This window comes from Secundilactobacillus hailunensis, from assembly GCF_005405185.1.
GTDB classification, from domain to species: Bacteria; Bacillota; Bacilli; order Lactobacillales; family Lactobacillaceae; genus Secundilactobacillus; species Secundilactobacillus hailunensis.
Map to the genome: position 1 here is coordinate 1 of NZ_BJDO01000020.1, position 42,420 is coordinate 42,420.

Annotated in this window: 37 protein-coding genes; 13 read left to right on the forward strand and 24 right to left on the reverse strand. The window is 42.2% G+C overall.

Going from position 1 to position 42,420, the window contains the following annotated elements:
- Window positions 1-271 precede the first annotated feature (271 nt).
- The gene (locus FFM73_RS06710) at window positions 272-1,441 is read right to left on the reverse strand and encodes an aminotransferase class I/II-fold pyridoxal phosphate-dependent enzyme (protein WP_137631009.1); all 1,170 of its coding nucleotides are present in this window, start codon (window positions 1,439-1,441) and stop codon (window positions 272-274) included.
- A 631-nt stretch (window positions 1,442-2,072) separates the two neighbouring features.
- Here FFM73_RS06710 and FFM73_RS06715 point away from each other — a divergent pair.
- Window positions 2,073-3,473 carry an amino acid permease gene (locus FFM73_RS06715; RefSeq protein ID WP_137631010.1) on the forward strand — a complete coding sequence of 467 codons (1,401 nt, stop codon included), beginning with the start codon at window positions 2,073-2,075 and terminating at the stop codon, window positions 3,471-3,473.
- Between the two features lie 362 nt (window positions 3,474-3,835).
- Window positions 3,836-5,233, forward strand: a complete 1,398-nt coding sequence (locus FFM73_RS06720) for an amino acid permease (RefSeq protein ID WP_137631011.1) — start codon at window positions 3,836-3,838, stop codon at window positions 5,231-5,233.
- A 223-nt stretch (window positions 5,234-5,456) separates the two neighbouring features.
- On the opposite strand, the gene FFM73_RS06725 is transcribed toward FFM73_RS06720, so the two are convergent.
- From FFM73_RS06725 to FFM73_RS06750, 6 genes are all read right to left on the reverse strand, one after another.
- Window positions 5,457-5,999, reverse strand: a complete 543-nt coding sequence (locus tag FFM73_RS06725; protein ID WP_137631012.1) for a phosphoribosyltransferase family protein — start codon at window positions 5,997-5,999, stop codon at window positions 5,457-5,459.
- Between the two features lie 145 nt (window positions 6,000-6,144).
- On the reverse strand, window positions 6,145-6,741 hold the full coding sequence (locus tag FFM73_RS06730; protein ID WP_137631013.1) for a cell division protein ZapE: 597 nt from the start codon (window positions 6,739-6,741) through the stop codon (window positions 6,145-6,147).
- 21 nt (window positions 6,742-6,762) lie between these two features.
- On the reverse strand, window positions 6,763-7,716 hold the full coding sequence (locus tag FFM73_RS06735; RefSeq protein WP_137631014.1) for an alcohol dehydrogenase catalytic domain-containing protein: 954 nt from the start codon (window positions 7,714-7,716) through the stop codon (window positions 6,763-6,765).
- Between the two features lie 18 nt (window positions 7,717-7,734).
- Window positions 7,735-8,190 carry a MarR family winged helix-turn-helix transcriptional regulator gene (locus FFM73_RS06740; RefSeq protein WP_137631015.1) on the reverse strand — a complete coding sequence of 152 codons (456 nt, stop codon included), beginning with the start codon at window positions 8,188-8,190 and terminating at the stop codon, window positions 7,735-7,737.
- A gap of 16 nt (window positions 8,191-8,206) precedes the next feature.
- A complete protein-coding gene (locus FFM73_RS06745; RefSeq protein WP_171001229.1) occupies window positions 8,207-9,205 on the reverse strand; it encodes an amidohydrolase family protein in 999 nt (332 codons plus the stop codon).
- Between the two features lie 108 nt (window positions 9,206-9,313).
- Window positions 9,314-10,120 carry an alpha/beta fold hydrolase gene (locus tag FFM73_RS06750; protein WP_171001230.1) on the reverse strand — a complete coding sequence of 269 codons (807 nt, stop codon included), beginning with the start codon at window positions 10,118-10,120 and terminating at the stop codon, window positions 9,314-9,316.
- A 364-nt stretch (window positions 10,121-10,484) separates the two neighbouring features.
- On the opposite strand from FFM73_RS06750, the gene FFM73_RS06755 reads away from it, so the two are divergent.
- Complete coding sequence (locus tag FFM73_RS06755; RefSeq protein ID WP_137631018.1) at window positions 10,485-11,231, forward strand: SDR family NAD(P)-dependent oxidoreductase; 747 nt, start codon at window positions 10,485-10,487, stop codon at window positions 11,229-11,231.
- Between the two features lie 154 nt (window positions 11,232-11,385).
- On the opposite strand, the gene FFM73_RS06760 is transcribed toward FFM73_RS06755, so the two are convergent.
- Both FFM73_RS06760 and trxA read right to left on the reverse strand, forming a co-directional pair.
- Entirely contained in the window at window positions 11,386-11,625 is a 240-nt protein-coding gene (locus FFM73_RS06760) for a metal-sensing transcriptional repressor (RefSeq protein WP_137631019.1), read from the reverse strand.
- 43 nt (window positions 11,626-11,668) lie between these two features.
- Window positions 11,669-11,986, reverse strand: a complete 318-nt coding sequence (gene trxA / locus FFM73_RS06765) for a thioredoxin (RefSeq protein WP_137631020.1) — start codon at window positions 11,984-11,986, stop codon at window positions 11,669-11,671.
- A 171-nt stretch (window positions 11,987-12,157) separates the two neighbouring features.
- Between trxA and FFM73_RS06770 the strand changes: the two genes are divergently transcribed.
- Window positions 12,158-14,626: an FAD-dependent oxidoreductase gene (locus FFM73_RS06770; RefSeq protein WP_137631021.1), complete on the forward strand. Its 2,469-nt coding sequence runs from the start codon at window positions 12,158-12,160 to the stop codon at window positions 14,624-14,626.
- Between the two features lie 180 nt (window positions 14,627-14,806).
- Here FFM73_RS06770 and FFM73_RS06775 read toward each other — a convergent pair whose 3' ends face one another.
- Together FFM73_RS06775 and FFM73_RS06780 are read right to left on the reverse strand one after the other, a co-directional pair.
- Complete coding sequence (locus tag FFM73_RS06775) at window positions 14,807-15,679, reverse strand: SDR family NAD(P)-dependent oxidoreductase (RefSeq protein WP_137631022.1); 873 nt, start codon at window positions 15,677-15,679, stop codon at window positions 14,807-14,809.
- 171 nt (window positions 15,680-15,850) lie between these two features.
- Window positions 15,851-16,387, reverse strand: coding sequence for a PadR family transcriptional regulator (locus tag FFM73_RS06780; protein ID WP_137631023.1), 537 nt, complete (start codon window positions 16,385-16,387; stop codon window positions 15,851-15,853).
- Window positions 16,388-16,506: 119 nt separating this feature from the next.
- Between FFM73_RS06780 and FFM73_RS06785 the strand changes: the two genes are divergently transcribed.
- Both FFM73_RS06785 and FFM73_RS06790 read left to right on the forward strand, forming a co-directional pair.
- The gene (locus FFM73_RS06785) at window positions 16,507-17,043 is read left to right on the forward strand and encodes a phenolic acid decarboxylase (protein WP_137631043.1); all 537 of its coding nucleotides are present in this window, start codon (window positions 16,507-16,509) and stop codon (window positions 17,041-17,043) included.
- Window positions 17,044-17,244: 201 nt separating this feature from the next.
- Window positions 17,245-18,249 (forward strand): aldo/keto reductase, encoded by a 1,005-nt coding sequence (locus FFM73_RS06790; RefSeq protein ID WP_137631024.1) that lies wholly within the window; start codon window positions 17,245-17,247, stop codon window positions 18,247-18,249.
- Between the two features lie 279 nt (window positions 18,250-18,528).
- Here FFM73_RS06790 and FFM73_RS06795 read toward each other — a convergent pair whose 3' ends face one another.
- Together FFM73_RS06795 and FFM73_RS06800 are read right to left on the reverse strand one after the other, a co-directional pair.
- Window positions 18,529-18,969 (reverse strand): MarR family winged helix-turn-helix transcriptional regulator, encoded by a 441-nt coding sequence (locus FFM73_RS06795; protein ID WP_137631025.1) that lies wholly within the window; start codon window positions 18,967-18,969, stop codon window positions 18,529-18,531.
- An 8-nt stretch (window positions 18,970-18,977) separates the two neighbouring features.
- Window positions 18,978-19,949 carry an amidohydrolase family protein gene (locus FFM73_RS06800; protein WP_137631026.1) on the reverse strand — a complete coding sequence of 324 codons (972 nt, stop codon included), beginning with the start codon at window positions 19,947-19,949 and terminating at the stop codon, window positions 18,978-18,980.
- A 162-nt stretch (window positions 19,950-20,111) separates the two neighbouring features.
- On the opposite strand from FFM73_RS06800, the gene FFM73_RS06805 reads away from it, so the two are divergent.
- The 3 genes from FFM73_RS06805 to FFM73_RS06815 all read left to right on the forward strand — a co-directional run bounded on the left by FFM73_RS06805 (window position 20,112) and on the right by FFM73_RS06815 (window position 22,207).
- Window positions 20,112-20,663, forward strand: coding sequence for a TetR/AcrR family transcriptional regulator C-terminal domain-containing protein (locus tag FFM73_RS06805; RefSeq protein ID WP_137631027.1), 552 nt, complete (start codon window positions 20,112-20,114; stop codon window positions 20,661-20,663).
- A 122-nt stretch (window positions 20,664-20,785) separates the two neighbouring features.
- A complete protein-coding gene (locus FFM73_RS06810) occupies window positions 20,786-21,679 on the forward strand; it encodes a 3-hydroxyacyl-CoA dehydrogenase (protein WP_137631028.1) in 894 nt (297 codons plus the stop codon).
- Between the two features lie 117 nt (window positions 21,680-21,796).
- The gene (locus tag FFM73_RS06815; protein WP_137631029.1) at window positions 21,797-22,207 is read left to right on the forward strand and encodes a hypothetical protein; all 411 of its coding nucleotides are present in this window, start codon (window positions 21,797-21,799) and stop codon (window positions 22,205-22,207) included.
- A gap of 53 nt (window positions 22,208-22,260) precedes the next feature.
- Here FFM73_RS06815 and FFM73_RS06820 read toward each other — a convergent pair whose 3' ends face one another.
- The 8 genes from FFM73_RS06820 to FFM73_RS06845 form a co-directional block, all read right to left on the reverse strand.
- Window positions 22,261-23,124, reverse strand: coding sequence for an NAD(P)H-binding protein (locus FFM73_RS06820; RefSeq protein WP_137631030.1), 864 nt, complete (start codon window positions 23,122-23,124; stop codon window positions 22,261-22,263).
- 190 nt (window positions 23,125-23,314) lie between these two features.
- On the reverse strand, window positions 23,315-23,974 hold the full coding sequence (locus tag FFM73_RS06825; RefSeq protein WP_137631031.1) for a type I-E CRISPR-associated protein Cas6/Cse3/CasE: 660 nt from the start codon (window positions 23,972-23,974) through the stop codon (window positions 23,315-23,317).
- 322 nt (window positions 23,975-24,296) lie between these two features.
- Window positions 24,297-25,190, reverse strand: coding sequence for an IS982 family transposase (locus FFM73_RS06830; RefSeq protein ID WP_137631032.1), 894 nt, complete (start codon window positions 25,188-25,190; stop codon window positions 24,297-24,299).
- Window positions 25,191-25,490: 300 nt separating this feature from the next.
- Window positions 25,491-25,769, reverse strand: coding sequence for a hypothetical protein (locus FFM73_RS12760; RefSeq protein ID WP_171001231.1), 279 nt, complete (start codon window positions 25,767-25,769; stop codon window positions 25,491-25,493).
- Entirely contained in the window at window positions 25,747-25,983 is a 237-nt protein-coding gene (locus FFM73_RS06835) for a hypothetical protein (protein ID WP_137631033.1), read from the reverse strand. Before FFM73_RS06835 ends, FFM73_RS12760 begins: the two co-directional genes overlap by 23 nt.
- A complete protein-coding gene (locus FFM73_RS12930) occupies window positions 25,976-26,224 on the reverse strand; it encodes a hypothetical protein (protein WP_206750971.1) in 249 nt (82 codons plus the stop codon). The genes FFM73_RS06835 and FFM73_RS12930 overlap by 8 nt, the downstream gene beginning before the upstream one ends.
- 120 nt (window positions 26,225-26,344) lie before the next feature.
- Window positions 26,345-28,966, reverse strand: coding sequence for a DEAD/DEAH box helicase family protein (locus FFM73_RS06840; RefSeq protein ID WP_137631034.1), 2,622 nt, complete (start codon window positions 28,964-28,966; stop codon window positions 26,345-26,347).
- Window positions 28,967-28,971: 5 nt separating this feature from the next.
- Complete coding sequence (locus FFM73_RS06845) at window positions 28,972-30,951, reverse strand: DNA methyltransferase (RefSeq protein ID WP_137631035.1); 1,980 nt, start codon at window positions 30,949-30,951, stop codon at window positions 28,972-28,974.
- Between the two features lie 796 nt (window positions 30,952-31,747).
- Here FFM73_RS06845 and FFM73_RS06850 point away from each other — a divergent pair.
- Window positions 31,748-32,578, forward strand: coding sequence for a homoserine O-acetyltransferase/O-succinyltransferase family protein (locus FFM73_RS06850; RefSeq protein ID WP_137631036.1), 831 nt, complete (start codon window positions 31,748-31,750; stop codon window positions 32,576-32,578).
- 760 nt (window positions 32,579-33,338) lie between these two features.
- Window positions 33,339-34,232: a zinc ribbon domain-containing protein gene (locus tag FFM73_RS06855; protein WP_171001232.1), complete on the forward strand. Its 894-nt coding sequence runs from the start codon at window positions 33,339-33,341 to the stop codon at window positions 34,230-34,232.
- A gap of 158 nt (window positions 34,233-34,390) precedes the next feature.
- Here FFM73_RS06855 and guaA read toward each other — a convergent pair whose 3' ends face one another.
- The 3 genes from guaA to helD form a co-directional block, all read right to left on the reverse strand.
- Entirely contained in the window at window positions 34,391-35,941 is a 1,551-nt protein-coding gene (gene guaA / locus FFM73_RS06860) for a glutamine-hydrolyzing GMP synthase (protein WP_137631038.1), read from the reverse strand.
- Between the two features lie 182 nt (window positions 35,942-36,123).
- Entirely contained in the window at window positions 36,124-37,047 is a 924-nt protein-coding gene (gene coaA / locus FFM73_RS06865) for a type I pantothenate kinase (RefSeq protein ID WP_137631039.1), read from the reverse strand.
- A 169-nt stretch (window positions 37,048-37,216) separates the two neighbouring features.
- Window positions 37,217-39,511, reverse strand: coding sequence for an RNA polymerase recycling motor HelD (gene helD / locus FFM73_RS06870; protein ID WP_137631040.1), 2,295 nt, complete (start codon window positions 39,509-39,511; stop codon window positions 37,217-37,219).
- Window positions 39,512-39,613: 102 nt separating this feature from the next.
- On the opposite strand from helD, the gene FFM73_RS06875 reads away from it, so the two are divergent.
- Window positions 39,614-41,470 carry a cation:proton antiporter family protein gene (locus FFM73_RS06875; RefSeq protein ID WP_137631041.1) on the forward strand — a complete coding sequence of 619 codons (1,857 nt, stop codon included), beginning with the start codon at window positions 39,614-39,616 and terminating at the stop codon, window positions 41,468-41,470.
- A gap of 26 nt (window positions 41,471-41,496) precedes the next feature.
- Window positions 41,497-42,159: a histidine phosphatase family protein gene (locus FFM73_RS06880; protein ID WP_137631042.1), complete on the forward strand. Its 663-nt coding sequence runs from the start codon at window positions 41,497-41,499 to the stop codon at window positions 42,157-42,159.
- Window positions 42,160-42,420 lie beyond the last annotated feature (261 nt).

The window sequence follows — 42,420 nt, forward strand, 5'->3', positions numbered from 1 at the left end:
CTTTCCCAAAAGAAGCGCAATTGGAGGCTTGTTTACCGTGGAATTATGAACCTGATCAGCAATTAGTAACTGAATGAAATACAAAAACGGACTAACTCAAATATGAGGAAGTCCGTTTTGTGTTTCAATACGTCCGGTTATAGTGTGCTTACTCTCCTCTTTAATCCAATCTACAATCAGTCACCCTCTATGACAATATACGAAAAGTACACTGATTCTCCGTTTAGGGAATCAGTGTACTTTTCGTATATGCTTTAAAATATTTTCTTAATTAAGCCAATACGCCTAATTTCGTTAATTCCTTAGTCAGCGCATCCACCGCAGCGTGCAGGTTTTCATTGCTGGAAGCATAACTGATCCGTAGTGCCTGCGGATCGCCAAATGGTGCTCCTGGCATCAATCCAACGTGGTAGTCCTTCGCCAATTGACGGGCAAAGGCAAAGCTATCGAGCTGGCACTGTTCTGGAATCTTCATGAAAATGTAGAACGCGCCTTGGGGTTCAACGTAAGTCACGCCTAATTTTGTCAGTTCCCGTTTGAGGTAGTCACAGCGTTTCTCATAGACCTTCCGCATTGCTGCAGCATCATTTTGACCATGCGTTAAAGCCTCAACGGCGGCATATTGCACGATTGATGTCGGTGTCGTAACTTGGAATTGATGGGCCTTAGCAATTTGGTCGATCACGCCAGTTGGGCCAAACGCAAAGCCGATGCGCCAGCCAGTCATGGCGTGTGATTTCGATAGCCCATTAATGATAATGGTCTGGTCTGGCAACCACCGTGACAATGAGTAATGCTGGACGCCATAGGTCAGCTCACCATAGATTTCATCACTGATCACCCAAATCTTGTTATCGCGCAATACTGGCACCAAAGCAGCTAACTGGTCTTCAGAATAGACCACTCCAGTTGGATTGGACGGATCAGTGATCACCACACCTCTGATGTTAATATCCGGGTTAGCCTGAATCGCATCCGCCACCTGCTGTGGTTGAAGTACACAGCCATTTGCGGTGGTATCGATCATAATTGGCTTCAAATGATTAACCAGTGCCATCGCCTTATAAACCGGATAAGCGGGCATCGGAATCAATACGCCATCGCCAGGTTTAAATAACGTTTTAAAAGTTGCGGCTAATCCTTCCGTGGCGCCAACCGTGCAGACGATTTGGTCAGCCGAATACTGATAGCCAAATTTTTCACGGTAATACGTTGAAGCAGCATCCCGTAATTCCTGAATACCCCAGTAGTACGGATAATGCGATTGATCAGCCTTGATAGACGCAATCGCTGCCTGTTTAATATGTTCCGGCACGTTAAAATCGGGTTCGCCCAACGTTAGCTTAACAATATCAGGATCTGCACTAATCTCATGATCGAACACTCGTAACGCAGATGGTGCGACTGACACAATATCGGGATTTAATTGATTCATTTCCATAAAAATGGACACCTCCAAGTGAACTATTCACTATGTTAACGGATATCATGCAAATAAATTAACATAGCAATATAACTATTTATTCAGTTTAATAGCAGGACTACTAATCATTAAAATCTAATTAGTCAACTAAAAACAGCTACAATATCCTTTTGTAAACTAAATATAGCAGTAATCTTGAATAAATTCCAGTCCCAATTCAAACCGAATTTTAATTTAACGTTTGATTTTTTATTATTAACTGCCCATTTAAAATACGTGAGTAAATAAACAAACTAGCGGATATTAGTATCAACTGCTCCCAGTATGACTGTTGGTACAGTCATTGAAGGCTTTAATTTATCAATCAAACTGATTTCAATCGTTATCAACCATTGCTGAAGTAAAAGACCGATTTGAACGCATAAGCTCACACGGTTGTGTAACTGTTTATTCAATTATATATTTGCTTAATTTTAAATTAAAATTTAATTAATATAGAAAAATGTATCGTCTTATTCCTACGCAACAGCATATTTAGCTATTTTTTATAATCTTTTATAGACCACTTTCTAATTAATTTCTAATTAATTGCTTGAATTTTCTATCATTTAGTGATTAAATACAAGCTAATGAGAGAAGGAGTGAGTCTATGAACAAACAAACCAATATTAATGCTGATGGCACAAAACGGGCTTTATCTAACCGACACGTTCAAATGATTGCACTGGGTGGCACGATTGGTACCGGTCTTTTCTTGGGTGCGAGTACTTCCATCAAAAAAACGGGACCTTCCATCATCTTGGTTTACATTATCATTGGTGCCTTTTTCTTCCTGATGATGAGGGGCATCGGTGAAATGCTATTTGAGGATCCATCACAACATACCTTTATTGCTTTTATTAGCCGTTACGTTGGCGACCGGACTGGTTATTTCGCTGGCTGGACTTATTGGATCGGCTTAGTCTGTGTCGGAATGGCAGAACTGACGGCAACCGCGAATTACGTTCAGTTCTGGTTTCCGCATGCTCCCAGCTGGCTGATTCAAGTCATTTTCTTACTGATTCTCACTAGTGTGAACCTAATTGCAGTTCGGTTATTTGGTGAAGCCGAATTCTGGTTTTCAATAATCAAGATCATCGCGATCCTAGCCATGATTGCCACCGGATTTTTCATGTTATTTGGTCATTTTAAAACGCCCAACGGCACTGTGAGTCTTTCAAACGTGTTTGCCGATTTCACGCTTTTTCCAAATGGTGTGAATAACTTTATCGGTTCGTTTCCAATGGTCTTCTTCGCCTTTCTCGGCATGGAGTTTATCGGGATTACCACTGCTGAAACCAAGAATCCCCGAAAGGTCTTACCTAAGTCGATCAATGAAATCATCTTCCGAATCCTGATTTTTTACGTTGGCGCACTATTCATGATTATGCTGATTTATCCATGGCGCAGCCTTTCAGTTACTCAAAGTCCCTTCGTTCAGGTCTTTTCACTAGTCGGGCTTCACGCCGCTGCTGCCATCATTAACTTTGTGGTCTTAACAGCCTCCGTCTCAGCACTCAACAGCATGATCTATTCTTCTGGCCGTCATTTCTTCCAGCTAGCCATTGAATCTCACGGTCCTTTCATGCGACATTTTCAAAAGATTTCGACTCACGGCGTTCCCGCTTTGGCAATTGTCATTTCCACGGGATGCGTCTTGTTATCGCCATTACTCAGCGTCCTACCCGGTGTGTCAAATGTATTTAGTTTGATTGCATCCGCGACGAGTGACCTTTATCTGATCGTTTATGCGCTGACGATCGTTGCCCACTATTGCTACCGCCGTTCTGCAGACTTTCTGCCAAATGGCTTTTTGATACCAGCCTATAAAATTGTGGACCCACTATTAATTGTCTTCTTTGGCGTCGTTTACCTCAGCCTGTTCTTTGACCCAAGTAACCGAATCCCGGCAATTTTAGGCATCGTCTGGTGTGTTGCCTTTGGCTTCTTCGCTTCACGGGAAAAATCGACAGTTCCAAATGTGGCACCGGTCAATCAGAAAAACGTTTAATGGTTGCAAACCAAATCTAGGATTGAGTTTGCTATAAGTCCCCCTGAGGTTGATTGATGAATTAATATCATTCATCGATCAACCTCAAGGGGATTTTCTACAGATTTTTTCAAGAACAGCACCAATTCGGTTGAATAAGCTCACATAGCAATGTAACTATTTATGCAGTTATATATTTGCCCGAATTAAATATTAAAGTTTGATTAGCGTATGTATAAATATTATTTTTACCTTAACAATGGCTTATTTAATGAATATTAATAACTATCATTTCATCAGTTCAAATCATATTCTAATTAATTGCTTGAATTTTCTATCATTTAGTGATTAAATACGAACTAATAAGAAAGGGAAGCGAGTCTATGGACAAACAGACAGATATTAACGCCGATGGCACAAAACGGGCCTTATCTAACCGACATGTTCAGATGATTGCACTAGGTGGTACGATTGGTACCGCACTGTTTTTAGGGGCGAGCACTTCAATCACTAAAACCGGACCATCGATTATTTTTGTTTATATGATTACTGGTATCTTTTTCTTCTTGATGATGCGCGCCATGGGTGAAATGCTGTATGCAGATCCATCTCAGCACACGTTCATCGCTTTTATCAGCCGTTACCTAGGCAAACGCACGGGTTATTTTGCTGGGTGGACCTACTGGATTAACCTCATCTGTGTTGGTATGGCTGAATTGACCGCGATTGCCAATTACGTTCAGTTCTGGCTGCCGCACGCCCCTAGCTGGCTGATTCAAGTCATCTTCTTAGCGCTCCTGACTAGTGTCAATCTCATTGCCGTTCGCCTCTTTGGTGAAGCAGAATTCTGGTTTGCTATGATCAAAATTATCGCTATCTTAGCAATGATTGCCACCGGCTTCTTCCTATTGTTCACTCACTTTAAAACGTCCAGCGGGGCTGTTAGTTTGACCAACATTACATCCGGATTCACACTATTTCCCAATGGAATCAAAAACTTTATCGGCGCCTTTCCAATGGTTTTCTTTGCCTTTTGCGGCATGGAATTCGTTGGGATCACCACTGCTGAAACTAAGAACCCCCGTAAGGTACTGCCAAAAGCTATTAACGAAATCATCTTCCGAATCCTGATTTTTTACGTTGGTGCCCTCTTCGTCATCATGCTGATTTATCCATGGCGCAGCCTTTCGACTAGTCAAAGTCCCTTCGTTCAGGTCTTTTCATTGATTGGCCTACGCGCTGCCGCTGCGGTGGTTAACTTCGTTGTGTTAACTTCAGCTGCTTCATCAATCAACAGTGTGATCTATTCAGCTGGGCGTCATTTTTACCAGCTGTCACTTGACTCCAACAGCTCATTTATGCATCATTTTAAACACATTTCCAGTCATGGCGTGCCAGCACGTGGCATCCTGATTTCGGTCACCCTTTGCTTATTAGCACCGCTTCTCAGTTTGTTACCCGGAATTTCAAACGTTTTCGCCCTGATTGCGGCTGCTTGCAGTGACCTCTACTTGATCGTTTACGCGCTGACCATTGCGGCCCATTATCGTTACCGTCGCTCCACTGACTTTTTGCCGAACGGGTTCCTGATGCCGGCCTATAAAATTATTGACCCGGTGCTGATCGTCTTTTTCGGAATTGTTTATCTCAGCTTATTCTTGGACGCCAATAACCAGATCCCCGCAATTCTAGGCATCGTCTGGTGTGCCGTCTTCGGCTTCTTCGCTTCACGGGAAAAATCAACCGTTCCAAATATTGCACCTAAACCTTTAAATCAATAGTAAAAAAACTGAGACATACGTCTATATTGATAAGTATTTCAACTGACTTCTTAACTGAAAATAGCAAAAAGGTAATTATTGGTTCAATACTTTAATATAGCCTAATCGTGTTCTAAAACTCAGATTCCGGCCATTTAACTCCAAAAAGCCTATTCCGACAAAGGCCGCCGAAATAGGCTTTTTGGAGTTAAATTCTGGAATCTACCGAGTTTTGTCACACATTCTAAAATAGCGGTAATGTTCCTAAATAATCAATATCCTGTCGTTTCTTAGCGGACCCTTCTGCCAAAACCGCTAATCGAGTAACAACGCATGCGCCTGCCTGTCGAAGTAACCGTTCAGCTGCTTGCAGCGAGCCACCCGAACTGATGACGTCATCCACGATGATCACCCGTTTACCTTTCAACTTAACCGCATCCGTTCCATCCAAGACTAGTCGCTGATCAGCCGAAGTCGTGATGGCTTCAACCGGTACACTCAGCGGTGAGACCATGTAGTCCTTCACCGCTTTTCGCAAGACAACATACTGCTTACGGCCGCTTAGCCACGTCATTTCCTGCGCTAACGGAATTCCCTTACTTTCCACCGTGACAAAATAATCAAACTTAACAGTTTTAACCCGATCAATCAGTCTTTCAGCAGCGTAGTGCGTCAACTCCGCATCTCCTAATAACACAAACGAGGCAATCGTCACGTCATTGGGTAATTTCATAATCGGCAAACGACGAACAAGTGGTCCCAGTTGCAAACGGTAAGTTTCTGGCATGGATTTCTCTCCTTTACTATCACCAATTCTGACAGTCAATTCTCACCCATAGAATAGAACAATCACCGCCTAATTGAAATAGTAATTCGTCTTTTAGGCAACAAAAAGAGGCCGCAAATTGCGAGCCCTTTTTTAGTCTTTAAATTTAAGCTAACGGCAACGGCGCTTCCAACTGCGGACCCTGGCCACGACGCGCACGGATCCAATCATCGCCGTACCACATCTCAGTCTTTTGACGGCCAGCAGCATAGTCCCAGAAGTTATTCCGTTCGAACTCAACCAGATGACCATTGGGGCCGAAGCCGACCCATTCATAACTGCCTTCCACCAGCATATTAGCATACTTCGCCCAGATCAATGGAATCGTGACGGTTTTGCCATCTGCATCGATGTAAGTCCGTTCTTGACCAGCTAAACTTCTCAGCGGCTCAAGCTGTTCCCGATATCCAGGTGCGACTTCCTGCCACAGTTTTTCCGCAATCGCAAAGGCTTGCTTCTCACTGGGTACCGCACCTGTCAATGGTTGAGTAAGCGCATTATACGAATAAATACTACCATCGTCACGGTGGATCACCGTCACGTGTTCTCTGCCGAGTGCTTCTTCTGGCAGATTTGCCGGTTGGTAGCGCAGCAGATGCACCTTTTCATCGTTTCGTGGGACTAATTTATCAACTACGAGTTTGTAACCATCTGGAATCTGTAAATCTGGATAAGTTTTACCAGCAATCGTTAACGCTGTCATTAGAAACCTTCTTTCATTATGTTAGGGAAGAACAACTACCTTGCCAAAGCTATCACTAGCTTCTAGGAATGCTTGTGCATCACCAGTGTGAGCTAAATCAAACGTCTCGGTAGGCTTGACATCGATATGATGAGTCTCTATCAGACTCAACATATCCTTAAACGCTGAATCACTGCTGGCAGCTCCAGACTCAAAAACCGTCAGACTGGCACCGTTGGGAAGCACAAACGCGCTAAAATCAGGCACTGTCCACTGATCTCCAAGGCCGCCAGTCATGCAGCAATAGCCGAATTGGTTAAGATGTGGCAACGAATCATTTAAAGTTGCAGGACCAACTAATTCCAAAATAGCATCAAAATGGTCCGCAGTTTGAACCTTTTTATCCTGATCCAAAACCGGCTTGTCACAACCAATGGCCTTTAATTCAGCAAATTTTTCAGCATGGCGGGTACTGCCCGAAATCGTAATTGATGGGTTGATAGCTTTGGCTAGCTTAATAGCTGCCGTCCCAACGCCACTGGTGGCGCCACGGACCAGCAAACTCTTAGCAGTATCAATATGAGCATTCTTCAGTGAGCCATACGCTGTAAAATACGTTTCCGGAACCGCAGCGAGTTCTGGCCACGACAGGTTAGTCGTTACCGGATAGATCTGCTTGTTAGGCAGTAACGCATATTCGGCGTAGCCACCGTCAAATTCACGTCCCATGCCGCCCATAATGCTGACAACTTTTTGACCAACTGGTAACCGGTCAGATTCAGTGGTATCGGCGACTTCACCGACACATTCGATGCCTAAGATTCGTGGGAATTTAACAGTTGGTGATTCACCTTTTCGGGTGTAAATTTCGGAGTGGTTAATGCCAAAGCCCTTAACGCGAACCAAACTCCAACCCGGTTTAACCTTGGGTGTTGGTACCTCTTTTAACTGTAAGGCTTCTGGCCCGCCGGCTTTTTCAATGACAATTGCTTTCATTTTGGCAACTTCCTTCCATTAATTTGTTTTATCAGTATCCCCGTGAAGCTGGGCAAATGACTGCAATATTGTAGCCAACTGCTCAGAATCAAAATTAGGGAACTGTTTTTTAGTTACTTGACGAAATAGGGCCTCTTCTTGATCCAAAATGGCCTTGATCTGAGGATAAACTTGCTGGCCTTCAGGCGTCAGCTGCAGTACTTGCGCTCGTTTATCCTTGACCGACCTGTGCCGATCTACCAGCCCTTGCTCAACCAACTGTTTAATCGCACGAGTAACATTACTGGGATTGATAAATTCAGCTTCAATTAAATCCTTTTGCGTTAGTCCAGGATTATCGTGGATCTTCAGCAAATAATAATACTGACTGGCACTCACATTCAGACGGGCCAGCTGCTGACCAAGGTGCTGACTAACTTGACGGCCAGCAATTATAAGCCATTTAACGATTGAATCATCACCGGTATCGATCACTTAATCAACCCCTTCTTTAAAGATGTAGTAAGTCGGTCACCGTTTGGCTGCCAATCTGTTCTTGATCAGCTACGGATAGTGCTGAGTCTGCGAGAAAGGTTTGAATCTTATCCGTTGGCTCATAGGGATAATCAGTCGAAAACATGACGTGATCCGCGCCAAACTCAGAAACTGCCCAGTTCAGCTGATTTTGATCAAACATCCCACTGGGTGACACGTACAGGTGCTGATGGAAATAATCAGAAACATCATGTTTGATATTAGGATGTGTCGGCATAATGGTTTCATCCATGCGGTGCATGAAGAAGCTGACCACCTCGCCCCAGTGACCCATCATGATCTTTAACCTGGGAAATTCATCAAACCGGCCAGCGAGTACCAGTCGCACAAATTCCAAGCCAGTTTCAGCATGCCAGCCAAAACCAGGTAGACCTAAAGCACCACCAGTGCCCAATGAGTATTGGTCACTAAGATAGTAAGTCGACATCACTTGCGGGTTAGTAATTGCCGGGTGAATGTACACGGGCATATCCAGTTCAGTAGCTGCCTGCCACAAGGGCTTAAACACTGGATCATCTAACCATTTACCGCCGACTCGACCGTGAATCATCGTGCCGTGCAAGCCCTTTTTAGCTGCCCGGTGCAGTTCCTTCACGGACGCGTCAACGTCTTGCAGCGGTAACGCCGCAAAGCCCGCGAACCGTGTTGGGTGAGCAGCCACAATTTCCGCCAGCTGATCATTCATCTGCTGGGCCAACGGAATCGCAATATTAACCGGTGTATTTTCCAAGCCAGCATCTGAGAGTACCTGCATCTGCATGCCGTGCTGGTCCAAGAAACTGATTCGACTTTCAACTGATTCCTGTAGCTGTTCATCAGCTGAATATTGAGCTAAACCGCCACCAATTGCCTGACCAACTTGAGGATCAATTTTTGTGTGTGCCGGCTTTGACTGCGGTGCCTGCTGTGCTGCCGGACTCGTAAAGTGTTCTTCAACACCAATTAGTTTAACCATACCTATCCTCCTATTTCCATCCCAATTACAGCCACATTCTATCACCATTTAGTTGCGCCCGCAAATAAATAGTATTGGTCTCTAACGAATTTAAAGTGACGTTGGGTGTTAGATAGCGACAGCTCTCATAAACTGCTGCCATTGCTGATCAACTAATTTTGGATCATCGATCAACAGACTGTGCCCAGCGTTATCGTCGATCACAACATGGCTATTCGGCAGGCGCTTTAATTTTGCTAAATGGTCCTCATAACCGACAATATTGTCGTGCCGTCCCAAGAGAACATAGATCGGTATCATGCGTTCAGCAAGCTGATCAAACAACTGCGCTTCATTCGAGATTGCATAATGACCATTTTGCCGGATTGAATCCCAAAATTGACTATTGAACTGTTGCTGGCCAGGTACGACTTGGTGCTGGTAAGCGGCCCAAGTTTTCAGGCTAATTATGACATTCATAAAGTAATAGCCCTTCATTGCCGCTGAGCCATCATTAGGAACGGCGTCAACGACCTTCGTCACGTGCTGGGCAACGTGCCGCTGGTCACTGGCTGCAATGACAACTGGACAAGTATTGAAAATTCCAACAACGTTACTTAATCGCTGAGCTAAGATAAAGGCCAGGTAGCCACCATAAGAGTGGCCAACTATTATCACCGGTGCGTCCCCAGCCGTCTCCTGAATAAATGCCGCCAATAAATCAGCCACATCATCGGCACTCTGGATGCCCGAAACGTTTTGCGAAGCCCCCATTCCGGGAAGATCAACGTAGTACCGCCGAAACTGGCTTTGAGCCACAATTTTCTCGTAAACGCCACTCATACTGATACCGGATAATGACATCCCGTGTAAAAAGTAGATGGGCTGACCATCACCGAACACTTGATAAGCTAGTTGCTGTTTATAAAATTTCATTTTTATCACCCACATAATTATTTTTTAATCTGTTCTTGAAGGATAACTGCTCAGCATAGCGTGAATTCTGCCAGAACACCACCAATAAGCTGTTTCACACTTTTCTGCAGCGTTCTCTTGAAACAAACGTAAGCTTCTCTTGACACTTTTATCATAGCGCCATCCTTAGTCCAGCGGTCATTCTGTGATAGATTTAGCGGATATCTTAATCTTTTCCTTCGTATTAACATTGCGCTTAATCATCAATTGAATCTTAAAATGGGACTTTTAAGCAGATTCTGTCCCTCCTTTAACCAGTCAATTTTGTATAAAATAAGTATGAAACATTATTCACAATATTGATTTACCTAAGGAGATCTTCAAAATGGCTGATATGAGTAACATTACCGCGCTGATTACCGGTGCTGCCAGTGGTATGGGCAAGGCCAGCGCGAAAAAGTTTATTAAAAACGGTGCTAAGGTTATTCTGACTGATTTAAACGAAAAAGCTGGTAAAGAGGTTCAAGCCGAATTAGGCGCGAACAGTTTATTCTTGAAGCAGGATGTTGGTAGCTTTGACAACTGGAAACGAGTCGTTGCTGATGGTGAAGCCAAATTTGGCCCCATTAACGCTTTAGTCAACAATGCCGGTATGGGCATCATGAAGACCATTGATGAGATAACCCCAGAAGAATACGACAAAGTGATCAAAGTGAATCAGTATTCTGTCTTTTATGGCATGAAAACGATCTTGCCTTCCATGCGCCGAGCTGGTGGTGGCTCGATCGTTAATATTTCCTCAATTGGCGGACTAGTGGGCATGCCCGACTCCATTGCGTATGGTGCTAGCAAATTTGCCATTCGCGGCATGACCAAGGATGCTTCTTTTGAGTTAGCCCATGAAAACATTCGGGTCAACTCCGTTCATCCTGGTGTCATCAACACCCCATTAATTCAAAACAAAGCCAACGCCTCTGCTGACCAGCAGGATATGGCTGCAAAGGTTATACCAATGCAACGAATCGGTCAGCCTGAAGAAATCGCTAACGTGATTGCCTTCTTAGCTTCCGATGAATCCAGCTATATGACTGGTGCGGAGATTGCTGCGGATGGTGGCTATACCGCACAATGATTATATGTAATTAAACTTGTTAGTTTCAGTTACTTAACCCAAATAAGACCCCTGCCGGCAGACTTGTCGACAAGGGTCTTATTTGGATTTTAGTACCTATTTTTATTTTGACCTGATAATGATCTGCCTAAAATCAGCAACCAAGTAAACTCAGTTATAATTTTTGAATCAACTTGAGTGATGACTTCAGTTCTTCGTCAGGATCTTCCGTCATCTTCTGGGAGATGTTTTCGGCAATGATCATGCCCATTACCCGCTTCACACTAGCCTCAACCGCACTTAACTGAGTAATAACATCAGCACAATCCCGGCATTCGGTCATCATGGTTTGAACGCCACGAAGCTGACCTTCCGCCCGTTTAAGTCGATTAATTAATTTCGGATCACAAGCCATTCGCGTTCCCTCCTAGTATTTACTTGGTACCACTATAGCATACTTAATCAACGTATTGGGATAGCCGAGATTTAAAGGCTGGTTCTGGGGTGAAGCCAACGATTCGGTCAACGATTTTGCCATCCTTCTTAACGATGAAGGTTGGAATCCCTTGAACTTGCATCTGCATGGCTGTCTGCTGGTTTTCATCGATATCCAGTGACTTAAAGGCCACTTTATCGCCTAGCTCATCCGCCATTTTTTCTACGATAGGATTCATCATTTTACATGGCGGACACCAAGTGGCATTAAAGTCGATCACGACGGTTCCAGAATCCGTTTCTTGGTTAAAGTTTTGATCATTAATTGGTTTTACTGACATCTGAACACCTGCTCTCTTAATTGTTAAATTTATTATACCCACCTAGGGTACTATATTCAAGTAACTTGTTTTTACCGTTAAACTGGTGATTATTAAATATATTGACAATATACCTGCGTGGGGTATAATGAATTCAAGATTAATTACTAATTTCACAAGGAGGAACAAAATATGTCTGAACGAATTATTATTGTTGGTGGTGTCGCTGGCGGTGCATCCGTTGCTACCCGGTTAAGACGCCTCAATGAAGACGCTGAAATTGTCATGTACGAAGCCGGTCCCTACATTTCCTTCGCCAACTGCGGCTTGCCCTATTACGTTGGCCAAACCATCCCTGATCGCGAGAGTTTATTTGTTTCAACCCCTGAAGATATGCAGGGCGACTTCAATATCGACGTTCACGTTAATAGTAAGGTCACAAACATCGACGCCGCAGCTAAAACCATCACCGTCCAAACTGCCAATAATACTATGGACGATCACTACGATAAGTTAGTGCTGTCTACCGGTGCTAACCCCGTTGTGCCAAAATTTCCGGGTTTAACTGAGGCCGATAACATCTTCACCGTTCGGACAGTTCCTGACGTGGATCAAATAACGAACTACATTGAAAAGAACTCACCAAAACACGCGACGGTAATCGGCGGTGGGTTCATTGGTCTAGAAATGGTGGAAAACCTGCGCAACCGTGGTCTGGCTGTTACTTTAGTAGAAGCAACGCCACAGGTCATGCCCAACCTAGACTTTGAAATGGCTCAATTTCTGCATGAACACTTAGCATTAAACGGTATCGATGTTCGCCTTAACACTAAACTGGAAGCGCTTTCTAATGGTGGACATATCCTTCAATTTGCTGGTGGTGACAGCATCAGCACTGATTTAGTCATTCTAGCAATCGGCATCAAGCCGAACTCCCAGTTAGCCCAGGATGCAGGCGTTAAAACCAATGACCGCGGCTTTATTACGGTTAATGACCATTTTGAAACTAATCTACCCGATATTTATGCCATTGGCGACGTGATCACAGTTCAAAATGCCATCACTAAGCAGACCGTTTCCGTGCCGTTAGCTGGTCCCGCCAACCGTCAAGGCCGTTACTTAGCTGACTACCTAGCTGGCTTTGACCGTCAGAATCCAGCCGTGCTGGGAACATCAGTTGCTAAAGTATTTGCGCTGACTACCGCTTCAACTGGTGCTAACGAACGCCAGCTCAAAGCCTTAAAGATCCCGTATCAAGCAATTCATCTGCATCCTAATTCCAGTGCTGGTTACTACCCGGGGGCCGCTCCCATTGAGCTGAAAGTGCTCTTCTCAACAGATGGTGAGATTCTGGGCGCTCAAGCAGTCGGCACTAAGGGTGTTGCCAAACGGATCGATATCATTTCAACCGCGATTCGCTTCCACGCCAAAGTCGCTGAACTAGCTGACGTAGAAGTCGCTTATGCCCCACCATATGCTTCTGCTAAAGATCCGGTTAACTTTGCCGGCTACATGGCAGGCGATATTCAGGATAAATTAGTGACTACTATTCAGTGGAACGAAGTGGACGATCTGCTTGCTAAGGGTGCCTACTTCTTAGACGTTCGTAACCCTGATGAACTGTTAGCTGAACCAGCATTAAAAAACGCGGTTAATATCCCACGAAACCAGATTCGTCAGCGACTGTCAGAATTACCGAAAGATCAACCAATCTACGTTTACTGTGCGGCTGGTCTGCGGGGATACAACGTTACTCGGGTGCTGACCCAACGCGGATTCAACGCTATTAATTTAGATGGTGGTCTGAAGACTTATCGAACGGCCAAATATCAACTAACTAAAACTGACCATGCAGCGACTATCCCCACTGCTGATAAGACGGGATCTCAAACACCAGCATCACAACCCGTTTCTCAAGTTGAATTAGATGCCTGCGGGCTGCAGTGTCCTGGTCCAATCTTAAAAGTTAAAACTGCCATGCAAAAACTCGACGCTGGACAACAGCTAAAAGTCACAGCTTCCGACTTTGGCTTTTACAAGGACATCGATGCCTGGGCTAAAGCCACTAACAACACGATTTTAAATAATGAGATTCAGGGAGATAAAGTTGTGGCGACGGTTCAAAAAGGTCAAGCTGAGGCCTGCCCGACTAATGCCACTGAGACCGCACCAGCCAGTATGACGAAAACCAACGAAGAAGGCACCACCATTGTCGTCTTCGATGGTGATTTCGATAAAGCTATTGCCAGTCTGATCATCGCCCAAGGCGCTGCCGCTATGGGCCAGCCGGTGACTATGTTCTTCACCTTCTGGGGCCTGAACGTCATTAAGAAACCGGGCGTCAAACTCCGTAAAAAAGGGATGGCGAAAATGTTCGATATTGCACTCCCCCATGGCGCACAAAAGTTACCATTATCCAATCTCAATATGCTGGGTGCCGGTCGTGGCCTCATGAAGAAGTTAATGCATAACAACAACGTGGACCAGCTCGATACTATGCTGCAAAAAGCGCAGGATGCCGGCGTTAAGATGGTTGCCTGCACCATGAGCATGGATCTCATGGGTGTTCAAAAAGAAGAACTCATCGACGGTATCGAACTTGGTGGCGTGGCAGCTTACTTAGGCGATGCCCGTCAACGCAATACGAGTTTATTTATTTAACTGCTAACTGGTTTTATTTTAATAGGCAGTCAATGAGCACTTTACCGAGTGGCCATTGGCTACCTATTGGAGTCGAATTGATGAAATAACACTAGGCCACCAATCACTGCTCAGATTTGAGCGGTGATTGGTGGCCTAGTAATTTAAACGATATACTGTAAGTTTTAGATCGTCATCTTTTTAGTTACTCAAACCCACAGCCTTCATACTAAAGTCCCAGAGTTCTTGTTGAACCTGCTTGTCATAAGACAGCTTAGATGAGGCTACCGGCTTATCGCTGCTACGGTCGAAGTACTTCACCGGCCCTTCAGCAAATTTATCGTCACAGATCAGGTTCGTGACCATCGTTGCTGAACCTTTGGCAGTTCCCAGAATACCAGCAAATTTAGCAAGGGTCTGCGGTGTGAAACGGGACTTGTTTTTGGCCAGTCCGGTCTCAACCATCAAACCTGGGTTTACTGTATTAACCGCAATGTGTTTGCCGGCATCAGTCAGCTGACGATCCAATTCATAGGCGAACAAGATCATGCATAATTTAGAAAATGGATAGCTCATACTGTCCACCCGCGAGTTACCGCCATAAGCCAGTGCATCCACTCCAGGCCAGGAAACACCCTTAAGCGGTGTATCGTGGCGTTCGCTGCTGACGGTCACGATTCGGCCATCGTCTGCCATCAGTGGCAGTAACAGTTGGGTGAGCAGAAAGTGCCCAAGATAATTGGTTTCAAAAATGTCGCTAAAGCCATCATCCGTTTGGTGCACCGTTCTGCCGGCAATTCCGGCGTTGCAAACTAAGCCGTAAAGTGGGACGTTTAACTGCTTAAACGCCTTAACGAAGGCTCGCACCTTAGCTAAAGAAGATGTATCTAGCTCAAGACAGGTAATATTGGCGTCAGGAACCGCCTTTAAAATCTCATCCTTAGCGGCTTGCGCTTTTGCCATATTCCGGCAGGCCATGATCAGTTGATAGTCACTGCCCTTTTTTGCAATTTGTTTAGTGGTTTCAAAACCCAATCCGGAATTAGCACCGGTGATAATTACTGTTTTTGTCATTATTGTTCTCCTTTGAAGCTGTTAAAGTTATTCTATTTCACATTGAATGTAAAACAGTGTAGCACAAATATATGCAATCGCATAGTTTATTTTAAATTTTTTATTCTGTTCGTAAAAACTTAACAATTTAATCTTAAGCGACCATTTAGATTGGCTGAACCATTCAACCAACTATTTTTTAGAATTCGCTGACCGTAGCCACTCGCAGTACGCAGTTTCTCGCCGAATGGCATGGTCCAGCACAAGGTAGTGACCATAATCGTTATTATTCTGTCCATTGGGAAACTTACGCGTCATTTGGATTTTTAAATGTGCTAGTTTCTGTTCATGAAACCCGAGCTGAGCAGCTAACATATGAGCTAGCCTTGGATCATCCGGTGATTTGATAAAGTACATTTTCACCGCAAACTCATCGCGACCGCCAACAGTTGGTTCAGTTTCAGCAGAAAGCCAGTCATTTAAGGCTGCACGACCATCCGTGGTAACTGTATATCGTTTCCGTGCTAATTTTTCACCACTCACTTCTTCTTGATGAGTGATCTGCCCAGACTGTTCTAACCGACGTAATTGCGGGTAGATCTGACTATGGTTAGCCGACCAAAACTCGCCAATATCAGAATCGAAGGCCTTGGTTAATTCATAACCGGTCAGCGGCTGCTGATCCAGTAAGCCTAAAATGATGAACTGTAATACATTGCGTAAAGCCATAATAATTTCTCCTTGACGTTTGATTAAAGACAGTATATCATAATCAAGTTATCTAAATCATGTATTTAATTACATGTATAAAATTACCGTAGGAAAACATTATGACTAATTTAAACCACATGGACAAACACTTTGAAACACTCGATGACTTTTTAGGCACCCACTTTATTTACACCTATGACAACGGCTGGGAATACGAATGGTACGCTAAGAACGATCATACCGTTGACTACCGGATTCACGGCGGTATGGTTGCTGGTCGCTGGGTGGCCGACCAAGAAGCCCACATCAACCTGTTGACTGCAGGTATCTATAAGATTGCCTGGACGGAACCAACTGGTACTGACGTCGCTTTAGATTTTGTGCCCAACGAGCATAAACTCAACGGCACCATTTTCTTCCCAAAGTGGGTTCAGGATCATCCAGAAATCACAGTTACTTATCAAAACGACCACATCGATCTGATGGAAACTTCCCGTGAAAAGTACGAAACTTACCCCAAAATGGTTGTGCCGGAATTCGCTAATATCACTTACATTGGCGATGCCGGTCAAAACAATGACCAGGTGATTGCTGCCGAACCTTATGAAGGTATGACGGATGACATTCGCAACGGCAAGTTTTACGATGACAACTACCGGATGATCAAGCGGTAATTCTCCTGAGATAAATTAGAATAAACTTCATTAAAGTCGTTGCCAGATTGAAACTATCATCTGACAACGATTTTTTGAATTCTAGAATGGTTCAGTCAATCTATTGCCTTATAGTTAACTCGAAGGACTACAATCATTTATAAGAAGTAATAGCAATCAAATTGCTAAACTAGCTTCAGCATAGAAAGGAGTATAAAAATAATGCAACAAACTCAACTAGGCAATACAGATATCGAAGTCTCCAAGCTCTGCGTTGGCGCAATGAGTTTTGGTCAACCAGGCACCATGCACGATTGGACTCTGAACGCTGACGAAACTACTAAAATGGTTAAAACGGCACTTGATCTGGGTATTAACTTCTTTGACACCGCCAATGCCTATTCCAAAGGAACCAGTGAAACTTATTTAGGTCAGGCACTGCGTCAAAATGTTTCTCGGGATAAAGTCGTCATTGCTTCAAAAGTCTACTTTAACCCTGGCCGGCTCAGCCGCAAAGCCATTGAACACGAAATCGATGGTAGTTTAAAGCGGTTAGGTACGGATTATTTGGACTTGTATATCATTCACCGATTTGACTACGACACGCCGATTGAAGAAACTATGGGTGCCTTAAACGACCTCGTTGTCAGTGGTAAAGTCCGAGCAATCGGCGCCAGCGCCATGTATGCCAAACAGTTCAATGCAATGCAGCAAACGGCTAAAGAGCATGACTGGGCCACGTTTCAGACCATGGAAAACCACTATAACCTGCTTTACCGTGAAGACGAACAAACGTTGATCCCCGCCTGCAAGCAATGGGGAGCCTCCCTGATGCCGTATAGCCCCTTGGCTGCTGGACATCTAAGTCACACCGGCTGGCAGACTAATACTCTACGTAGTCGCACCGACAAAGTGTCAAAAGGTAAATACGATAATGTGGAAAATATCGACCTGCCGATCATTGATCAGGTCAACACAATTGCTCAGAAGCACGATACCACGATGAGTCAGGTTGCTTTAGCTTGGCTGTGGGCTAAAGGCGTCGCAGCACCAATCGTTGGCGCCACGAAAACTGAACACTTGCGAGCAGCGGCAGCAGCACAGCAGCTCACTTTAACCCCCGCCGATATCCAAGCGCTGGAAGCACCGTATCAACCCCATCCAATCGTGGGCGCATTGGATCAGAATCCACCTGCTGGTACGGTTTTGATCGATGAGAAAAAGTAGCAATAGTATTCAAAGCATTTAGCAGGAACGTTTTTCTCCAAATCAACGATGTAATTCATTCATCGCTGTTTTGAATCTGTAATCTCTGTTGCTGGTGATAGACTGATCTATTACTGACAACAGTTTTTTTGTCCACATTCTTGAATCAAAAAAGGCATTCCCACCCATTCTTTAAAATCAACCACGATTTCTAGAAAGAAGGAATACCCTTATGAATTATCATACGCTGAAATTACTGCTAAGCTTGGCTGACCAGCCTATCACAATCGATACTGGTGGTTACCCGTTAAGTTTGGTAATTTGCTCGAGTACCGCTAAGAAATCAGCTTGGCTCACCCGACCATCCGTCACCGTTAAACACTTGCTCAAAGCAGCTTCTTGCGCATCAAGAGCAACTTTAACTTGCGGATACAGCGCCTCACCAGCAGCAGTCAGTTTCAGGACGTATTTACGCCCATCGGTTGGCAACTTCTGCTTATCAACCAGCCCCATGTCGGCCAACTTCGCAATTTCTCGGTTAACGTTACTTTGGTGGCGGCTGTCTGCCCGTACCAGTTGATCTTGAGTGATACCAGGATCATCGTGCAGCTTTAAAATGAAGAAGAATTGGCTGTTGTTGACACCCAACGGTTTTAAGCGCTTTTCAAGTACGCGAATCGCAATGTTAGACGCCGTGTGGAGTTGCTTGCTGATCGTCGCGTCGTTCTTATCTGCAATCATCGCAACATCTACAGTTTGAACAGTTTTTCAGCTGTTCCGTGAGCAATTGCTTCACACTGTTCGTCAGTGATATCGGCTTGTTCCAAGAATTTCCGAACAGTGTCACCGGATTGAACGTAAGGGAAATCTTCTGACCACATGATGTGATCAGCACCCATTTGGGTCAATACCATCTGCATTTGTGGTGCCGTAAACATTCCCGATGGTGATAGGTAAACCTGACGCTTGTAGTAGTCGGAGAACTTATGTGGCAGGTCGGTCACGATTGGGCTGAAACCATCGATGCGTTCCAAGAACATTGGGATAAATTCACCCCAATGACCGGTAGCGAGCTTAACGTTGGGATACTTTTCCAGCAAACCGGCAGTGATGATCCGCATGACTTGAATGCCGGCTTCCATGTGCCAGCCCCACATTGCGCCAGCCATCATGTTGGCAGCCATCTTAGAGTAAGACTTGCTGTCGTATAGCATGGCTTTTTGATCATTAGAAATGACACCGGGGTGCAGATAAAGTGTTGTTCCCAACTTATCGGCTGCGGCAAAAATGGCTTCAAACTTAGGATCATCTAAGAATTGACCATTGATACTGCCGCTAATAATGCCACCCTTTAGGCCCAGCTTAGTCACTGCATATTCCAGTTCTTCAGCAGCCTTGTCAGGCACGTTGGCTGGTAAAGTGGCTAATCCAGCAAAACGGTCGGGATATTGGCTGATCTTTTCAGCAAGTGTTTCGTTTTGCGCGTGGGCACCCGGAACGGCATATTCATCAGGCAGCACCTGTGCGGAATTGCCGGCATCGGAAACGACCTGGAAGTCGATACCATGTTCGTCCATGTAGGCCACCTTGTTACTAAAATCAACTAAATTGGGTTTGAGTTTATCTTGGTAAGGGTTATTATTCTTAACTTTTGAATACTGCTTAAATTGCTTAATATTTTCATCTGTATCGTAATGTTCTTCAACTGTAATGAGTTTCATTAATACAACCTCCTGTTAATCATACTTTTTGAACCAAAAATAGTGTAGCACATTTATATGCGCATGCATAGTTTATCATCTTCAATATTTCAAATACGCCTTGTTTAAATGGATTTGAAGTAAACTAGAGATATCATTTACGAATGAAAGGACTTAGTCGATATGCTTCAAAGCTCACAAAAACTATTAACTGCTTTAGTCACTTTGCTTGATGACAAACCACTAACTAAAATTACCACCTTAGACTTAATCCGTACGGCTGGTATTTCTCGTTCGACCTTCTACCGCCACTTTCAGGATAAATTGCGGTTCTTTGACTGGGTGAAATCCTATTTGCTGGATCTATTTCTCAAAGATGATTTTAGCGATGACACCCCCGCTTCCTATTACACGCGCTTTTTTCAGCACTTCGCTGACTATCGTCCAGCCTTTAAATCATTTATTTTAGACGGTCATTGGCAAAATTTTGAACGTGAAATTTTAAAATCCGGTATCAATAACTATTCTCACTTACTTACAAACCACCTTGATGAGAGTGCACCGATCAATACGATTGCCGCCTACATCGTTTCAGCTCATATTGGTGTCGTCATTGATTGGCTGACAGAAGATGATGGGCATTCACCGGCTCAAATGGCAGTCATTATAACGCAGTTCACTAATAGCGTTCTAGCTAACTACGATCTTACACTCGACACCTTGATGACAAAATGACACAGTTTCGCCAATTCTGACTCTCCCACAGTACGCCAAATTTTGATAAAATCATTTTAACTTGTGATAGTTTTCTCAAAGGACTAAAACACGCGTAATTTTATTAAAAAGGAGTTTTTTAAATGACAATCCAAAACGTAACCGTTGCCGGTGGGGGCGTCCTTGGCAGCCAAATTGCTTATCAAATTGCCTTTAGTGGCTTTGCTGTAACCTTATACGGTCGTCGTGACAGTTCCATTCAGGCAGCTAAAAAGCGCATTGAACAGTTGCGCCCTGCTTATCAACATGACTTACAGATCAGCGACGCCCAATTTGATGCCGGCTTAGCCAATATCACCTATGAAACGGATTTAAATGCCGCCGTAGCTAAGGCTGATCTAGTAATCGAATCACTTCCTGAAGATCTTACAACCAAGCAAAATTTTTACGAAACTATTGCGGATGCTGCACCAAAAGCCACGATCTTTGCCAGCAATTCTTCAACCATGCTCCCAAGTCAATTTGCTGAATTCACTGGCCGACCAGCGCAATTTCTCAATATGCACTTTGCTAATCACATCTGGGTCATGAACACTGCTGAAATCATGGGAACTAAACAAACAAGTACTGACACTTACCAAACAATAGTGCAATTCGCTCGTGATATCAAAATGGTGCCCATTGAAATTAAGAAAGAGCAACCGGGCTACGTCCTTAACTCGATGCTCACACCACTGATGGTTGCCGGAATGTCGCTTTGGGCAAAGGGTGTCGCTGATCCCATGACCATTGATAAAACCTGGATGATTGCTACTGGCGCACCGATGGGCCCGTTTGCGATTATCGATATGATTGGTCTGCGAACTGCTATCAGTGTGCCTTTGGCTCAGGCAGGCGATGAAGATGGTCAAATTGCTGCAGCCATCACTACCAAGCTTAAAGAACGTCTGGGCGAAAATAAGCTAGGTGTCGAATCTGGTGAAGGCTTCTATCACTATCCCAATCCAGAGTTTCAGCAGAAGTCATTTTTAAGCTAACTTGATTGATAATTTTCGGTATTGGCAATCGCTAATACCATTTTTTGTCGCCACAATCGTATTGCCGAATCCAGCGATTAACTTTATAATCGGTTTTAAATAGAGGTGTGTCGTGTGATGAAATTATCAAGAATCATTGGCGTTGTCGTCGTTCTAGCAGCTGCCGTAGCTTTAGTCGTTAAATTAACCAGCTTTGGCCTAGGCTCGCCCCGAAGTCTGCAAGGCAATTACTTTGCGGAATCGGTGCCCGGCCGTTCCGGTGGCGGAATGCTGATCACCGCTCATTCGATCACCTACACACCATCTGGCTACACGGCATTTAAAGCAAATAATTTAAAGTGGCATAAGTACGGTAAATATTATCGAGTTCAAGGTCACGTCAATCAAAATTCCTATCACGCCGGCTACAAAGAAGATTATATGTATTATCGCCAAGGTAACCAACTAAAAGTTCTCACTTACGGTCAATACAAACATAATCGGAGCTTTAAGGGTGTCACCCCATTTAAATTAGTCCATCAACGCTAAAAAGCATCCAACTCAATTTTGAGCTGAATGCTTTTTGATTAGCTAAATTTCAGTTATTTCTCGGTATAATTACGCTTTAAGAAACTCGTCATATCTTCTGGTTTATGTCCAGTAATGGTCTCAAAATCACTCGTTGCGTGACTGAATAAGCCCATTGCGCCGGCAGCGTACATGCTGGCCAGTTCTTCGCCATCGCCTTCAGGTGCATAGATCTGACCGAACTCTTTCAAGGTTACTGGTTCATAGCCAATCTCATGACCAGTAACTGCGGTCATGATTTTGCCAAGTTCTGGCATGGTGAGACTCTTCTCCTGCGTAACCGTATACGTCTGACCTGCGCCCCGTAAATCAACACGGGCAGCCAAGGACGCAATGGCTTCAGCACTATCGTCATATGAAATGAAGCTCATGGCTTGCTTGCCAACCGGATAAATCAGGTGCTTGCGTTCAATCAGTTCTGGTAAATATGGCACTAACGGATCAGCGTACAACGAATTCTTGATCACCGCATAGTGCAGACCACTGCCCGCTAATTTCCGTGGTGCGTACCCATAATATGGTGACATCTGGAACGGATTGTTTTCTTGATCAGCAAAGAAGCTCACGAAAATCATGTTTTCGACTTTAGCAGCCTTCAGCGCCTCGATTGAATTCTCGAATTCAGTAATCCGTTGCAAAACACTGTAGGTTCGGCTTGGAATATAAATGACAATGTCTTGGCCGGTGAAGGCTTTGGTCATCGTGTCAACATTCAGATAATCACTGGTAACGACATTAACCCCTTGAGCTTTCAGATCAGTTGCTTTAGCGGGCGTGTGAACCGCTGCCGTGAGTGATTCAACACCCACCATCTTGATCAAATCCTGCATAACTCTGCTACCAAGGTTGCCGGTTGCACCGGTCAGTAAGTATTTCATTAGATAAGTCTCCTTTAAATGGTTACGTGTCTTAGTGGCATTTCAATATTTGCTGAGTGCCACCGAGACACATCGATAATATTAAGTCGTCTGTTACTTTATAAACAACTTGTCGTATTAATCTTACCATTTATCAGGATATTCGCCAGTCTTTTTGGGAAGAACCTGGATATTGAATATGCTTTAAATCTCAGGCTTCTGGCATTAAAGTCAGTAACCCAAAGTTGAAATTTTTGCTGCTGGCCATTCCGTTCAACGTCATTTTTTCAAATGCCAGCAAGTCTTTAACCACTAAATCACCTGCAAAGGTCACACGACTAGCCTCGCTATGGCCATTTTGCTGCCGCCCTAAAATTGGTCGATTGGAGCTGGCAACGTCAGATACATAAGCATTTTCGTCATTGTTAGAGAGGACCGAAATCTGTCTCAGAATCTGAAAACCGTTCTTGGTTTGCTGATTAAGCAGCCATTCCCGCTGCTCTGCAACGATTACTTGTGGATCTAACTTCTCGCTTGCTTCACCAGTGCGTGGCGGATTAGCGGTAATCCGGAATCTGATGGGTTGATCTGCCAGTAAAGAATCCAGCAAATGCTCGTTTGCTTTAGAAGCTAACCCGGTTGACATGCTGGTTGGTCCCACCTTCACACCCTTTGGCGCAACTTCGCTCAGCATATATAGGTACCAGTGCTTGTTCATCCGCTCGAATTGCCAGTAGTGCTCCCGCGGAACTGATGGTTGCAGTTCTCCGGGCAAAACGTGTCTATCCCAGTTGTGAGAAGGTTCTACGGTGGTATACTCTTGGATTTGTTGTAGCTTTTTGTCGGTGATTTTAATTCTTGATAGAAACATTTTTCTCTCCTACTTGAAATGATATTCTTTATGCTATTAACGGTATAGTAAAACCAATATTAAATTAGTTTGTTTGGTCTGAGGTCTAAACAAGAAAGAGAGGTAATCTGATAGATTTCCTCCCCTTTAATTATCTAGAAAATTTTGTTAGCAATGGTTTTAGAAACGCTTTGAAACGTGACCATTCAGATAAATATAATAGCATTCGCCGAGTACTGTGACCGTTACTATGATACGTCCCCATTACTAATCCATACAAAATAACGACCATGAACGTAATTAACGCGTAGTGCTAGTTTCGTAATATAGCTCAGGTAATTCACTAATCTATTCTAAGCCCACTTTTTCCTTGAATTAAATTGCTATGAACCTTGATGACATTCCATAAAAACAGGGCCGCTAATCGGCTACCCAAGCCGATTAGCGTTCGAGTTCTGGGATGCTCAAAATGGCCAACGATGTTTAGATTATTAAAACCAGTTTCAATATGCCGCCGCTGATTTTTCAAAAATGCAGAATTAACCTGTCCTGACTTTCGCATGTTCTTTCGTAGTGGAAACCAGAAGTTGATCTCTTGCGATTTTAACCGCTTTTGAAGGGTTCGACTTAGGTATCCGCCATCTGCTAAGACTTGATGAGCAGGAGCTTCTCGTAAAAGTTCTTCGACGGATTTTCGATCGTCAATATTTGCTGGTGTTAGTTCCCAGCTCACAAAATAGCCAGCGTTGTCCATCACCGCATGCAGTTTGAAACCATAATAATATAGCTGCTTAGTGGCGTTATAACCCTTACAAGCTATCGCGCGTAAAACTTTCGCTTGGTTACTACGTCTGGCTGAGACTAGAGTGATTGGAGCACTATCAATGATTTCATAAGTACAATCATGCCGATATCGCTTCAATAAATACTGACGAATCATCTTCATTATTTGAAACAGATTACGGCATCTACGATTGTAGCGACTCCGTTCGGGAACAACTATTCCGGAAGCCATCAAAATGTGATGGAAGTGCGTTTCCGAGGGATCACGTAAATCTATGCGGGCAAGCATACAAGCAATAATCGTGATGTCACTGACTTTCAATTGCCGGTAATTTTGACGCAAACGAAAATGTTTTGGCAACAGTTGGTAAATTGGTGTAACTATTTTGACGAATTTTCGAACAGTAGCTTGAATTAAATTGGTTTTTGGGATAGTTTTAAGGTGGCCTTGCATTTACGGTTCTTCTTTCTGGTTTAGTCACCTTAGAAGCTACCGCAAATGCGGGCTTTTTGCATATAATTTGCTTTACTCAATGAGTTACTCGACGAATGTTACAAAACTAACACTACACGTTAATTATCTGTATTTACGAATCACAGCTCTTTCTGCATAATGATAATTATAAATCCAAACACTAGTCTTTGCAGTTGTGGGGCTACTGACCGATATTTCCGATAATTTACTGCAGTGAAATCAGCTGTATTTGATTACAACGCCAGATTATCCTCAAAATTTTTCTAATAAGTAATTATTTTACCGTCTTTGCTTAATGATTTGTTGTATAAGGTCATTGATTGATATTAAAGGATTTGGATAATATTGGTCACTTCTTAATTTTTTTATATTTAGCAACCAGCCTTTTGAAGTCCCTAATTTTGCACTTACTTTTTCTAAATTCGCATTCGTTTTTTTTAAAATTGCATTTTGAATTAGTTTACGTAATTTATTGCGTTCCAAAAAGATAGGTTCGTTATCATCAATATTCTTAGAATACGCATACCATTTTGTATTATCCCTTTTTTTTGAGACCACTATCTACAAATTCATGATTGCCTGGATTTGATTTTTCTTCTGTTTCAATATATAAATTTCCAGTACGAGCAGATCTTTTATCAAGCTTGACTTCAAGTCCCATAGCGCTTTCTCCACGATACTGATCATCCAAATTACCATATAATCCCATGGAGACCGAATCTTTTTGCAATAAATCACTTATATAAATCTCGCATCGATGTGATTCAATCAAATTTTTCTATCCAATAATCACCTTTATCTCGGAACCTATCTTGAAATATGATGGGTAAGCACACTTCATAATTTCTTTTATTTCCTAAAGTACTAGCCTCTGTTTTATTCTTAGTACTATTAATAAATTTTTCCAAATCACGTCTATTTTCAGAACTCTTAATAAATACATTGTAATCAGTTACTAGCTGCTCATTTATATAAAAATTTTCAAAATCAATGGTTCCCTGTTTATTTAACATATTATTTTTATTATCTGAAAAAAGAAAGTAAAAATATAAGACAATTGTATCTCCTTTAGTTGGATTTTTTTAAGCGATAGGGTCTGAATCTTATACGACATTATTATTTACCTCTATCTTTCACTTACCTGATGGTTTAATTGTCATTAATTCCTGCCCAATATTTTCACCATCTCCGTTCGTAAAAAATTTTAGGCCATAAAGCTTAACGTGGTCATTTTCACCAATAACTTCAATGTTCTCAGGACGAATGCTTTCTAACAAATCTTGCTTCCAGTGATCCCTATCAAGTAGTTGGGGACCCTTTGGTTCTATATAGATTTGGTAACAAAAGTCCTTATTTTGTAAATAAAGAATGAAATCAGGCATAAATCCTTCATAATGGCTTATTTGTCCCTTAAACTGATGCAGTTTAAAATTAGTGTTTTGTTCATCATTTCTAAACAAATAAATATATTCATATTTTTCTTGTAATCTGTTAATAAAATCACCAATAAAATCAATTGCTGACTTCTCTAATCCATCTACAATTGCTTCGTCAAAAACGTACCAAGGCTTATTCTCCATGGGATAAGGCAAAATTCTTTCACTAATTGGCTTATTAAAGCTCTTTGATACTTTTTTTTGATAATCTTTAATCAAGGATTTTGTTGGCACTGGAATAAACCGATTAGTTCCACGCTTACGTTGATAATTATTAATAATTTGCTTTTGAACAAAGGTCAAATACTGTTCTACCGCTTTAAGTTGTTGTTCACGATTTAATTCTGGTGAATCATTGGCAACTCTAGCATATAATCTAATTTTGCCCAACCAATTATCAGATAAAATGAATTCGTTTAGTGATTTTAAAGTCGGAACATACTGATGTAAAGAATTAAAACGATAAAATTTATTGCGCGAAAAAGCTTTTTTTACTAACGATAAGTTATCGCGAAAATTAAATAAGAATCTAGTTTCTGTTAATACATCTTTTTCAGTAACCTTCGCGTTATAACTAGTTTCCCAAGTACTATCTACTAAATTAACTTCCGCTATCGTTTCTGTATTAATTCCATATCGATCTATCCCATTAAATTCTTTATCCGGAATTGATTCAATTTCATTAAAATAAATTTTACCTTGTTGATACACTTTAGATTTCTTAAAAGTGGATTTAACGTTAGCTTCGTAGACATCAAAATCACTATCATCTTCAACCGGAAGATTTAATTTATCCAGTGATTTCTTTAGATTTTCAAGATATTTGGGGTCGTTTATCGTGTGATAATAAATACTTTCTAATAATTGATATTTTGTATTCTGTCCGTCAAATCGTCTTGTATAAGAAATTTTTCCCTGATATACAAATGGATAGTACCGCGCACCACGACCAATTAATTGAGCTTCACTGTTTGTTTGATTCAGAGTCGTAGGCTGTTCACCAATTCGTACGATATCATAAAGATTTAATACATCCCAACCTTCACTTAGTTTAGCTACCGCAAAAATGACTCGAAAAGGATTGTCATTATTCTCTAAAGTATTCAAATTGTGTAAATCATTTAAATCTCCCAGAATTCCCTCTTTGGCACTATCGTTAACGTTAATAGTATTCAAAGCTTGAAAATCATGTTTTAATTCAACAATTGCAGTTGCTAAATCTTGGGATAGCCAATAGACATAGGCTTGTTTAAGCGCTTGGCTATGACTAATCTTCTGTTGATACTTAAGAAATTTAGTTAAATCAGTTACATTTAAATGATCAATTAGGTCTAAAAAATTCTTCCTGGCTTCTTTAGAAATAGCAATCTTATTTGATTTAAATAAAATTACTGGTTTAAAATCAGGAATATTCAAACTTTGTGCAATTCTTTTACGATATTGACTTAATAAAACGACATTCATCATCTTATCTTTATCATCATTGTTTGCCTGTAACCGATAAACCCGTTTAGAATAACCTTCATAGATAAATTGACTTAAATCATAACGATAAACGATTTTTTCACGATATTTTTGATAAATATCTTCATTTTGTAAATCAAGTGTCGCTGTAAACTCAAATTGACGATTTTTTTTATTACATTGTCGAATTCGGTCTAAAATGTTTTCCCAAGAACGATCTTTCTGATCTTGTTTACTTTTAGTTCCAGCACTAAAATGATGTGCTTCGTCAGCTAAAACTATTAATTTCTGTTTTGTAAAATCATTATAAGTTAACCCGTTCTCCCTAACTGTGCTTAATTCATTAGCCAAAGTCTGGATAGTAGTTAATCGCAAATAAATTACACCTAACTCCGGATTTTGAGAAAATTGGGTCACTGGACGAATTTCAATTTTCTGCCCATGAATGTTTATTGGCTGAGAAAATAGATATTTAGACGAATCAATTTTTAGCAAGTTATCGTAAGTTTTAGCAACAACTGCATTTGTGTTTACTACAAATAAAAAATTATGATAAGAAAACTCGGTATATAAATATAGAATCATTGCAGCCAACACATCTGTTTTTCCACTGCCAGTGGCCATATCAAATAATAATTGATTATATTGGTAATCTGCTGATGCTTGGTGTTGAGTCCAATCTAAATTAACTAACGCTTGTTCCTGATATGGTCGCAATTGATGCTTTAAATTATTCTTAATATATCCTGGAATAATAAAAGGTTCCTCATCACTGAGAAGATCTATTTTTTGTTTATTCTCTAGCAAATCAACCAATGGTAGCTCAATTTCACGCAAAACTCTCTTTTTGGGCACAAGTATTACTCCTTCTTCTCATAAAAACTTTTATTAAAATGATAGTCACTATCAGTGATTAAGTCACGAACATTCTTATCTTCGATATTAGCTTCATTGTAATAAAGCTGATTTTTATCAAGTAATTTAACCAGTAACTTTCTCTGTTCTTTAAAAGTTAAGGATTTTCGCTCAGAATCATTTTCATACTTATCTAAATCTACCCTGAAGTCAAAATCAGCACCGGATTTCATACGTTGATAAACGGAGTCTAAATCAGTTATATTTTTTGTAGATAAAAGGTCTTTTAGATACCCCTGGTTCTTTTCCATCAGTTCAGCATAAACAAATGAGCCTCCTCCATGCCAGTCAACGTCTTCAGATATACCGCCTTGTTCACCTGAAATAACCTTTTGAAGGCGAGAAACTGAAACCGTATTAATATAGTCCATTTGTTCAATACCTATAAATTGGCGATGCATTTTCATAGCTACTGCTTGAGTTGTTGCAGATCCCATGAAGAAATCCATAATTAAATCACCTTTGGAAGAAAATATATCTAAATATTTTTTTATTAATTCTTCAGGCTTTTTCCCATTTCTGAATGAAACCTCCCCTTCCTCATTAACTTGGTTGTATTCTTTTACCAAATCTAAAAAATTAGCATATGGTTTTAAGGTAACGCTAGAACTCATTGGCATTCCTTGATAATAAGCACCATTTTTTATAGTGCTATTTTTAGGCAATTCAAAGAAACGATATCCTAAACCATCATCTCCCATATTAGGAACTTTAAAAATAGTTCTGTCTGGATACTTTTTTCTTAACTTTTCAATATAAGCAACATAAAACCGACCACTAGAATTTTTTTCTCTAATAGAACCCCGAATGGTTTCACGATGCAAATTTTCCACAGCTGGCGTTGTCTTCATTATTTTGGTATGCTCCGGTAAATATACTTCCACTTTTTTACCACCGAGATTAATAACTTCATCAGGTTTACTAAATACTTGTACGGTGTGGTCATACTTATCAACTGTTTTTTTCACAGCCTTTCTAGGCATTTCAAAAGAATTGCTCTTAGAATAAATCAATGTATATTCCATTACATCATTAAATGGCTTATCAGCAGTCAGCGCTCGATCAGGATGCCGAACAAGAACATTCATATCGAATATATGCCGTGTTTTGTTAAAAATATTGTCAAGAAGCACTCTTAAATATGGATATTGATGAAAACTAGTCTGAACGAGGAGAATAACATCATCCGATAATAACTCTTTAGAAATATCTACTCGATTTTTTACAAAAGTAAGCCACGCACTTCTGCTAAATGAATCATTATAACTAAAAGAGTCTGAACCCGTATTATATGGTGGGTCTAGGTAAATAAGTTTAATTTTCCCTGCATATCTTTGCTTTAAACTATGCAAAGCAATTAAATTATTTCCTTTAATAATTAAATTATCCTGATCATCAAAATTAAATGTTTTATGCTCACCATCTTGATCATATTTTTTAACATTTTTAAACACTTTGGGCTCTAATAACTCATCAATTTCAGATTTACCAATTATTTCATTCAAAAACGGTTCATCAGCTGTTTCATCATTTTTCAAATCTTCTTTACTCATTCCAGCTTTTAAAACAGTGTCTTTAAATGGAAAATCTAAGACAACATCTGCAGATTCGTCAATAAATTTTCCACCTGCAGTTAAACCTATCTTGTTTGTGTATTTGGTGTAACTATCTTCCCAAAATTCTTTATATTCAAACATTTCAACAAATTGGTTAAGTTTAAACACTTTAGTATCCGCAATTTTTTCAACATAATTTTTGCGAATTAAAGGATTTTCAAATAGTTTTTCCATTAAATCATGATCAAATTTATCTAAATCACTAATTACTTTAACTCTCTTAAGAGTACCATTGGTAGTTATATATTTATTATCGAATTCTCTTAAGATACTTTTCACTTGAGACATTATCTTAGGTTCAATTTTCATTTTTTTCACCTCAAAAAATATTTTTCTTTATATTTCAGCCCAAGTTAAATGATTTTGACCTATTCATTGTATGTAATCGTCTAAGTTAAACTATCAATACAATAATACTTTTTTGTTAGAGTAATTTAATATTCAGAGCACCTTCATGATGCAGAGTCTAGACAATATTTTAAATTGGATTTTATCATTTTTTAAATATGAACCATAATTTAACTTTAACCTACAACAAATAAGTATTTCAACAGTTTATTGAAAAAATATGAATTAATGTTAATAAATATACCTAAAATAATAAAATGGTAATTGAATTATTCTTGTACTTCCATTTGAAAATATCTAAAGCAATATTTTACATAAAAACTGTCAAAATTTATCACATTGTTTTCGAAAACCTGTACTATATATATATCTGACCAGTTAGCAACGATAACATTCATTTAAATTGTTAACTATTCTCTCCCATTTGACCGAAAACGGTTTCTGTGATAGATTAGAAAATAGTTAGAAAATAGGTCAATAATAAATCAACGATAAGAAGAGTAATCATAATACCTAGAGAAAGAGAGTTCTGGCATTGCTGAAACAGGACCGGATGGCATGACGAAGATGAACTTGGAGACTGACGGGGTCGTGAAGGCTACCGCCACGGGGCACCGATATCTGCTGAGTATTCGTACTCTTGAGGCAGTAGTTGTGAGACTACTGCAAAGATGGGTGGTACCGCGTAAAAAACGTCCCTAGCTGTTAAATATAGCTAAGGACGTTTTTGTATTCTATTCAAAGGAGGGCATGACATATGACAGTGCAATTGAAAAATGGCTTTTTAAAACAACACGTAGACAATACAGTCTTCACCAATCAACCAGTTAAACTTTTGGTGGTCAACCTGATGCCAAACAAATTGGAAACTGAACGGCAATTTGTGCATTTATTTAGCCATTTATCCATGGATGTGGAAGTCACTTTTTTGCGGATGGCAACCCATCATAGCAAACACACACCAGAAGCTAAACTGCAGCAATTTTACGCCGTTTTGGCTGACATCTATGACCGCCATTTTGATGGCATGGTTGTCACCGGTGCACCGGTAGAAGAACTTCAGTATAAACAAGTTGACTACTGGAATGAATTCAAAACACTTCTAAATTGGCGTCATGATCATGTTCGCGAATCAATCTTTGAATGTTGGGCCGCCCAAGCCGGTATCTATGCTGATTTTGGTATTAATAAACGAATCATCTCTCAAAAATTATTCGGTGTTTATCGCTGCAGAATTGACCAGCAGACTGAACTGACAGCAGGATTCGACCAACTGTCAATGCCACAATCACGTCACACCACCCTTGGCCACATTAACGATCCGCAATTGGACGTGTTAGCCAGTGATCCAGAAGCTGGTCCAGTAGTTCTGGCTTCTAAGCAGACTCATTCAACCTACCTTAGTGGTCATCCAGAGTACGAAACCAACACTTTGTTTAATGAATTTAATCGCGACCGTGAAAAAGGCCTGCCAATTCAGCTGCCTAAAAACTACTTTTCTGCATCTAAACCGACCAATACTTGGCAAAATGACAGCATCCGTTTGTACGATAATTGGGTGCACAGTTTGTTGCGGGTACGAGTTTAAATACATAGCGGGCTTAACTTTTGATATGCAATATATTACTGCATGATGCTCTTCAGCTACACATTTTTATGCGTAGCTTTTTTATTAGTTAATGTCGACAAAAATATGTAAGAAATAAAAATATTTTGATCTCCTAATCCCTCTTCTTTAAAGATATAACAACTATCTTAAATAAAAATAAGGTTAACCACTGATGAAATATTAAATACTCGTCCAAAAGTGCAGTAAGTTTTGCTATACTTATATTTACGTTAATTGTGGATGTGTTAGAGAAAAGCTGAAATGTGTAAAATACATAACAACCAATATTGGCTGATTAACATTAGCTTAATTAGGGAAAAATAAACTTAGATTTTTTATGTCAACACTCTTTCAATATTTTCTTTTAATTTCAAAAACCGTTTTCGTACAAATTGACATATTGAATTAATATTTAGAAAAATTTGTCTAGCAGTTTACTCGTATTTGAGAATGAGCATACAATTTTCTTAATCTTAATCGTGTCACCAATTACCATCTGAGTTAACTTTGATCACGGTGAATGGTAATTCATATTTTTCATAAGTCTGGAAGTGATAATAAAAATTTAACTTTAAATCTACGTGTTCAAAATATTTGATCCTGTTTTAATAGCTTAAATTTATCTAACCCTACCTACAAACCTAGATTCATGTGGGAGACAAGATGAAACGCTCATTAACTGCTACAACTAGTTTGAAGATAAGCGCACTTATTTTATTTATATGAAGGGGAATATATAGTGGAAAAACAATTTTGTGTCAAATGTGGTAAGGAGTTACCTAACGAAGCTGAATTTTGTCCGTACTGTGGCCTCAAGCAACCAGTCTTAAAAAAAGGATCTGTAACACCCGAGAAACAATACGAACGACCAACCGAAGTATTTTATCCTCAAAACAATGACACAAAGATAAATCAAAACGAAACTGGTGCGAAGAACATCGTTACACCTTCTTCTGAAACACCCAAAAAAGAATTTCATAATGAATTTAAACCTTACATTCCGAAAAAAGTCAAGCCTAAAAAGCCATGGTATAAACATGGACTGGCAATAGTTCTAGTTGCCGCACTCTTTCTTTTTGCCTTCGTATTAGCAAAAGATGCTATTAATGGTTCTAGTTCCACCACTGAAGCTGCGGGATCGTATGATAACAGCAATTCTAATGATTCAACTTCAGACGATTCAAGTTCTGACGATACAGAAGATTCGGATGATGACTCAGATTATGAAGATGAGGATTCAGACGATGACGACACTGGTGACTTTACTAATGACTCCGTTGCGGGCATTTCAGCTTCGGATTATGATGCTACAGAAGCAGCCGGAAATACTTACTCGTATGGTGAACTGCTTAAATCAGACGATTACAATGGGGAATCATATAACATTACAAATGCCGAAGTCCTTCAAGCTGACGAAAACGACGGTGCAACTACTTTACTTGTGTATACGGATGAATACGTAGATGAAGTGTTCAAAATCTATTACCCTGATACCACTGACGCTGTCAAAGACGACTACGTGACTGTAAAAGGTGTATTAGGCGATCGAGAAGAGTATGATACCCAAGCTGGTGGATCAAATACTGTACCTACAATTGTTGCTCAAGATGTCAGTATAACTGGCTCTGAATAAATAACATATATTCATGACATTTTTTATTTTACAAATTAAGAAAAGTTTTGGATATCTCACAAATTACCAGAACTTTTTACATCATTCCACAAAAAAGGAATCCTGAATTCTCAGGATTCCTTTTAGTCTAATCTGATTCAATTTACCGAGCAGGAATCCTATTCCCACTCCACCGTCGACGGCGGCTTGCTCGTAACATCATACACAATCCGGTTTACATGCTTAACTTCATTTACGATTCTAGTAGAAACCTTCGCCAGTACATTATATGGAATGTGCGCAAAGTCTGCGGTCATCCCATCGATAGAGGTTACGGCCCGGATACCGACTGTGTAGTCGTAAGTCCGGCCATCACCCATAACGCCGACAGAACGGAAACCTGGTAAGACAGTAAAGTATTGCCAGATGTCGCGGTCTAAGCCGGCTTTTTTGATTTCATCCCGAAGAATGTAATCACTGTCGCGGACGATTTCCAATTTTTCAGGCGTAATTTCACCGAGAACACGGATTCCTAGACCAGGGCCTGGGAATGGTTGACGCCAAACGAGGTCGGCAGGCATGCCGAGTTTCTCACCCAATTCACGGGCTTCATCCTTGAATAAGGTCCGCAATGGTTCGATCAACTGGAAGTGCATGTCCTTTGGCAGGCCACCAACGTTATGGTGCGACTTGATGGTTTGTGCCGTATCAGTCCCAGATTCAACCACGTCGGTATACAGCGTCCCTTGTGCTAAGAAGTCGATACCATTCAGCTTTTTGGCTTCATCGTTAAAGACTTGGATGAACTCGTTACCGATGATTTTCCGCTTCTTTTCAGGGTCACTGACACCCTTCAGCTTGGACAAGAACCGGTCAGCAGCGTTAACTTCAACGATGTTCAGACCAAATTTACCCTTCAAACTGTTCATCACTTGGGATGCTTCGTTCTTTCGCAGCAGACCGTGGTCCACGAAGATGGAGGTCAGCTGGTTCCCGATAGCCTTGTGTAACAGCACACCAACAACGGATGAATCTACCCCGCCAGAAAGACCTAATAACACTTTCTTATTACCAACAGTTTTGCGAATATGTGCGATCTGCAGATCAATGAAGTCATCCATTGACCAGTTCGCTTCAGCGTGGCACACGTCAAAGGCGAAGTGCTTCAGAATTTCGTTACCGTAATCCGTGTTACGAACTTCAGCATGGAACTGAATGCCATAGAAGTTACGATCCGTATCCTGCATAGCAGAAATTGGACAGTCACGACTGGTGGCAACATCCGTAAAGCCTTCAGGCACTTTGGTTACTAAGTCACCATGACTCATCCACACATTTTGTTCCTTAGGCGTGTTGGCAAATAACTTGGCGTCATCGCTGGTCACTGTGATGGCTGCCCGACCGTATTGGCCGTTATCAGACTTCACTTGACCGCCAAGTGTGTAAGCCATTAACTGCATTCCGTAACAAATTCCCAGAATGGGGATCCCTAACTTGAAGATCTCAGGGTCGACTCGTAATGCATCCTCAGCGTAAACACTGTTGGGACCACCAGAGAAGATGATACCCTTGGGATTAAGAGCCTTAACCTCGTCTGCCGTGATCGTGTGGGCCATCAATTCAGAATAGACACCCATGTCACGGATCCGACGGGTAATGAGCTGATTGTACTGTGAACCGAAGTCCAGCACAATGATCTTATCAAAGGACGATAAATCCACCTTTGCCAATCCATTCACACCTTTCTTATATCAAACAGGGTTTGAAACCATTAGTTACACTATACAGATTGTTCTAATCACGGTCAATCAAAATGAGCAAGTTTTAATTGTTCGGCTTCTACCGAACATTTTAATCAAAGCGCCTCGTTCAACTTGTTAACGGTTACGTTTACCAGACATTTCTGTCAACATTATGACTTTCGCAGCATTACTTGGTCAATAATGTGCTGCTCGCCCTTATGAATGATCATGTTCGCCCGACTGCGAGTCGGCAAAATATAATCTTCCAGGTTCGGCAGATCCACATTGAACCAAATACTCTTGGCCTCTTCTACCGCGTCTTTTAACGGCATCTTAGTATAGGAATGATAGTAGTTATCCGGATCGTTTTCCGCCAGCTTCAGCAGGGCTTTAAACCGCTCCAGATACCATTCCTCAATCAATTTAGGCCGCGCGTCAACGTAAATGGAAAAGTCGGTAAAGTCCGAGACGTAGATCTGTTCCGAACTGGGTAGTTGCAGCGTGTTGATACCTTCAATGATCAGCACATCCGGCTGCTCGATCTCCTGCACCTCATTGGGCACGATGTCGTAGATTTTGTGGGAATAAACGGGGACCTCCATCAGCTGCTTGCCTGATTTAACGTCATTTAAAAAGGTAATCAGAGCCTTCATATCATAGCTTTCCGGAAACCCCTTGCGCGTGATCAGCCCGCGTTTTTTTAATTCTGCCGTGGAATACAGGAACCCATCAGTGGTGAGCATTTCAATCCGCTGATCTGAAAAAAAGTGATTCAGCAGTACTTTTAGCAGCCGCGCCGTGGTACTCTTCCCCACCGCCACGCTACCGGCAATGCCAATGATATAGGGCACGTGCCGGGGCTGCTGGCGTAAAAAGCCGGCCTTAGAATCCTGCCACTCATCGAAGTGCTTGATCAGCAGCCTGAGATAGTGAACTAAGGGAATGTAAATATCCTGCACATCCTGCAGTGAGATGCGGTCATTAAAAGCCTTGATCTGTCTCAGACTCGCTTGAGTCAACGGTACTGATGCGTCCTGATAAAAGTCGCGCCATTCGCGTTTGCTAAATACATCGTAATTCATCAAATCCATCATTCGTGTCAGCCTCATTATATTCCGTAAATACTAAATTGAATCCTATTATACACGAGCCATCTGGTAAGCGCTATATCATAAACACAATAACCGCTGATGATTTAAAAGCGACCGGATCACTAACGGATCCAATCGCTTTTTAAACCTATTTTAACGCCTCTGATAAGCCCTATTCCCTGACATACTCATCCGTTGGCACCGTGTCAAACAACGGCGATAAAGTCCCCGTTGCCAGCACGGTCAGCTGATGCATCGCCCGTGAACAGATGGTGTACAGCAATTGTCGTTCGCCATCGTCATGGTAAGTCTGATCAGAAGCTTCCCAGACGATCACCGCGTCAAATTCCAAGCCTTTGGCAAGAAAGGATGGCACGACAATAATACCTGGTGCCAGCCGCTGATTTTCCGACTGGATCAAAGTAGCTTTAACGCCGGCATCATGCAGTGCTTTGGCGAGATTCCGGCATTCCGCTAACGTCTTGCCGATAATCGCTGTAGTCTCTTTTTCATGGTTATTTTCTTTAAGCTGCTTGATCAGCCGGTTTAACGTTGCTTGGCGGTCTGGCTGCACGCTGATGACTGGCAGCGCGCCGTTACGGTCAAAGGCCTTCACCGCTTCACCGTTGACCAGAATATGGCGGGTAAAGTCGGTGATCTGCTCCGTTGACCGGTAGGATTGCGTCAGCTGCACGACCCGGGTCTTTTCCGGATCGAACATGGTACTCAGCTCGCTTAGTAAGGTCTTACTGTTTTCCTTGGTAAAGATAGCCTGGTTCAGATCCCCTAACAGGGTGAACTTGGCACGTGGAAAGCTAAACTTCAGGTAAGCCAGTTGGAACGGTGTGTAGTCTTGAATTTCATCAATGAAGACGTAGCGCATCTCTTTTTCACCCTTGTGGCCCGTCATCTTATCGTACAAATAGAGATAGGGTGAAATGTTGCTCAGCGTTAATTTAGCCTGCTTAAGTTCTGTAATGGCTCGCTCAACGCTGGCCTTCCAGTCAGCCTTGGTAATGCCATAATCATCCAAATTAATGATGGCCGGAATACTGCGCAGCATATGGATCATTTGACCGTTGATACTCAAGAAACGGTTACGCACCACCGCTTGGCGAATAGGTGCAAAGGCCTTCATGACGATCTTACGGGCGTAGAACTTGTATTCCTTGTCGGCGTCTTCGATTTCTTTTGGATCTTCACCCTTCATCTGGTTCATTTCTTCGGTGCTGAGATCTTGAACGGCCTGTTCAACCCACTTGGCGCGCATTTCAGAACTGATTCGCCGGTTAAGCAGCTTGATCAACTGCTCCCGCGTGCCATCTAAACGGTTGAATAGCCGGTAATTTTCATTAAAACTGTAATAAATGTCGTGAATCTTTTCCTTAGTAAAGAACGGTTTCCCCTTGAAGTTGATGTTGCGGAAGATCATGTCCTCTTTTTCCAAATGGTTGGCATACGCAGTAACGGCATTGTAAAAGGCCAGACTGCCCTTTAGTGAGTCGATGCGTTCTTCAGCCGGACTGTAATCCTCGTTGAAGCGTTGCGCCAGCGTTTCCACTGACAGCTTAGGGACCCGGTGGCCGGTATATTGATAATAAGTCATCTGAACCATATTTTGCTCACCAAGTTCTGGTAACACTTGGTTGATATAGTCGTTAAATAATTGGTTAGGTGAGAACAGGATCACTTGGCCAGAAGTTAATTTCCCGCGATAACGGTACAGCAGCCAAGCAACACGCTGCAGTACGGCCGCGGTCTTCCCAGAACCGGCTGCCCCTTGAACGAACAGCAGGTCGGACTTGGTATCACGAATGATCTGGTTTTGCTCTTTTTGAATGGTGGTCACGATACTCTTCATCTTAGTATCGGACTTTTCACTCAGCGCATCCAGCAGCATCGCGTCACCCACGGCTTCTTCGGTGTCAAAGACCGTTTTGATCTTCCCGTCTGCGATCTGGAACTGACGCTTCAGCTTCAGATTGACCGTTTGCTCGCCATCGGGCGTCTGGTAGGTCACGTTGCCGAGTCCGCCATCGTAATAAACACTAGAAATCGGCGCACGCCAGTCATATACTAGAAAACGATCAGGTTCATCCGAAAACGATGCCAATCCAATATAGATCGCCTCAGTTTTGGGTTCGCCCTCTTCATGAAAATCGATCCGCGCAAAATACGGGGTCTTCTCCATTTTCTTCAACGTATTTAATTCATCGGTGGCATGCTGCCAGCTATTTTGACGCTCGTTTAACTGTTGCTGCTGCTGATGAACGGACAGGCCGGTTTCCATGATGCCTTCGTAGGAATCGGTCTTTAGCCGCAATTCGTTGACCAGGTTGTTACGAATACCCGATTCATCCGACTTTGCGTTGTCGATTCGTTCTTGCGATTTAGCCTGAGCAATTTTAATCTTATCAATGACCACATCTAAATGTGCTTGTTCTTGCTGTTTAATCGTCTCTGCCATAGCGCCCTCCAGTCATAAATTCGATAGTCTAGTATAGCACTAATTACATCTAATAAGAAACAATCGCGCTTCATTAAAATCCTTTAAATTCGAGGTAATATTATGGATCAACTTTCATTAGTCATTATTCTGTTAGCTGCACTGGTTATTCCGCTGATCATGGCCCGGTTTAAATTAACCTTGCTGCCCACCGCGGTCATCGAGATCATCGTTGGGGTGATCTTGGGTCCCAGCCTGTTAAACATTATTCACGGCAACGCCACGCTGAGTATGTTGAAAGACGTCGGTGTGATCGTGCTGTTGTTCTTAAGCGGGCTAGAAATTGACTTTAGCCTGTTTAGCCGCAAGCGCAATGAACTGACCCCGCTGGAACAAAAGCAGTCCGTCAATGCGCCCAAGTATTCACCGGTAGCCTTGGCGTTCATGAGTTATGCCACGATCATCGCAATGGCATTCATCCTCGCCGGACTGTTAAAGTTCTCAGGACTGTTCTCCGACCTGTGGCTGGCCATGATCTTATTTATGACCATTTCACTGGGGATTGTTATTGCAGCCCTGAAGGAAAAGGAACTGCTAAGTAAACCCTTTGGCCAAACCATTTTACTGATTTCAGCATTAGGTGAAGTGGTACCCATGCTGGGGCTAACGTTCTACGCTTCCGTCTACAGCCCGACTTCTAAGTCACTGTGGCTCTTGCTGCTGATTTTATTGGCCGCCGCGGTATTAGTTTGGCGGTTTCAACCGTTCTTCAAATTCTTTGACCGCATCAATAAATCCACGACTCAATTGGACGTCCGGCTGTCGTTTTTCGTCATTGTGTTATTAGTCACCATTGCCGAATCCGTCGGTGCTGAAGGCATCCTGGGGGCGTTCTTAGCCGGGATCGTCATCAAGCTGCTGCAGCCTCACGAAGAAACTAAAGTCCGGCTAGACTCCATTGGCTATGGCTTCTTTATCCCGATCTTCTTCATTATGAGCGGTGTGGGATTGAACCTGCGAACCCTGCTGGCTGATCCGAAAACCTTAATTCTAATTCCCGTTTTCCTAATTGCTTATTTAGTGGCTAAAATTGCCGTGTACCCAGTTCTGCGGCTCCGGTTCAAAGGTGGTAACGCCTTTGCCGGAACAGCCATGGCCACCACTACACTGACCGTTGTGCTAGCCATTTTGCAAGTCGCTCAGCATTTGCATCGCATTACCGCTCAACAATCTGGCGCCTTCCTGTTAGCTGCCATTCTTACCTGCGTGATTGGCCCGTTGATTTTCAACAGCCGTTACAGCGTGGAGCCCGCCGATGCTAAACCGCTCAACGTGCATTTTATCGGCACCAACCTGCTGACCGTGCCCGTTGCACAGCAGTTAACGGAAAACGGCTACGATATCCATATGTATACGGATCAGGAACGTAACTACCGGGCCTTTAACAGTGAAATCGACGTGCATTTGCTGGAAAACCTCGTTCCTGACGATTTGGTTGACCAAGACGTGTTCGACACTGACATTATGGTTCTTGGTCAAAGTAACTCCAAGGAAAACTACCGTTTAGCTAAATCAGCTAAACAATACGGTGTGCCACGAGTAATTGCCAGATTCGAAGATCCTAATATTTTGGATGAACGTAAAGATACCTTAACCGAAATGGGCGTGGAAGTTTACAGTACGCCTGACGTGCAGATCAGTATGCTGCGAAGTTTGATTGAAACGCCATCGACAATCGAACTGCTTACCTCAACCACGGCCTCGGTCTACGAAGTTCAACTGCGTAATCACAAGTACGTTGATATTCAGGTTCGCAATCTGCCCTTCATTGATGACATCACCATCGCCCAAATTTACCGTGATCAACGTTTCGTTCGGCCTAGTGGTGATACGCCACTGAAACTAAACGACCGGATTCTCTTCACCAGTAACAAGCAAGATTCAGCCCGGATTCGCCAAGAACTGGGTAAACTCAACTAATAATCTATTATCGGAGGCAACAACCATTGGCTAATTTTGACGTTTACTTTGTCCGTCATGGGCAAACCGTTTTGAACAAATACCACCGGATTCAAGGATGGATCGATTCCGCGCTTACTGACAAGGGTGTCCACGATGCCCAGGATGCAGGACAACGACTGGCACAGATTCCCTTCACTAAGGCTTATACCAGCGATTCACTCCGGGCGCAACGGACTGCTAAATACATTTTGGCAGCTAACAGCGGCACGGTTAAGGAAGCGACTATCGAACCGGCTTTTCGGGAAGAAAACTTCGGCTATTTTGAAGGTAACGACGACCTGCAGTCCTGGCACATGATCGGTGGCCCTGATGGCAACGATACGTTTAATGCCATGATCACGGCTTATACCATTGAAGGCATGAAGGACCGCATTGCCGCTTTAGACCCCTACCACGACGCTGAGGATAACGCCACGTACTGGGCCCGGTTGCAACCGGGATTTGACCGGCTAATGGCTGAATGCAGCGACGGCGATAAGGTCTTAGTGGCTAGCCACGGGACAACCATCCGCAGCATCGTGTCCCGGTTTCAGCCCGACATCAACATCGCGGTGTCTGCCTTGAACGGTTCCGTAACCAAGCTGGAAGTGCGCGGCGACGACATTTCCGTGGCTTACTATAACCGCGTGGATGATCAATTAGACTAACCAAACAAAAAGTCCTCATGGCTAAAGCATTTGGGTCTTTGTCAAACGGTGTTGATTAACGACTTGATTATATTTAGAGCTTTCTCTTCGGAGGAAGCTCTTTGTTGCTTACGGGATTTGAGTGGTCGAGATCGGAAATATCGGGACTTTGTACCCTTTAAATGGATTTTGGGTACACTAAATAACCCTTTGTTCTAGGGGCATTCGCAATAGGGACTAAGCAGCGATTTGGAAGATTCGGATAAACATGTTTTCTTGGTT

Bases quoted from the DNA above. Each gene is read 5' to 3' on its own strand.
- FFM73_RS06805 (WP_137631027.1), top strand. From the start codon at position 20,112: ATGCTTCAAAGCTCACAAAAACTATTAACTGCTTTAGTCACTTTGCTT.
- FFM73_RS06820 (WP_137631030.1), bottom strand. From the start codon at position 23,124: ATGAAATACTTACTGACCGGTGCAACCGGCAACCTTGGTAGCAGAGTT.
- helD (WP_137631040.1), bottom strand. From the start codon at position 39,511: ATGGCAGAGACGATTAAACAGCAAGAACAAGCACATTTAGATGTGGTC.
- FFM73_RS06760 (WP_137631019.1), bottom strand. From the start codon at position 11,625: ATGGCTTGTGATCCGAAATTAATTAATCGACTTAAACGGGCGGAAGGT.
- FFM73_RS06875 (WP_137631041.1), top strand. From the start codon at position 39,614: ATGGATCAACTTTCATTAGTCATTATTCTGTTAGCTGCACTGGTTATT.
- FFM73_RS06775 (WP_137631022.1), bottom strand. From the start codon at position 15,679: ATGACAAAAACAGTAATTATCACCGGTGCTAATTCCGGATTGGGTTTT.
- FFM73_RS06830 (WP_137631032.1), bottom strand. From the start codon at position 25,190: ATGCAAGGCCACCTTAAAACTATCCCAAAAACCAATTTAATTCAAGCT.
- FFM73_RS06735 (WP_137631014.1), bottom strand. From the start codon at position 7,716: ATGAAAGCAATTGTCATTGAAAAAGCCGGCGGGCCAGAAGCCTTACAG.
- FFM73_RS06710 (WP_137631009.1), bottom strand. From the start codon at position 1,441: ATGGAAATGAATCAATTAAATCCCGATATTGTGTCAGTCGCACCATCT.
- FFM73_RS06790 (WP_137631024.1), top strand. From the start codon at position 17,245: ATGCAACAAACTCAACTAGGCAATACAGATATCGAAGTCTCCAAGCTC.
- FFM73_RS06770 (WP_137631021.1), top strand. From the start codon at position 12,158: ATGTCTGAACGAATTATTATTGTTGGTGGTGTCGCTGGCGGTGCATCC.
- FFM73_RS06730 (WP_137631013.1), bottom strand. From the start codon at position 6,741: ATGACAGCGTTAACGATTGCTGGTAAAACTTATCCAGATTTACAGATT.
- FFM73_RS06845 (WP_137631035.1), bottom strand. From the start codon at position 30,951: ATGAAAATTGAACCTAAGATAATGTCTCAAGTGAAAAGTATCTTAAGA.
- FFM73_RS12930 (WP_206750971.1), bottom strand. From the start codon at position 26,224: ATGTTAAATAAACAGGGAACCATTGATTTTGAAAATTTTTATATAAAT.
- FFM73_RS06725 (WP_137631012.1), bottom strand. From the start codon at position 5,999: ATGCCAGAAACTTACCGTTTGCAACTGGGACCACTTGTTCGTCGTTTG.
- FFM73_RS06715 (WP_137631010.1), top strand. From the start codon at position 2,073: ATGAACAAACAAACCAATATTAATGCTGATGGCACAAAACGGGCTTTA.
- FFM73_RS06720 (WP_137631011.1), top strand. From the start codon at position 3,836: ATGGACAAACAGACAGATATTAACGCCGATGGCACAAAACGGGCCTTA.
- FFM73_RS06800 (WP_137631026.1), bottom strand. From the start codon at position 19,949: ATGAAACTCATTACAGTTGAAGAACATTACGATACAGATGAAAATATT.
- FFM73_RS06825 (WP_137631031.1), bottom strand. From the start codon at position 23,974: ATGTTTCTATCAAGAATTAAAATCACCGACAAAAAGCTACAACAAATC.
- FFM73_RS06795 (WP_137631025.1), bottom strand. From the start codon at position 18,969: ATGATTGCAGATAAGAACGACGCGACGATCAGCAAGCAACTCCACACG.
- coaA (WP_137631039.1), bottom strand. From the start codon at position 37,047: ATGATGGATTTGATGAATTACGATGTATTTAGCAAACGCGAATGGCGC.
- FFM73_RS06810 (WP_137631028.1), top strand. From the start codon at position 20,786: ATGACAATCCAAAACGTAACCGTTGCCGGTGGGGGCGTCCTTGGCAGC.
- FFM73_RS06780 (WP_137631023.1), bottom strand. From the start codon at position 16,387: ATGGCTTTACGCAATGTATTACAGTTCATCATTTTAGGCTTACTGGAT.
- FFM73_RS06815 (WP_137631029.1), top strand. From the start codon at position 21,797: ATGAAATTATCAAGAATCATTGGCGTTGTCGTCGTTCTAGCAGCTGCC.
- FFM73_RS06745 (WP_171001229.1), bottom strand. From the start codon at position 9,205: ATGGTTAAACTAATTGGTGTTGAAGAACACTTTACGAGTCCGGCAGCA.
- trxA (WP_137631020.1), bottom strand. From the start codon at position 11,986: ATGTCAGTAAAACCAATTAATGATCAAAACTTTAACCAAGAAACGGAT.
- FFM73_RS06785 (WP_137631043.1), top strand. From the start codon at position 16,507: ATGGACAAACACTTTGAAACACTCGATGACTTTTTAGGCACCCACTTT.
- FFM73_RS06755 (WP_137631018.1), top strand. From the start codon at position 10,485: ATGGCTGATATGAGTAACATTACCGCGCTGATTACCGGTGCTGCCAGT.
- FFM73_RS06850 (WP_137631036.1), top strand. From the start codon at position 31,748: ATGACAGTGCAATTGAAAAATGGCTTTTTAAAACAACACGTAGACAAT.
- FFM73_RS06750 (WP_171001230.1), bottom strand. From the start codon at position 10,120: ATGAAATTTTATAAACAGCAACTAGCTTATCAAGTGTTCGGTGATGGT.